Here is a 56,581-nt window from a genome sequence, read left to right as displayed (position 1 = left end):
ACATCGAGGTGTACGAGGATGTACACCGTGGGCTGCGCGACGCCCTCACGAGACTCGACGACAACAGGAGCTGAACCTCACGTGGCACGACGCCGACTCGACGCCGAGCTGGTGCGCCGGAACCTCGCCCGCTCACGGGAGCACGCCGGGCAGCTGATCGCCGCCGGCCGGGTGACCGTGGGCGGGACGACCGCGACGAAGGCCGCCACCCAGGTGGAGACCAGTGCGCCGGTGGTCGTGGCGAAGGACGGCTCGGACCCCGACTACGTCTCCCGCGGCGGGCACAAGCTCGCCGGGGCGCTGGCGGCCTTCGTGCCGCTGGGGCTGGGCGTGGCGGGCCGCCGGGCGCTGGACGCGGGGGCGTCGACGGGCGGGTTCACGGACGTGCTGCTCCGCAACGGTGCCGCGCACGTCGTGGCGGTGGACGTCGGCTACGGCCAGCTCGCGTGGTCGTTGCAGAGCGATGAACGCGTCACCGTCAAGGACCGTACCAACGTGCGCGAGTTGACGCTCGAGCAGATCGACGGCCGGCCGGCCGACATCATCGTCGGCGACCTGTCCTTCATTCCGCTCGGGCTCGTCCTGCCCGCCCTCGTCCGCTGCTCCGCGCCCGGCGCGGACCTTGTCCTCATGGTCAAGCCGCAGTTCGAGGTCGGGAAGGAACGGCTGGGCAGCGGCGGTGTCGTGCGCAGCTCTCAGCTGCGCGCCGAAGCCGTACGCCAGGTCGCCGGACAGGCGGCCGAACTGGGACTGGGGGTGCTGGGCGTGACCGCGAGCCCGTTGCCGGGACCGTCGGGGAATGTGGAGTACTTTCTGTGGCTGCGCGCCGGGGCACCGGAACTGGACCCGGCCGACGTCGACCGCGCCGTGGCGGAGGGGCCCCGTTGAGCGAGACACTTCAGACGCAGGAGCGCACCGTCTTCCTGCTGGCGCACACCGGCCGGCCGGCCGCCGTCCGCAGTGCGGAGCGGGTCGTGCAGGGCCTGCGGCGCTGCGGGATCGGCGTGCGGGTGCTGGCCGAGGAGGCCGAGGAGCTCACGCTGCCGGACAGCTGTGCGGTGGAGCGGGTGCAGGAGATCGGCCCGGAGACGGTCGAGGACTGCGAGTTGATCATCGTCCTCGGCGGTGACGGCACCCTGCTGCGCGGCGCGGAGTTCGCCCGCGCCTCGGGCGTGCCGATGCTGGGCGTCAACCTGGGCCGCGTCGGCTTCCTCGCGGAGGCGGAGCGGGACGACCTGGACAAGGTCGTCGACCGGGTCGTCACGCGCGACTACGAGGTCGAGGAGCGCATGACGATCGACGTCCTGGTGCGCAACGACGGCCGGGTCGTGCACACCGACTGGGCGCTCAACGAGGCGTCGGTGGAGAAGCAGGCGCGCGAGCGGCTGCTGGAGGTCGTCACGGAGGTGGACGGCCGTCCGGTGTCCCGGTTCGGCGGCGACGGGGTGGTCATGGCGACCCCGACCGGATCGACGGCCTACGCCTTCTCGGCGGGCGGCCCGGTGGTCTGGCCGGAGGTCGAGGCGCTGCTCATGGTGCCGATCAGCGCGCACGCGCTGTTCGCCAAGCCGCTGGTCACCTCGCCGCGGTCGGTGCTCGCCGTCGAGGTGCAGCCCAAGACGCCGCACGGTGTCCTGTGGTGCGACGGGCGGCGGTCGGTGGACCTGCCGGCGGGCGCGCGCGTCGAGGTGCGGCGGGGTGCCGTGCCGGTGCGGCTGGCGCGGCTGCACCACGCCTCGTTCACCGACCGGCTGGTCGCGAAGTTCGCTCTTCCGGTGGCGGGCTGGCGGGGCGCGGCGCACTGAGGGGTGAGGCCCGTCGCGCGGCGGGCCGCAAACCTCGTATGGTCGTATCCGTGTTGGAGGAAATGCGGATCAGGTCGCTGGGAGTCATCGAGGACGCCGTGGTGGAGCTGTCGCCCGGCTTCACCGCGGTGACCGGCGAGACCGGCGCGGGCAAGACCATGGTCGTCACGAGCCTCGGGCTGCTCCTGGGCGGCCGCGCCGACCCGGGTCTTGTCCGGATCGGCACCAAATCGGCGTCCGTCGAGGGACGGATCACGCTGAGCGCCGACGCGCCGGCCGCCGTGCGGGCCGAGGAGGCGGGCGCCGAGCTGGACGACGGCGCGCTGCTCATCAGCCGTACCGTCTCGGCGGAGGGCCGCTCCCGGGCGTACGTGGGCGGCCGCACGGTGCCCGTGGGGCTGCTGGGCGAACTGGCGGACGAACTGGTGGCCGTGCACGGCCAGACCGACCAGCAGGGGCTGCTGCGGCCCGCGCGCCAGCGCGAGGCCCTGGACCGGTACGCGGGCGAAGCCGTCGCCGTGCCGCTGGTCAAGTACGGCGCCGCCTACCGGCGGCTGCGCGAGGTCGCGGGCGAGCTGGACGAGCTGACCACCAGGGCCCGGGAGCGGGCCCAGGAGGCGGACCTGCTGCGCTTCGGCCTCGAGGAGGTCGCGAACGCCGAGCCGCTGCCCGGCGAGGACACCGAGCTGGCCGCGGAGGCGGAACGGCTGGGCCACGCCGAGGCGCTCGCCTCGGCCGCCACGCAGGCGCACGCCGCCCTGGCGGGCAACCCCGAGGACCCCGAGGGCGTCGACGCCGGGATGCTCGTCGCGGGCGCCCAGCGCGCCCTGGACGCCGTACGGTCGCACGACCCGGCGCTCGCCGCGCTGTCCGACCGGATCGGCGAGATCGGCATCCTCCTCGGGGACGTCGCGGGGGAGCTCGCCGGCTACGCCGACAACCTGGACGCCGACCCGCGGCGGCTCGCCGCGGTCGAGGAGCGGCGTGCCGTCCTCGCGCACCTGACGCGCAAGTACGGGGTGGACATCGACGCGGTCCTGGCGTGGGCCGCCACGGGCGGCGCCCGGCTGGTCGAGCTGGAGGGCGACGACGAGCGGATCACGGAGCTGACCGTCGAGCGGGACGCCCTGCGGGCCGAGCTCGGCGACCTCGCGCAGGCGCTCAGCGACGCCCGCGCGGAGGCGGCGGACCGTTTCGCCGGGGCCGTGACCGCCGAACTCGCCCAGCTCGCCATGCCGCACGCCCGGGTCACGGTCGCCCTCCGGCAGACGGACGACCCCGAGGGCGTCGTGGTCGGCGGCCGGACGGTCGCCTTCGGCGCGACCGGCGCCGACGAGGTGGAGCTCCAGCTCGCGCCGCACCCCGGCGCGCCGCCCCGGCCGATCTCCAAGGGCGCCTCCGGCGGTGAGCTCTCCCGCGTGATGCTCGCGGTCGAGGTGGTCTTCGCCGGGTCCGACCCCGTGCCCACGTACCTCTTCGACGAGGTCGACGCGGGCGTCGGCGGCAAGGCGGCCGTCGAGGTCGGCCGGCGCCTCGCCAAGCTCGCGCGGACCGCGCAGGTCGTGGTCGTCACCCACCTTCCGCAGGTGGCGGCGTTCGCCGACCGCCAGCTGCTGGTCGAGAAGACCAACGACGGCTCCGTGACCCGCAGTGGCGTGCGTGTGCTGGAAGGCGAGGAGCGCGTGCGCGAGCTGTCGCGCATGCTCGCCGGCCTGGAGGACTCCGAGCTGGGGCGCGCCCACGCCGAGGAACTGCTCGCGGCGGCCCGCGAGGCCCGCTGAGCCGCTTCGCGGCACGACCCAGGGCCGGGGGTTGCGTGCCCCCGGCCCGGCCCGGTCGCGCGGGCGGGGCCCTGGTCGCGCCGACCGGTCCGTGACGGCGGCGGAAGCGCGTGCCCGGCAGGCCGGCGCCGGTGGCCTGGGCTGTCGCGTGGGGACCGCGTCCGCGGATCCGGCCTTGGCGGCGACCAATCCGTGCGCACGGTCCGGGGGTCGTGCCTCGGGGCCGGGGAGTACCGGACGGGAGCCTTGTGAGCCGGCCCCATGCCTTGGGCCGTTGCGAGCGGATCGGCTTCCGTGGCTCCGGGTGCGACGGCGACCGATCCGTGGGCGCGGGTTGGTGTGCCTGGGTGCGTGGGTGGTTCGTCGGCGTGGCCCGGCAGGTTGCGGTGGTGTCCGGTGCTCCGGCTGCGGGGGCAGGGAACGTGTCCGCGTAAGCGGGTGACGCCCTGCCGCGCCGGCGATCGGCGGGGCGGTCGGGTCGGCGCGCGGGCCGCGTCCGTGGCTACGGCTGTGCCGGCGACGCATCCGTGCGCGCGGGCGGGTGGGCCCGGTGGGTGGGCGGTTCGTCGGCGTGGCCCGCAGGCTGCCCTCGTCGGCTTGGCCTGTCGCGTGCTGACCGGCTCCGGCGATCGCGCTGTGCGGGCAGGTAAAAGCGTTGGCGCGGGCCGGTGATGCCCCATGGGGGGCGATTCGCGCGAGCCGGGACGGCGGCGAATCCGTGTGCGTGGGCCGGGCGGGGGCATCCGCCTGGGCCGTCGTGTGTGGAGAGGGCGACGCGCGGGCCGGTCCGGCGGGGCGGCGTGGAGGATGCTGACGCACTCGTAAGGGTGGTCCCGCGTACGTGCGACCGGGCGCGCGCCGCGCAGCGCTCCCTGGATGGCGTATTGGCCTGGCATCCTGGAGGGCAGCACACTGCAATCCCCTTCATCCGATGCCGAGTCAGGAGTCCGACCGCGCGTGAGCAGTACTCCGAGCCCCCTGCACGGGCAGCTGCACGCCGTCCATGTGCTGGGTGAGACGGGGAGGGCCCATGTGGCCTCGGTCGCGGGCGGGTTGGTGGCGCGCGGTGTGCAGGTGACGGTCTGCGGGCCGGGCGAGGCGGAGGAGCGGTACGGGTTCGCGGCGGCCGGGGCGCGGTTCGCGCCGGTGGAGATCACCCGCCGTTCCGTGCCGCGCGTGGACGCGGCGGTGGTGACGGCTCTGCGCGCGGCCTGCGCCGGGGCGGACGTCGTGCATGCGCACGGCCTGCGGGCCGGTCTGCTGGCCGCGGTGGCGCTGAGCGGGCGGCGCACCCCGCTGGTGGTGACCTGGCACGGCGCGGTCTTCGCCGAGGGGGCCCGCAAGCCGCTGCTGCGGTTGCTGGAGCGGCGCGTGGCGCGGGCCGCGTCCGTGGTGCTGGGCGCGTCCTCGGACCTGGTGGACCGGGCCCGCGCGGTCGGCGCCCGGGACGCCCGGCTGGCGCCGATCGGCGTTCCGCTGCCGCCCAGGACCGCCGCGAGCCCCGAGTCGGCCGCGGAGACGGAGCGGCGCCGGCAGAAGGCGCGGGACGAATTCGGCGCGGAGGAGAGCCCCTTGCTGCTGGCGGTCGGTCGGCTGGAGCCGCACAAGGGGTACGGCCAGCTGCTCGACGCCGTGCACGGCTGGACGCGGCTGGACCCGCAGCCGCTGCTGCTGATCGCGGGTGAGGGCTCGCTGCGTCCGGAACTCCAGGGGCGGATCGACGCCGGGAAGCTGCCGGTGCTGCTGCTCGGCCTCCGTGACGACGTGCCCGAACTGCTGGCCGCCGCCGACGCCGTCGTACTGCCCTCCCGCTGGGAGGCCCGCTCGGTCGTCGCCCAGGAGGCCCTGCACGCGGGGGTCCCGCTGGTCGCTACCGCGGTCGGCGGCACCCCCGAACTCGTGGGCGACGCCGCCGAGTTGGTGCCCTACGGCGATCCGAAGCGGCTCGCTGACGCCGTCGTGCGCCTGCTCGGCGACCCGGCGCGGCGGGCCTTACTGGCCGCCGCCGGTCCCGCTCAGGCCGGCACGTGGCCGACCGAGGACGACACGGTGGCCCAAGTGCTCAGCATCTACGACGAGTTGTCCTCGCTCTGATCACCGCCGGATGCGTCGGCCGTTCCTCGCACCGGAATGGCCAGGTTTCATAGAGGATCTCCTCCATGCCGCAGTACACGGCCAGACCGAATGCGCCGACGGTGAGCCACAGGTACAACTGCCCATGGGCGAGGTCTTCGGTGGGGTGCGTCTCGAAGTGGCCGCCGGGATCGTAGGCCACTGCCAGGGGTTGTCCGGGCTGTGCCCGGGCGATCCATGAGGTCGCGACATCGGCTTCGTCGTGGGGGCAGTCCAGACGGTGATTGTGGAATGTCCGCTCGTTTTCGTTGATGGTCACCACGTTGATGGTCACGGCCGTCACCGTGCACGTGACCTCCCGCCCCCAGCCGACCAGCGCCCACTCGTCGGTCCCCACGGCCGTGGCGTGGTAGACGGTCCCCAGCGCGGCGACGGTCAGCCCGCACGCGAGCGCATGCCTGTATCGCTCCCAGCGCCAGAACAGGGCCACCCCGGAGACGGCCAGGATCGCGGGTACGAACAGGAGGGACCACAGCCCGGTGTCGGCCAGTGCCCCGCCGTGGACATAACCGGCGAGCAGGCACAGGCCGAGAACGACCACGGGCATACCCACGGCGGCCGACAACTGCACGGCCAGGGTCCGTCTCCCCACGCGGCTCATGGTAAGTGCACAGCCCTCGCCGCATCTTCGAATGCGGTCGACCCACGGGCCGCAACCGTCACCCTGTCCGAAACGGCCCGCCGTGGACATCACGGCGGGCCGTTTCGGACAGGGGATCCGGGATCCGACAGGCTCTCAGCCGCCGTACGCGCCGCTCGCGGTCAGCCGCAGCGCGGTGTCGATCAGCGGGACATGGCTGAACGCCTGCGGGAAGTTGCCGACCTGACGCTGCAACCGCGGGTCCCACTCCTCCGCCAGCAGGCCGAGGTCGTTGCGCAGGGCCAGCAGCCGCTCGAACAGCCGGCGCGCCTCGTCGACCCGGCCGATCATGGCGAGGTCGTCGGCGAGCCAGAACGAGCAGGCCAGGAAGGCGCCCTCGTCGCCGGGGAGGCCGTCGAGGTTCTCGCCGCCGGGCGGGGCGTCGGTCGGGTAGCGCAGCACGAAGCCGTCCTCGGTGGACAGCTCGCGCTGGATCGCCTCGATGGTGCCGATAACGCGCTTGTCGTCCGGCGGCAGGAAGCCGACCTGCGGGATCAGCAGCAGCGACGCGTCGAGCTCGCGCGAGCCGTAGGACTGCGTGAAGGTGTTGCGCTCCTTGTCGTAACCCTTCTCGCACACGTCCCGGTGGATCTCGTCGCGCAGGTCGCGCCAGCGCTCCAGCGGGCCGTCGACCTCGCCGGACTCGATGAGCTTGACGGTGCGGTCCACGGCGACCCAGGCCATGACCTTGGAGTGCACGAAGTGCCGGCGCGGGCCGCGGACCTCCCAGATGCCCTCGTCCGGCTCGTCCCAGTGGTCCTCGAGGTAGTGGATGAGCCGGAGCTGGAGCAGGGAGGCGTAGTCGTTGCGGGCCAGGCCGGTCATGTGGGCCAGGTGCAGCGCCTCGGTGACCTCGCCGTAGACGTCGAGCTGCAGCTGGTGCGCGGCGCCGTTGCCGACCCGGACCGGGGTGGAGCCCTCGTAGCCGGGCAGCCAGTCCAGCTCGGTCTCGCCGAGCTCGCGCTCGCCGGCGATGCCGTACATGATCTGAAGGTTCTCCGGGTCGCCGGCCACCGCGCGCAGCAGCCACTCGCGCCAGGCGCGGGCCTCGTCCCGGTAGCCGGTGCGCAGCAGCGACGACAGGGTGATCGCCGCGTCGCGCAGCCAGGTGAAGCGGTAGTCCCAGTTGCGGACGCCGCCGATGTCCTCGGGCAGGGAGGTGGTCGGCGCGGCCACGATGCCGCCGGTGGGCCCGTACGTCAGCGCCTTGAGGGTGATCAGGGAGCGGACCACGGCGTCCCGGTAGGGGCCGTGGTACGTGCACTGGGCGACCCACTCGCGCCAGAAGTCCTCGGTGGCCTCCAGCGAGGACTCGGGGTCGGCGAGCGGCGGCGGCTCCTTGTGCGAGGGCTGCCAGCTGATCGTGAAGGCGACGCGGTCTCCGGGGGCCACGGTGAAGTCGGCGTACGTGGTGAGGTGCTCGCCGTAGGTCTCGACATCGGTGTCGATCCAGACGGAGTCCGGGCCGGCGACGCCGACGATGCGGTCCCCGACCTTGTGCACCCACGGCGTGACCCAGCCGTAGCTGAAGCGCATGCGCAGTGCCGAGCGCATCGGGACGCGGCCGCTCACGCCCTCGACGATCCGGATCAACTGGGGGGCGCCGTCACGCGGCGGCATGAAATCGATCACACGGACCGTGCCGCGGGGGGTGTCCCACTCGGACTCCAGCACCAGGGAGTCGCCGCGGTAGTGGCGCCGGGTGGCGGCCGGCGGCTGGGTGCCGTGCGGGAAGGCGGGACCGAGCCTCCAGTAGCCGTGCTCCTCGGTGCCGAGCAGGCCCGCGAAGATCGCAGGGGAGTCGAAGCGGGGCAGGCACAGCCAGTCGACCGTGCCGTCCCGGCACACCAGGGCGGCGGTCTGCATATCGCCGATGAGTGCGTAATCCTCGATACGCCCGGCCACGTAGGTCTCCAGTCGAACGACGGCGGCGCCCCTTGGGACTGGGGCGGTGATTGCGGTCTGTGGATCTTTCGACGAGCTCTTTCCCGGGAGCAGGCGGGGTGGTGCCGTGCCGGTTCACTCGCATCGAATCGATGTGTCCGAGCAGGATACGACGACAACGCGGGCGGTGCGGAAGCCCCGGCGGATCTTGCTGAGCCGGTCGGGTGCATTTTGTCGTACCAATGTCCCGGCGACCTCGCTTTTCATCAGAGAGCCGCCCTCCGCGGCTGGTGCGCGTCACTGATACCCTGGTAGCCCGTGGGCCGGTGGCCTGAACCACTGAACCGCCGCGACGACACCACCCCTCTTCACCGCCATGGTGCCGTCCCGACCACCACCTCGCGACCACGGGAGCCCCCTCTTGGCACTGCCGCCCAAATCCACGACGACCAAGCACCTCTTCGTCACCGGGGGTGTCGCCTCCTCGCTCGGCAAGGGCCTGACGGCCTCCAGCCTGGGAGCGCTGCTCAAGGCCCGGGGCCTGCGGGTCACCATGCAGAAGCTCGACCCGTACCTCAACGTGGACCCGGGCACGATGAACCCCTTCCAGCACGGTGAGGTGTTCGTCACGGACGACGGCGCCGAGACGGACCTGGACATCGGTCACTACGAGCGCTTCCTGGACGTGAACCTCGCCGGCTCGGCCAACGTCACCACCGGCCAGGTCTACTCCTCGGTGATCGCCAAGGAGCGCCGCGGCGAGTACCTCGGCGACACCGTGCAGGTCATCCCGCACATCACCAACGAGATCAAGTCCCGCATCCGGCGCATGGCGACCGAGGACGTGGACGTGGTCATCACCGAGGTCGGCGGGACCGTGGGCGACATCGAGTCGCTGCCCTTCCTGGAGTCCGTCCGCCAGGTCCGCCACGAGGTCGGCCGCGACAACGTCTTCGTGATGCACATCTCGCTGCTGCCGTACATCGGCCCCTCCGGCGAGCTGAAGACCAAGCCGACGCAGCACTCGGTGGCGGCGCTGCGCAGCATCGGTATCCAGCCCGACGCGATCGTGCTGCGCGCCGACCGCGACGTGCCGACGTCCATCAAGCGCAAGATCTCGCTGATGTGCGACGTGGACGAGGAGGCGGTGGTCGCCGCCATCGACGCCCCGTCGATCTACGACATCCCCAAGGTGCTGCACACCGAGGGCCTGGACGCCTACGTCGTCCGCAGGCTGAACCTGCCGTTCCGCGATGTGGACTGGACGCAGTGGGACGACCTGCTCAAGCGGGTCCACGAGCCCGAGCACGACCTGACGGTCGCGCTGGTCGGCAAGTACATCGACCTGCCCGACGCGTACCTGTCGGTGACCGAGGCGCTGCGCGCCGGCGGCTTCGCCAACAACGCCAAGGTCAACATCAAGTGGGTCACCTCCGACGACTGCAAGACCCCGGCGGGCGCCGCGCGCCGGCTCGGTGACGTCGACGCGATCTGCGTGCCCGGCGGCTTCGGCGACCGCGGCGTGGAGGGCAAGGTCTCGGCGATCACCTACGCCCGGGAGAACGGCATCCCGCTGCTGGGCCTGTGCCTGGGCCTGCAGTGCGTGGTCATCGAGGCGGCCCGCAGCCTCGCCGGCATCAAGGACGCCAACTCCACCGAGTTCGACCCGGCCACCGCCCACCCGGTGATCTCCACCATGGCCGAGCAGCTCGACATCGTGGCCGGCCAGGGCGACCTGGGCGGCACCATGCGGCTCGGTCTGTACCCGGCCAAGCTCGCCGAGGGTTCCATCGTCCGCGAGGTGTACGGCGGCGAGCCCTACGTCGAGGAGCGCCACCGCCACCGCTACGAGGTCAACAACGCCTACCGGGGCGAGCTGGAGAAGAAGGCCGGTCTGCAGTTCTCCGGCACCTCGCCGGACAACAAGCTGGTCGAGTACGTCGAGTACCCGCGCGAGGTGCACCCGTACCTCGTCGCCACCCAGGCGCACCCCGAACTGAAGTCCCGGCCGACCCGCCCGCACCCCCTGTTCGCGGGCCTGATCGCGGCCGCCGTCAAGCGCCGCCAGGGCTGATCGGTACGGTGGACGTGGCGGGCCGGCAGCCCGGCCCGCCACGGCACCGCGTACGGAGGGCACAGCATGCTGCAGGACACCCCTGAGGAGTGGCGGACCACGGCCACCGCCACCCCCTTCACCGGGAAGAAGACCGGTGTCCGGACCGACGAGGTCGTCATGCCCGACGGCGGCGTCGCGCAGCGCGACTACCAGGTCCACCCGGGCTCGGTCGCCGTGCTGGCCCTGGACGACGAGGGCCGGGTGCTGGTCCTCAAGCAGTACCGGCACCCCGTACGGATGAAACTGTGGGAGCTCCCCGCCGGACTGCTCGACATCCCCGGCGAGAACCCGCTGCACGCGGCCCAGCGCGAGCTGTACGAGGAGGCGCACGCCAAGGCCGAGGACTGGCGGGTCCTGGTCGACCTCTACCCCTCGGCCGGCGGCTCCGACGAGGCGGTGCGGGTCTTCCTGGCCCGCGGCCTGTCCGAGGTGGAGGGCGAGCGCTACGCGGTGTCGGAGGAAGAGGCCGACATGGAGCAGGCCCGGGTCCCGCTGGCCGACCTCGTGCAGGGCGCCCTCGCGGGCCGTCTGCACAACAACTGCCTGGTGACGGGCGTGCTGGCGGTGCAGGCCGTGCTCGCAGGGGACGGTCTGGACGCGCTGCGGCCGGCGGAGGCGCCGTGGCCGGCGCGCCCGTACGCCGCCTGAAGCACCTCGGTCGGGCGCCGGACGGACCCGTAGCCGCCGGATCCCGGTAGGACCATCGGATCGTCCGGGTGGGTGATCATTGGTGCTCCCGGCCGCGTCGCGTCAGGGGGGCGGACCCGCCCCGTGAACTAGGCTCGTCCCGTTCTCATTCAGAACGGGAGTGGGCCCGTGGCGGATCACGTGCTGGACGCCGACGCATCGGTGGCGGCCTCGGACGACGGCCTCCGGGAGCCGTCGGTGCAGACCCCCGCCCCCGGCACGCTCCCGCCCGACGTGCCCCATTTCGTCGGCCGCCGCCGTGAGCTCGAGGAGCTGCGGGCCGACATCGACCGGCCGGGCCTGGCGACACTGCGCGGCCGCAGCCCCGACGGGAGCCGCGTGCTGCTGGTCGCGGGCCGGCCCGGCTCCGGCCGCACCTCGCTGGCGCTCCGTCTCGCCCACGACGTCGCCGCGCGCTACCCCGACGGGCAGTTCTTCGTGCGCCTCAGCGACAACGAGGGCGAACCCGTGCCGTCCGACCAGTCCGCGCGGGCCCTGCTGCGGGCGCTGCGGGCCGACGCGGAGCCGGGGGCGGAGGGCGCGGAGCTGTCTGCGGCGCTGCGCACCGCGCTTGCCGGACGCCGGGCGGTGCTCGTGCTGGACGACGTGGCCGACCCCCGGCAACTGCTCGACCTGCTCCCCAAGGGCTCCGGCAGTCTGTTCGTGGCCACCGCGGAGGGGCCGCTGCCCGGCGTGCCCGACGTACGGCCGTGCACCCTGGGCGGCCTCGACCCGGTCGCCTGCGTGGACCTGCTCGCCCAGGCCGTCGGGCGGGTCCGGATCACCAACGACCCCAAGGCCGCCGAGGCGCTGGCCCACGAGTGCGGCGGTCATCCCGCGGCCCTCCGCCTGATCGGGGCGTGGCTGGCGACCCAGCCGCGCACTTCCGTCGCCGACGCGACCCGCCGCCTGCACGACATCCGGATCGACGCCCCGGCACCCGCCCCGGGCTCGGCCCGCGACTCCGTGCCGGGCGCCCCGACCTCCGGGGACGGGGTACTGCGCGAGGACGTCGGCCGCCGCGGTGCCGCGGACGCCCTGCCGGTCGACGAGCGGGCCCGGGTGGTGGCCCGCAGCGCACCCGCCCCCGCGAAGGCCGCCGCGCCCGCTGCGGCGCCGGCGGCCGCCGCCGGGCCGCGTGCCACCGCCCCGCCGGAGCTGCTGCGCGCCTTCCGCTTCGTGTACGGGGCCCTCGCCCCCGTCGTGGCCCGGATGCTGCGGCTGCTGGCGCTGGCCCCGGCGGGCCTGGCGGACGCCCAGACCGCCTCGGCGCTCGCGGGCTGCTCGGTGGGTGAGGCCGAGGCGACGCTGGAGAACCTGGCCGGCTGCGGGCTGCTGCACACGGAGCAGCCCACGGGCGCCGACGCGCCGCTGCCCCGGCAGTACCGCGTGCCGGGCTGGATTACCCCGTCGCTGCGCGAGCTGCTGCGCGACACCGACCGGCCCGCCGAGACGCAGCTCGCCCGCGCCCGGATGCTGGAGCGCACCGTACGGCTGCTGCACGCCTGCCGGCTGGGCCTGGAGGAGGCGGGTGCGGAGCCGGACGGGCTGCCCAAGTCGCTGCGCTTCGCGGACCGCGCGGCCGCGGCGGCGTGGCTGCGCGACCGGCTGCCGGTGCTGCTGGCCGCCGCCCGGCTGGCCGTCGCCGACGGCGAACTGGACACCCTGGCCCGGCGGCTGATGGCCGCGCTCGTGCGGGCGCTGGCCGCCGACCCGGGCGGCGGAGAGAACGCGGCGGAGCGCTACCAGTTGCACCACCTCGTCCTGGACGTGGCCCAGCGGCGCGGACTGCACCGCGAGAAGGCCGCGGCCCTGCTCAACATCGGCGACCTCGACGTGGAGGGCGCGCGCCCGCTCGACGCCCTCGACCGCTACCGGGCCGCGCTCGTCGCCGCCCGTGAGGGGTTCGACGGGGACGCCGAGGGCCGCGCCCTGGAGGCGATCGCCGGTACCTACCTGGAGCTGGACGACCCGCAGCGCGCGTCCGACTGGTACGGCAGGGCGCTCGCGCTGCGCCAGGCGCGCGGCGAGCTGGTCCACGCGGCCAGGCTGCACGGCCGGCTCGGCGCGCTGCAGACGTACGCCGGACGGTACGGGCCCGCGCTGCGCGAGTGGCGGGCGGCGGTGACCGCGTACCGGCGGCTGAAGGACCTGCCGTCCCAGGCCCGCGCGCTGACCGAGGTGGCCCGGGTGCAGGAGTACGCGGGCCATCCCGAGGACGCGCTGCGGACCTGCCGCGACGCCCTGTACTGGGCCCGGCAGGCGGGGGAGCGGCGGCTGGAGGGCGCGGTGCTGCTGCGGATGGCCGACACCCTGGACCGGCTGGGCGATCCGGCGGGCGCGCGGTTGCAGCGGGCGGCCGCCCGGCGGCTGCTCCCGGCCTCCGAGATCCCCCAGACGGCGGGCGCCGAGGAGGGCTGACGCCCCAAGGGGCACAGACTGACCGGCCGCTACCTACGAAACTGCCAATGCCTTCCAGGAAAGTAGTCACTTTGTAAGGCTGGACAGCGAGTCTTCCTTCACTACACTTGGTCACACCGCGAACATCGCGGTCAGGTCCGACGTACCCTGACATCGACTGACATCAGCGGGTACCGGCTGGTATCCACCGGTGTGCCGGGTGTCGGAGACCTGAGCACTGGCAAACCCGACGCTCCCCACACAAGGACCGTGATCGACGTGAAGGTCGGCATCCCCCGCGAGGTCAAGAACAACGAGTTCCGCGTGGCCATCACCCCCGCCGGCGTGCACGAGCTCGTCCGAGGCGGCCACCAGGTCTTCGTCGAGCAGGACGCCGGCCTCGGCTCCTCCATCCCGAACGAGGAGTACGTGGCCGCCGGGGCCGCGATCCTCCCCACCGCCGACGAGGTGTGGGCGACCGCCGACCTGCTGCTGAAGGTCAAGGAGCCGATCGCCGAGGAGTACCACCGGCTCCGCAAGGACCAGACGCTCTTCACCTACCTGCACCTGGCCGCCTCCCGCGAGTGCACCGACGCGCTCCTGGAGTCCGGCACCACCGCGATCGCGTACGAGACGGTCGAACTGGCCAGCCGCCAGCTGCCGCTGCTCGCCCCGATGTCCGAGGTGGCCGGCCGGCTCGCCCCGCAGGTCGGCGCCTACCACCTGATGCGCTCGGCCGGCGGCCGCGGTGTGCTCCCCGGCGGCGTGCCGGGCGTGGCCCCGGCGAAGGCCGTCGTCATCGGCGGCGGCGTCTCCGGCTGGAACGCCGCGCAGATCGCCATCGGCATGGGCTTCCACGTCACGCTGCTCGACCGCGACATCAACAAGCTGCGCGAGGCGGACAAGGTGTTCGGCACCAAGGTGCAGACCATCGTCTCCAACGCCTTCGAGCTGGAGAAGGCGGTCCTGGACGCGGACCTGGTCATCGGCGCCGTCCTCATCCCGGGCGCCAAGGCCCCCAAGCTGGTCACCAACGAGCTGGTCTCCCGCATGAAGCCGGGCTCCGTGCTCGTCGACATCGCCATCGACCAGGGCGGCTGCTTCGAGGACTCGCGTCCCACCACGCACGCCGAGCCGACCTTCACGGTGCACAACTCGGTCTTCTACTGCGTCGCCAACATGCCGGGCGCCGTCCCCAACACCTCGACGTACGCGCTCACCAACGCCACGCTGCCGTACATCCTGGAACTGGCCAACCGCGGCTGGCGCGAGGCGCTGCGCCGGGACGCCGCGCTCGCCAAGGGCCTCAACACCCATGAGGGCCAGGTCGTTTACGGTCCTGTCGCCGAGGCGCACGGCATGGACTCGGTGGACCTGGCGTCGCTGCTCGCGTGATCGTCGGCTGAGTCGACTGATCGACTTTTTGGTCCGGCGTCAACGCGCCGCCCCTCCGGTACCCACGGCCGGGCCTTGCCAGTTCAAGGCCCGGCCGTTCGCGTGGAACCATACCGTTTTGCCGATTCGTCCCTCGGCGAAACATCGGCGGCGACCCCGTTACGCCCTTGACAGCGGCGCGTTCGGTTGCCGACACATCGTGCCGTGTCCGGTGGATTGTGTTGCTGTGAACCACCGACACGCCATAGAGTCGCCAACCGTCGGCATGCTGCAACGCTGACCTATTGAGAAGTTTCCTGGTCACCAAGGAGGTAAGACGACTTGTGAATGAGTCGACATTTGCTCCCGGGGGTGGTCAGCCAGGAATGACCGTTCAGGCCGAGGGTTCCGCGAGGCTGGAGGCGGTGGGCTCCGTGGCCGTCCGCACCTTCGAGGCGCGCCGGCCCGGGCAAGGCAACCAAGGCAACGAGGCACGCACCCCGATTCCCATGGCGCACTACGAAGAAGAGCTGCAGGACGGTCAGTTCTACGACCCCGACGCCGAGTACGAGCCCGATCCGGAGTACGCGGCCACCCTCGCGCCCGACGCGGCCCGTCAGCGGCGTGAACGCGTCGGCCCCACCGGCCGCCCGCTGCCGTACTTCCCGATCCCCGGCCCGCTGACCGACCACGGCCCGGCGAAGATCATCGCCATGTGCAACCAGAAGGGCGGCGTCGGCAAGACGACGTCGACCATCAACCTCGGTGCCGCACTGGCCGAATACGGCCGCCGTGTGCTGCTGGTCGACTTCGACCCGCAGGGCGCGCTCTCCGTCGGTCTCGGCGTCAACCCGATGGAACTGGACGTCACGGTCTACAACCTGCTGATGGAACGCGGGCTCTCGGCCGACGAGGTGCTGCTGAAGACCGCCGTGCCCGGCATGGACCTGCTGCCCAGCAACATCGACCTGTCCGCCGCCGAAGTGCAGTTGGTCAGCGAAGTGGCCCGCGAGTCCTCGCTGCAGCGCGCGCTCAAGCCGCTGCTGCCCGACTACGACTACGTCATCATCGACTGCCAGCCCTCGCTGGGCCTGCTGACCGTCAACGCGCTCACCGCGGCGCACCAGGTGATCGTGCCCCTGGAGTGCGAGTTCTTCGCACTGCGCGGCGTCGCGCTGCTGACCGAGACCATCGAGAAGGTCAGGGAGCGGCTCAACCCCGAGCTGGAACTGGACGGCATCCTCGCCACGATGTACGACTCGCGGACCGTGCACAGCCGCGAGGTCCTGGCGCGCGTCGTCGAGGCATTCGACGACCACGTCTACCACACCGTCATCGGGCGGACCGTGCGCTTCCCGGAGACCACGGTGGCCGGAGAGCCGATCACCACCTACGCGTCCAACTCGGTGGGCGCGGCCGCCTATCGCCAGCTCGCCAGGGAGGTGCTCGCCCGGTGTCACGCCGAGTGAGTCTCCCGGGGGCCGACGAACTGTTCCGGACCACCGGGGGGCGGGGGCTCCAGCCCTCGACTCCGCGGCAGCACGCCAACGGTGAGACTCCCGGTGACAGCGCGGACCGCCCCCTGAGGCCCGTCCCGGCCCCCGCGGGCCCGTCCGCCGCCGAGGAACCTGAGGCGGCGGAGGAGGCACCGGTACAGGAGTCCGCGGCCCCCGCCGAGGCCGCCGAGCACACCGGCCGGGACGGCGAACCCGCCCCGGCCGCGCGTCCCGTGCCGGAACAGGCCTCCCCGGCCGTCCAGCCGGGCCGCCGCACCCTCCAGCCGCCCGCCGGGCCACCCGGGCCGGCGTCCCCCTCCGCGGCCGCCCCGCAGCCCGTGCAGCCGGCCCAGCAGCAGCGCCGCAAGTCCGGGCGCGCACCGCGCCGGCCCAGCGGCCGCGAGCGCCACGACGAGAAGATCACGGTCTATGTCTCCGCCGAGGAGCTGATGGACCTCGAGCACGCCCGCCTCGTCCTGCGCGGCGAGCACGGCCTCGCCGTGGACCGGGGCCGCATCGTCCGCGAGGCCGTCGCCGTCGTCCTGGCCGACCTGGAGTCCCGCGGCGACGCGAGCATCCTCGTCCGCCGCCTCCGAGGCCGCTGACGCCTCCGGCGCGATACGGTGCCGTCCTCCGCACGGCTCCGCAGCACGACCTGGACCTGAATGCCCTCCGACGACTCCGCCAGCTCCTCCCGCTCCCGCCGCCTCCTGGGCCGCGGTCCCGGCACGGCTCCGCCGCCCCCGGACGCGGAGCCGCCGGCGCCCGTGGCCCCGGCGGCCCCCGGCGCCGCCGACGCGGACGGCCCGGCCCCCCTCGCGCCGGCCGCCGAGCCTCCCGCGGAGCCGTCCCTCGTCCTCCCGGCCCCCGCCGAGGCCCCTGAGGCCGTCCCTGAGGCCCCCGCCGCCGTCCCCGCGCCCGTCGCGCCCGCCGCCGTCCCGGAAGCCCTCCACGAGGCTCCGGACGCCCCCGAGGGCGCGCCCGCGGCCGCGGGGGAGGGGGACGGGAAGTTCACCGTGCGGCTGGCGAACTTCGAGGGCCCCTTCGACCTGCTGCTCCAGCTGATCTCGAAGCACAAGCTGGACGTGACCGAGGTCGCGCTGTCGAAGGTCACGGACGAGTTCATGGCGCACATCCGCGCCATGGGGCCGGACTGGGACCTGGACCAGACCACGGAGTTCCTGGTGGTCGCCGCGACGCTGCTGGACCTCAAGGCGGCGCGATTGCTGCCCGCCGCGGAGGTCGAGGACGAGGAGGACCTGGCGCTGCTGGAGGCGCGGGACCTGCTGTTCGCGCGGCTGCTCCAGTACCGCGCGTACAAGCAGATCGCCGCGATCTTCGCGGACCGCCTGGAGGCGGAGGCGCTGTACTACCCCCGGACCGTGGGACTGGAGCCGCACCACGCGGAACTGCTCCCCGAGGTGGTGCTGAGCATCGGCCCGGAGCGCTTCGCGCAGCTCGCCGTCAAGGCGATGCAGCCCAAGCCGAAGCCGCAGGTGTACGTGGACCACATCCACGCGCCGCTGGTGAGCGTCCGGGAGCAGGCCGAGCACGTGATCGCCGTGCTGCGCGAACGCGGGGAGGCCAGTTTCCGCGAGCTGACCTTCGACGCGCCGGACACGCTGACGGTCGTCGCCCGCTTCCTGGCGCTGCTGGAGCTGTACCGCGAGAAGGCGGTCGCACTGGACCAGGAAGAGGCCCTGGGGGAACTCCAGGTCCGCTGGACGGGCGGCGAGAGCGCGCCGGAGCAGCCGCTCGTCACCGACGAATTCGACCAGGACCCCGCGGCGAGGAAGGACGGGAAGGATGACTGACGGATCCGCGGAGGGGACCGCCCCCGGGGAGCGCGCCGGGGAGCCGCCCGCCGCGCTGCTCACGACGGCCGACCTGGAGCTGCGCCCCGCGCTGGAGGCGGTCCTGATGGTCGTGGACGAGCCGGCGACCGAGGAGGCCCTGGCCAAGGTGCTGGACCGCCCGCGCCGCGAGGTCGCCGCCGCGCTGCGCGAGCTGGCCGGGGAGTACACCGCCCAGAACCGCGGCTTCGACCTGCGGCTCGTCGCCGGCGGCTGGCGTTTCTACACCCGGCCCGCCTTCGCGCCGGCCGTGGAGAAGTTCGTCCTGGACGGCCAGCAGGCCCGGCTGACGCAGGCCGCGCTGGAGACCCTGGCGGTCGTCGCCTACCGCCAGCCGGTGTCCCGTTCGCGGGTCTCGGCGGTGCGCGGCGTCAACTGCGACGGTGTGATGCGCACCCTGCTGCAGCGGGGTCTGGTCGAAGAGTGTGGGACGGAACCCGAGACAGGTGCGATCCTGTACAGGACGACGAACTACTTCCTGGAGCGAATGGGCCTGCGCGGCCTGGACGAGTTGCCCGAGCTCGCGCCCTTCCTCCCGGAGGCGGACGCCGTCGAGGCGGACTCCCTGGAGGGCGTCCCCTCATTCGACCCGGACTCGACGACGGAAACTTGATGCGAAGCAGTAGCGGCAGCGGCAGGAACAGCGGTGGCAACCGGAACGACCGGGGCGCCGGTGGTGGTACGCCCGGGTCGAGGTCCGGCGGTGAGCGCGACGACCAGCAGAAGCGCCCGCGCCGGCCCCGTCCCGAGGAGCGCCGCTACGACGTCGGCGGCGGTGCCCCCGGCGAGCCCGGGAAGGGCAGGGGCGGCGCCGGCCGGCCCGGCGGCGCCTCCGGCAAGCCGCGCAAGTCCGTCCCGGCGCGTCCGCGGGAGCTGGACGCGCAGATCGAGGAGCGCAACCGGGCGCGGCACGACAAGCCCAAGCTGAACCTGCCCAAGACCTTCCCCGGCGCCGAGCAGGAGGGCGAGCGGCTGCAGAAGGTGCTGGCCCGGGCGGGCATGGGTTCGCGCCGTGCGTGCGAGGAGCTGATCGAGCAGCGCCGGGTCGAGGTCAACGGCACGATCGTCACCGAGCAGGGCCTGCGCGTCGACCCGGACCGGGACGAGGTGCGCGTCGACGGGCTGACCGTGGCCACGCAGTCGTACCTGTTCTTCGCCCTGAACAAGCCGGCCGGCGTCGTCTCCACGATGGAGGACCCCGACGGCCGCCAGTGCCTCGGCGACTACGTCACCAACCGGGAGACCCGGCTCTTCCACGTCGGACGGCTGGACACCGAGACCGAGGGCATCATCCTGCTCACCAACCACGGCGAGTTGGCCCACCGCCTCACCCACCCCCGCTACGGCGTGCAGAAGACCTACCTCGCCGCGATCAACGGGGTGCTGCCGCGCGACATCGGCAAGCAGCTGAAGAGCGGCATCGAGCTGGAGGACGGCTGGGCGCGCGCCGACAACTTCCGGGTCGTCCAGCAGACCGGCAAGAACTACCTCGTCGAGGTGACCCTGCACGAGGGCCGCAAGCACATTGTGCGCCGCATGCTGGCCGAGGCCGGCTTCCCGGTGGACAAGCTGGTGCGCACCAGCTTCGGCCCGATCGCGCTCGGCGACCAGAAGTCCGGCTGGCTGCGGCGGCTGACCAACACCGAGGTCGGCATGCTCATGCGCGAGGTCGACCTCTGATCCCGGAGCCCGGCCGCGGGTGCGCGGGAGACCGGCAGATCTTCTGATCGACTTCTCATCCCATAAAGACTTTCCCGCAGGCCCCACCTGCGGGAAGGATGGGGCGATGACCATCCACGCCGAGCGGCTGCGCGAAGCCGGGCTCCCCGAACTCACCCCGGTACTCGCCCGGCAGGGGCACCGGCTGCTGTTCGCCACCGTCTCGGGGGCGCACCTGTACGGCTTCCCCTCCGACGACTCGGACGTGGACGTGCGCGGCGTCCACCTCCTGCCGCTGCCCGAACTCATAGGGCTGCGGGAGGGGGAGGAGACCCAGACCCGGATGTGGGAGCAGGACGGTCTCGAACTCGACCTGGTCACCCACGACCTGCTGAAGTTCGCGCGCCTGATGCTGCGCCGCAACGGCTATGTGCTGGAGCAGCTGCTGTCCCCGCTGGTGGTGCACACCAGCGGGGTCCACGCCCAGCTGGTCGACCTCGCGCCCGGCGTCGTCACGCACCGGCACGCGCACCACTACCGCGGCTTCGGCCGCACCCAGTGGGAGCTGTACGAGAAGACCGGCGAACTCAAGCCGCTGCTCTACACGTTCCGCGTCCTGCTGACCGGCATCCACCTCATGCGCACCGGCACCGTCGAGGCCCATCTGCCGACCCTGCTGGAGCTCCAGGCCGCACCGGGATACGTCCGCGACCTCATCCGGGACAAGGCGCACGCCGAGCACGGCCTGGCCATGGACCTCGACCCGCGCCGCGCGCGCGCCGACGTCGAGGCGCTCCAGGCGGCCCTGGACGAGGCCGAGCAGGCCTCCCGGCTGCCCGCGGAGCCGACCGCGTACGACGCGCTGCACGACCTGGTGGTCCGCACCCGGCTGGCGGCGGCGTGAGGCGGCCGGCCGCCGGCGCGATGGCCGGTCTCGCCATCGGCGACGCGCTCGGCTTCCCGACCGAGTTCAATGACGTCCCCTCGATCCTCGCCAAGTGCGGCCCGTGGCGTGCCATGGAGCTGCCCCGCCCGGCCTTCGTCACCGACGACACGCAGATGACGCTCGCCTTCGGGCGCGGCCTGCGCACCGCCGTGGACCGCGGCCCGCTCACACCGTCCCGGCTCGCGCGGCCGGTGCGGGAGGAGTACGTCGACTGGTACCACTCGCCCGACAACAACCGCGCCCCCGGCCGCACCTGCCTGATCGCCTGCGAGAAGCTGAACCACCCGGACCTGCGCTGGCAGGAGGCCAGCCAGACCGGCTCCAAGGGCTGCGGGGCCAACATGCGCGTCGCCCCCGCGGGCCTCGTCCCCGGGCTGAGGCCCGGCGACCGGGCCGGCGTCGCGCAGTTGCAGGCCGCGCTGACCCACGGACACCCCACGGCCCTGGCGGCGAGCGACCTGACCGCGTACGCCGTGCACGTCCTCGCGCAGGGCGCGGCGCCCGCCGAACTGCCCGCTCGCTTGCGGGCGTACGCGCACGAGAACCGCGGGACCTACCACGAGTGGTGGCTCGGCGACCTGTGGCGGTTCGCGCACGACCACAGCCCCGACGACTTCGTCCGCCGCGGCTGGGACGAGTGTCTGGGAGTCCTGGACCGCCTGGACGCGGCGCTCGCCGCGCCCGACCCGGAGGCGGACCCGTGCCTGGCCACCGGGGCGGGCTGGATCGCCGAGGAGGCGCTGGCGACCGGGCTGCTGTGCTTCCTGCTCTTCCCGGACGAGCCGCTGACGGCGGTGCGCCGGGCCGCGTGCACCTCCGGGGACTCCGACTCGATCGCCTGCCTCACGGGGGCGTTCGCGGGCGCCCACCTCGGCCTGGCGGCGTGGCCCGGGGAGTGGGTGGCGCGGATCGAGTACCGCGAGGAGCTACTGGCCCTCGGCGACCTCTGGGACGGCGGCTGACGCCCGGCGGACGCGCACGAGGAAGTCCTCGACGCGCGCGCGGTCGGGTTCGGCCGGGAGCGGGGAGCGCGCCGCGGCGGCCGCCGCCTCCTCGTGGAGCCGGTTCATCCAGGCCTCGGCCTCCGGCCAGGGGACCTCGCCGCGCTTGACGTCCAGCAGGCGGTCCCGCAAGTCACCGACGTCGACGCGCAGTTCACCGGTGCGCAGCAGGTCGCGCGCGGAGACCAGCAGGCGCAGCAGATGCATCACGTGCTTCCAGCGCGGAGCGCCGTGGTTGCGCAGATCCCCTTCGAGCTTCGCGCGCTGGCCCATGGCATAGCGGGTGAAGGTCTCGTGGACCTGCCGGGAGAGGAAGGCGCCGCGCAGCTCCAGCAGTTCCCGGCCGGTCGCGTCGGCGTGCTCGACGAGCGGGGAGTGCAGGCACTCCAGGATGTTGGGGTTGGCGCGCAGGGCCAGTTCGCAGAAGCGCTCCAGCTCCCAGGAGAACTGCTCCGGCGCGGGGCCGTCCACGTGCGTCGGGGGCTTGGCGAAGCGCCAGAACAGCGCGGTGGGCGCGACGAAGACCCCTCGGCGGTCGGTGTCGCTGCCGTCGGTGGCGAGGCCGAAGGCCCGCGAGCCCATGACGCAGGCGTAGACGGTGTGGTGGCGTACGAGGTCGTGGTCGCGCATGGGGCGCGATCGTACGCGTCAGGCGAGCCGGACCTCACCGGATTTCACGGTGACCGGCCGCGGGTCGAGCGGCCGGGGTGCGGGCCCGGCGGCCACCGACGCGTCGGCGACCTTGAACTTGCTGCCGTGGCAGGGGCAGTTGATCGTGCCGCCCGAGACGTCCTTCACCACGCAGCCCTGGTGCGTGCAGACGGCGGAGAACGCCCTGAACTCGCCGGCGGCCGGCTGCGTCACCACGATCCTCCGGTCGGCGAGGACCGTGCCGCCGCCGACCGGAACCGCGTCGGCCCGCACCAGGACCTCGCCCGCGCCCGCGCCCGCGGCCGGCGGCGACCCGGCGGCACCGGCCGGCGGGTTCTCGTCGCCGTACTTGGCGCACCCCGCGAGCGCCGCCAGGGACAGCAGCAGCGCACGCCGCCTCATGTCGTGATCCCGTTGGTGCGGAAGAACCACAGGGCAGAGGTCAGCCAGAGCACGGTCAGCACGGTGAAGACCAGCCCGCCGACGACCGGGAGCAGCCACCCCGGCAGCCGTTCGGCGCGCAGCAGCAGCATCTTGGCGCTGAAGGCGCCGAAGAAGAAGCAGCCCAGCAGCGAGTGCCACAGCACCCGGGGGCTGTAGGTCTGGTAGCCCAGCGCGTACAGGCAGTGCACCGCGACCGGCACCGACAGCAGGAAGGCGATCCGCCCCGACCAGCGGTGCAGCGCCCCGGTCCAGGACGGCGCGCGCAGCCCCGGCACCTTGCCGTACATCGCCAGTGCGGAGACCAGCTGGACGAGGGCGAAGGCGAAGGCCGAGGTGGCGAGCCACGACTTGACCGCGCCCGTGCCGGAGAAGCCCGCGAGGTTGAAGGCGGTGCCCGCGGGGTCGTGCAGCCTGCCGTACGCGCCCAGCCCGACCCCCACCGCGGCGGCGGTGAGGGCGGGCACGAGGTACACGGCGGCGGCGCGCAGACCGCCGCCGCGCGGCGGCGGCACCGGGAAGGACGTGGTGGCGGCGTTCGGGTCCACGCTCATGGGGCGCTCCTGCTCCTGCCTGCGGGACGAACACGTGGGGACGGACGGCACGTGGGGACGGTCGGACGGTCAGGGGATGGGCAGTGCGGTGAGCCGTTCGCCGTCGACGGTCACCGCGCCGGACCCGGTGTCGATCGGAGGCGCGGCGGACGGCTCGCCGTCGCGCGAGACGATCCCGACCTGCGCGCCCCCCTGGAGCACGATCCAGCCGCCGACGACCCTGGCGCCGCGCACCGAGGCCGTCGTCCGGTACAGGCCGGACGGCTTGACCGCCTTGCGCGCCTGGAAGGGCTGCCGCAGGCCGGTCAGCTCGACGTCGCCGCTGATGGTGGTGGAGCGCAGGGTGGCCTCCAGACGGGCGCCGTGGTCGCCGGTGAGCCGCAGGGTGCCGTCGTCCCGGACGTCGCCGCGCAGCCACGCCTCCTTGGTGCGGCCGTCGCAGACGTAGGCGATCGCCTTGCCCTTGCGCAGGGCGACGGCGACGCTCGCCGCGCCGTCGGCGGTGCGGCCGGCGTAGTCGGCGTCGGGCGGGGCGCCGCGGGTCGAGGGGGCCTGCGAGGGCGGCGCCGTCGGGGGCGACGACGGCGAGGGCGCGGAAGACGCCGAAGACGCCGAGGAGGGGGCGGGTGCCGAGGAGGGGGCGGGTGCCGAGGAGGCCACGTCCCCCGTGGTGGCGTTGAGCGACAGCATGATCAGCGCCAGGGCCAGCCCGGCGAGGAGCGTGTAGAGCGGTCCGGAACGCTGCATGTCCGCCTCCCCCGAGGCCGTGCGGCCCGGGCACCATGGAAGCGGAATCCCCGCCCCGCGTCCAGGGCGTATTCGGACATAACGGCGCCTACGACCACACCGCGAGCGCCACCGCCCGGCCGTCACCGTCCCGGCGCACCTCCAGCATCCCGGCCACCGCGCTGCGGTTGATGCGCCCGTACACGTGCGGGAAGCGGGTCTCCGGCGGGACGCCGGGCGGCGGCGCCGGTTCGGCCTCCTCCCACAGCACGCGGGCCTCCAGCGCCCGCTCGTCGATCAGCAGCACCATCAGCGGGCCCGGCGTGCGCCGGTAGAAGGCGTCGGCGACCGCGAGGGTCACGTCCTCGTCGGGCGAGCAGTGGACGAAGCCGTCCTCGGCGAGCGACGAGGGGGCGTACGGCCGGTCCGGGTCGCGCAGCCAGTCGTCCAGGGGAACGAGGTGGTAGATCATGCCCAAGTTGTACCGCGCCCGTCTCGCGGGACGGGCGTGTCCGCCGCGTCCGGGCCGCCGCGACTACGCTGACCAGGTACGTGCGGGGCGAGGACACAGGGAGCAGGGACGTGGCGGTACGAGCGGTCCGCGGAGCCGTGCAGTTGGAGCGGGACGACGCGGAGCACATGCACGGACAGGTGGCGGAACTGCTCACCGCGATCCTGGAACGCAACGCCATCGCGGTGGACGACCTGATCAGTGTCTGGTTCACGGCCACGCCCGATCTGCACAGCGACTTCCCGGCGGTCGCCGCGCGCAAGCTCGGCATCACCGACGTACCGCTGATCTGCTCGCAGGAGCTCGACATCACCGGCGCGATGCCCCGGGTGGTCCGGATCCTCGCGCACGTCGAGAGCGATCTCACCAAGGGCGAGATCTCCCATGTCTACCTCGGCGCCGCCGCCGCCCTGCGCAAGGACATCGCCCAGTGAGGACCGCCCTCGTCATCGGCACCGGCCTCATCGGCACCTCCGCCGCGCTCGCGCTGGCCGCGCGCGGCGTGGAGGTGCACCTGGAGGACCACGACCCGCGTGCCGCCCGTACCGCCGCCGCCCTCGGGGCGGGCACCGACGAGCCGCCCGCCGGCCCGGTCGACCTGGCGATCGTGGCCGTGCCGCCGGCCCATGTGGCCACGACCGTGGCCGAGGCGCAGCGCCGCCGCCTGGCCCGCGGCTACCTGGACGTCGCCAGCGTCAAGGCCGGGCCGCGCCGCGACCTGGAGGCCCTCGGCTGCGACCTGGCCTCGTACATCGGCACCCACCCGATGTCCGGGCGGGAGCGCTCCGGCCCGCTGGCCGCCACCGCGGACCTCTTCGAGGGCCGCCCCTGGGTGCTCACCCCGACCCCGCGGACCGACACCGAGGTCCTGAACCTGGCCCTGGAGCTGGTCGCGCTCTGCCGCGCCGTGCCGGTGGTCATGGACGCCGAGGCGCACGACCGCGCCGTCGCGCTCGTCTCGCACACCCCGCACCTGGTGTCCAACATGGTCGCCGCGCGTCTGCAGAACGCCGAGGACAGCGCGGTGCGGCTGTGCGGCCAGGGCATCCGCGACGTCACCCGCATCGCCGGCTCCGAGCCCGGCATGTGGATCGACATCCTCTCGGCCAACCCGGGGCCGGTCGCCGACGTCCTCGCCGAGATCGCCGCCGACCTGACCGACACCGTGGAGTCGCTGCGGGCGCTGCAGTCCGCCGACGACGCCAAGCGCCGGGCCGGCGCGGGCGGCATCGAGGACCTGCTGCGCCGCGGCAACGCGGGCCAGGCCAAGGTGCCCGGCAAGCACGGCTCCGCGCCCAAGGCCTACGAGGTCGTCGCCGTGCTCATCGGCGACCAGCCGGGCGAGCTGGCCCGTCTCTTCGCCGACGCCGGGCACGCGGGCGTCAACATCGAGGACGTCCGCATCGAGCACTCCACCGGCCAGCAGGCCGGCCTCGTCCAGCTCATGGTCGAGCCCGCTGCCGCGGCCCGGCTGTCCGCCGCCCTGCGCGAGAAGGGGTGGAATCTGCGGGCCTGAGCCCGGGCCCCGCGCGGGTTCCCCATGGCGGGGCGGCAAACGTGGTACGGAGCCGAATGGGTGGCCCGGTAACCTTGTGGGGATGGCGTTCGCCAGCAGCACAAGGCTCCGCGTACAAGGAAGGTCCCCCGACTGTGTCGAATCCGGTGATCGTCGCGATCGACGGCCCCTCGGGCACTGGCAAGTCCAGCACTTCGAAGGCGGTCGCGGCCCGGCTCGGGCTGAGCTACCTCGACACCGGTGCCCAGTACCGGGCGATGACCTGGTGGATGCTGAGCAACGGCGTGGACGTCGGCGACTCCGCCGCGGTGGCCACGGCCGCCGAGAAGCCGGTGATCATCTCCGGTACGGATCCGTCCGGGCCGACGATCACGGTGGACGGCGCGGACGCCTCAGGCCCGATCCGCACCCAGGAGGTCACCGGCGCGGTGAGCGCCGTGAGCGCGGTGCCGGAGGTGCGCACGCGGCTGGTGGAGCTCCAGCGCTCGGCGGCCTCGGGCGCATCGGCCGGCATCGTCGTCGAGGGCCGGGACATCGGCACCACGGTGCTGCCGGACGCCACCCTCAAGGTCTTCCTCACCGCGTCGCCTGAGGCCCGCGCCGCCCGCCGCGGCGGCGAGCTGACGGCCGCCGGCAACGGCGTGGTGGACCTCGCGGCCACCCAGGCCGCCCTCGTCCGCCGGGACGCGGCCGACTCCGGCCGCAAGACCTCCCCGCTGGCGAAGGCGGAGGACGCCGTCGAGGTCGACACCAGCGACCTCACCCTCGACCAGGTGATCGACCGCATCGTCGCCCTGATCGGGGAGAAGCGGGACGCTTCGTGACCGGCGCGTCCAGGGTTCCGGGACCGAAGGGGGTGGCCGTAGGCCGCCGCCTCGGCATCGGGATCATCAACGGCCTGTGGCACCCCCGGGTGCTCGGCGCCTGGCAGGTGCCCGCCTCGGGCCCGGTGATCCTCGCGGTGAACCACGCGCACTACGTGGACGGCCCGGTGCTCATGGGGACCTCCCCGCGCCCGGTGCACTTCCTGATCAAGAAGGAGGCGTTCATCGGTCCGCTGGACCCGTTCCTGCGCGGAATCGGCCAGCTCCCGGTGGACCGGCACAGCACCGACCGCACCGCTGTGACAACCGCTCTGGGCGTGCTGGAGCGCGGCGGGGTGCTCGGCATCTTCCCGGAGGGCACCCGGGGCGAGGGCGACTTCGCGGAGCTGCGCGCGGGCCTGGCCTACTTCGCGGTGCGCTCCGGCGCGCCCATAGTGCCGGTCGCGGTGCTCGGCACGACCCGGCCGGGTCGGCTGATCCGCGGCCTGCCGCCGTTCCGCGGCAAGGTGGACATCGTCTTCGGCGAGCCCTTCGAGGCCGGGGACGGCAGCGGACGCCGCACCCGGACCGCGCTCGACGCGGCCACGGAGCGCATCCAGAAGCACCTGACCGCCCATCTGGACCACGCCCGGCGCAGCACGGGCCGCGTGTCGTAGCGCCGGCCTGATCCACACTGGGGCAGACGGCCCCTGCCGGGCCCCGCACATTTGACGATCGACGGAGAAGCTTTCATGGACATCGAGAACGAGTACGGCGAAGTCGGCGCGCTCGGCGACGCCGAGTACGCCGAGTTCATGGAACTCGCCGCCGAGGAGGGCTTCGACCTCGAGGACGTCGCCGGTGACCTGGCGGCGGCGGGCCACGGCCCGCTGCCGGTGCTCGCCGTCGTCGGCCGGCCGAATGTCGGCAAGTCGACCCTGGTGAACCGGATCATCGGCCGCCGCGAGGCGGTCGTCGAGGACCGGCCCGGCGTCACCCGCGACCGCGTCACCTACGAGGCCACCTGGAACGGGCGCCGTTTCAAGGTCGTCGACACCGGCGGCTGGGAGCAGGACGTGCTCGGCATCGACGCGTCCGTCGCGGCGCAGGCCGAGTTCGCGATCGAGGCCGCCGACGCGGTGGTCTTCGTCGTGGACTCCACGGTCGGCGCCACGGACACCGACGAGGCCGTCGTCAAGCTGCTGCGCCGGGCCGGCAAGCCGGTCGTGCTGTGCGCCAACAAGGTCGACGGCCCCTCCGGCGAGGCGGACGCGGCGCTGCTGTGGAACCTGGGCCTCGGCGAGCCGTTCGCGGTCTCCTCGCTGCACGGCCGCGGCACCGGCGACCTGCTGGACGCCATCCTGGAGGCGCTGCCCGAGGCCCCCATGCAGACCTTCGGCAACACGATCGGCGGCCCGCGCAGGGTCGCGCTGATCGGGCGCCCGAATGTCGGCAAGTCGTCCCTGCTCAACAAGGTGGCGGGCGAGGAGCGTGTCGTCGTCAACGAGATGGCCGGCACCACCCGCGACCCGGTCGACGAGATGATCGAGCTCGGCGGGAAGACCTGGAAGTTCGTGGACACCGCCGGTATCCGCCGCCGGGTCCACCTCCAGGAGGGCGCGGACTACTACGCCTCGCTGCGCACGGCCGCGGCCCTGGAGAAGGCCGAGGTCGCCGTCGTCCTCGTCGACGCGAGCGAGACGCTGGCCGAGCAGGACACCCGGATCATCTCGCTGGCCGTCGAGGCGGGCCGCGCCATCGTCATCGCCTACAACAAGTGGGACATGATGGACGAGGAGCGCCGCTACTACCTGGAGCGCGAGATCGAGAAGGATCTCGTCCAGGTGCAGTGGGCGCCGCGGGTGAACGTCTCCGCCCTGACCGGACGGCACATGGAGAAGCTCGTCCCCGCCATCGAGACCGCCCTCGCCGGCTGGGAGACCCGGGTCCCCACCGGCCGCCTCAACGCCTTCCTGGGCGAGCTGGTCGCCGCCCACCCCCACCCGATCCGGGGCGGCAAGCAGCCGCGCATCCTCTTCGGCACCCAGGCCGGCACCAAGCCGCCGCGGTTCGTGCTCTTCGCCTCCGGCTTCCTGGAGGCGGGCTACCGCCGCTTCGTCGAGCGGCGGCTGCGCGAGGAGTACGGCTTCGAGGGGACGCCGATCCAGGTGTCGGTGCGGGTCCGCGAGAAGCGCGGCCGCAAGAAGTGACGCCCCGCCTCGGGGGCCTGTCTCACAGGCCCCCGAGGCGGTTGTTCGGCAGGCCGGGGGGCAGCGCCGCGGGCTCCGTCAGATGGGTGCGGTGCCGCCCCGCCCGATAGGCGGCGGACGACGGCAGATGCCGCGGGCCGAAGCCGTTGAACTGCAGTTCCTCCTCACCCGTGCGGTCGCCGGGGAGGGTGCGGAACAACCTTCGGTACTCGGAGTAGAGCGCGTCGTAGATCGGCGTGCCCTCGCTCGTGGACGCCTCCTGCGCGGTGCGCATGGGGGGGATCGGGCTGCGGTACGGGGCTCGTGAGGAAGCGTCAAAGGTGTGCACGTCGTGCCAACGACCGGCAAATGTCGCGGGATGCGGTTCGTACGGATGAATTACGCATATGCACCCGCACAGGCCAAAGGCGCGTACGGACTTCCGTACGCGCCTTGACGGGGACCGGTCGGATCAGGTGCCGGAGAGGGGCATCGTTGCCGCGACGAGCACTCCGCGCCCGCACGCCCGTTCCAGTGCCTCGCGCAGCAGGTCCTCGCGGGGCTGCTGGCCGATGGTGCCGTGCGGGGCGGCGTAGACGTACACCTCGTTGGACTTGTTGACGGCCGCGCGCCAGCCCTCGCTCACCGCGAGCGGCTGATGCGCCTGCCACCACGCGCCGGCCGTGCCGGGCTGGAGGATGGCGTGCAGCTGGCCCATGGCGAGCAGCACGGACCATCCGGGCAGCGGGGCGGGAGGCGTGGTGAGGTCGCCGACCGGCACAAAGCCCTGCTCCATCAGAATCGGCAGGAAATCATCGCCGAAGCCGCCGGGGCTGTTCTCGCCCGGCCGGGCGATCGGGCCGGTGGGCTCGATGACCAGGGCCGGGCAGACCTGGTCCTTGATCAGGATCAGGCCGCAGGTGATGCCGAGCACCGCCTGGCGCGGCGCGGCGCCGGCCGGACCGGGCGCCTGGCTGCCGGAGATGCTCTCCACGGCGCCCTGCAGTTGCTCCTCCGAGACCGGCACGACCTGCGAGGGGATGCACGTGGCGTGCGCGAAGGCGAGCACCGCGGTCTCCTCGCCGACGAAGAGCACGGTGCTGGTGCGCTCCGTCGAGGTGTCTCCCGGCGTGCGGCAGGAGGTGCAGTCATACGTGCCCGGCGCGCTGTCGCCGGCCAGCAGGCGAGCCGCCTCCTCATCGCCGATCTCGGCTCGTACCTCGTCGCTGACGTCGAGCATGGGCGGCACGAAAGCCTCCTTGGAATGTACGGCTACAGGCTCCTTTGCCGGGCCCTGCCCGGCACACAGTGACAACGGCCGATCTGTGGCGGGAGTCACGGGTTGGTTCGCTCGCACTGCTCTTGCTGCGTGCACAGGGTGAACGGCCGTGCGGAGCCGGTCACTTCTTGTCCAACGATGGCCCCTCCCGGGCCCGGTGTGCATGTGAAAGACGTCACAGGGCGCATATTCCCTGTGTTGACATGCGCTGATAAAGCCCGATCAATCGGGTGTCCTGAATGCGGCCTTACTCCAGGTAACCGTCAACTGGCCTGCAGGAAAGGGGATTTGTTTGGCGACAGGGGGTTGCGCTGCCTAGATTTGCCCGCCGTGTGCAGAGAGCACCACCCGGGAGAGCTCGTACGGAGGGTGACGGCGGATCAGTGAACCGCCGTTCAGCGAGCGAGGGGGACGGGGCACCGCGTCCAATGCGCGGGGCCGTCGTCCGCCGGGGGCCGCACGGCATGTGCGGCGCCATGGGGGAACCCCGGGTCCGTGGAGAGGGATTCCATGGCCGTAAACGCCAAGTACCGACAGACCGCACTGCTCGCCGGCGCAGCCGCGCTGACCCCGCTGGCCCTGCTGGCCGCCGCGGGGCCCGCCAAGGCGGCCGACAGCGGGGTCTGGGACCGCATCGCACGGTGCGAGAGCGGCGGGAACTGGCACATCAACACCGGCAACGGGTACTACGGAGGACTTCAGTTCTCGGCCGGTACCTGGCGCGCCTACGGCGGCACCGCCTATGCGGCGACCGCGGCAGGAGCGAGCCGGGAGCAGCAGATAGCCGTCGCCACCAAGGTGCAGCGGTCGCAGGGCTGGGGAGCCTGGCCGACCTGCTCCGCACGTGCGGGGGCGTACGGCAGCGCGCCGGGCGGCGGTTCGGCCCCGGCGGCCCGCAAGGCGCCGAAGGCATCCAAGCCGGCCAAGCCGTCCAACGCGGCCAAGGCCCCCGCGGCGTCGGGGCACTCCACCCCGCGGCACAGCGACCGCGGGCACCAGCGGGTCGAGGGGCACGGCAACTACCGTGTCCGGCCCGGTGACACGCTCAGCCGCATCGCGGCCGACCACGGCACCAGCTGGAAGAAGCTGTACGCGGTCAACGCGTCCGTGATCGGCGCCGATCCGAACCTGATCCACCCCGGTCAGCGGCTCTCCGTCTGAGGCCGCGGAACCCGTCCGCACCGCGCCCGCCCGGTCGTGCTCCGACCGGGTGGGCGTCGTGCCCCCCGGGCGCGGCGGACGGCGGCCTCCACCGCGCGGTGCCTAGCGTGCCCCCATGTCCCCCACGTCCCCTCGCCGTCGCGCTGCCGTATTCGTCCTGCTCGCCCTGTGGCCCGCCCTGGTGGCCGGGCGGGCGGTCGCGGACCCGGTCGCGCACGCCCCGGTCTGGCAGGACGTGGCGCAGTGCGAGTCGGGCGGCCGCTGGGACGCCAACAGCGGCAACGGCTTCTACGGCGGCCTGCAGATCTACCAGCCCACCTGGGTCTCGTTCGGCGGACTGGACTTCGCCGACCGGGCCGACCTGGCCACCGCCGACGGGCAGATCACCGTGGCGGAGGCGATCCTGCGCGGCCAGGGCTGGCAGGCCTGGCCGACCTGCTCGCGCAAGCTGGGCCTGTACGGGCGGGCGCACGCCGTCCAGCCCGGCGACACCCTGCAGAGTGTCGCCGAGCGCTTCTCCGTCGCCGGCGGCGCCGCCGAGCTGATCCGGCTCAACGAGGCGACCGTCGCCCCCGAGCCACTGGCCCCGCTCGCCCCGGGGACGCTGATCCGCCTGCCGTAGCCGGGTGCCGGCCGACAAGTGCCTTTCCGGCACGCAAACATGGGGCGAACGATAGATCGCGCTGCGACGGCTGTCGGATTCGTCACGGCTCCGGGGGAAGGATGCGACGACCGGCAACCCGGCCCTCCCGTTCGCGGTCTTCCTGCCCGAGCGGACGGACGGTCCGCGGCAGCCGCGACGACGACGGGGACGCATGCGCATCTCATTCCTGATCCACAACGGGTACGGCATCGGCGGCACGATCCGCACGACCTTCAACCTGTCGGCCGCGCTCGCCGCCGGCGGGCACGACGTGGAGATCGTCTCGGTCTTCCGGCACCGGGAGGAGCCGGCGCTGCGGCTGGACCCCGGCGTGCGGCTGCGCCACCTGGTCGACCTGCGCAGGACGAGCGGGACGTACGACGGCGACCACCCGCTCGCCCAGCGGCCCGCCGTGGTCTTCCCGGCCGCGGACGCCCGCCACGGGCTCTACAGCGCGCTCACCGACGAGCGCATCGCCGCCCACCTCGCGGCGCTCGAGGCGGACGTCGTCATCGGCACCCGGCCCGGACTGAACGTCCATGTCGCACGGCAGGCACCGCGCCGCGCGGTGCGGGTCGCCCAGGAGCACCTGACCCTGGAGACCCACTCGGTACGGCTCCGGCTCGTGCTGCGCCGCCTCTACCCGCGCCTGGACGCCGTGATCACCACCACCGAGTCCGACGCGGACGCCTACCGGCGCAGACTCCGGCTCCCCGGGGTCGTGGTGCGGTCCGTCCCCAACAGCGTGCCCGACCCCGGGATCACCCCCGGCGCCCTGAAGGCGAAATTCGTCGTCGCGGCCGGCCGGCTCGCCGCGGTGAAGCGGTACGAGGACCTCATCCGGGCCTTCGACAAGGTCAGGGCGGAGCGCCCGGACTGGGGCCTGCGCCTGTACGGCACCGGTGACCGCCGCGCGTCGCTCGCCCGGCTCGTCGAGGAGCTGGAACTGGGCGGCACCGTCCGGTTGACGGGACCGGTGTCACCCATGGAGCCCGAGATGGCCAAGGCCTCGATCCTCGCCGTCTCCTCCACGCTGGAGTCCTTCGGCATGACGATCGTCGAGGCCATGCGGGTCGGCCTCCCCGTGGTCAGCACCGACTGCCCGCTCGGCCCCGGGGAGATCGTCGAGCACGGAGTGGACGGACTGCTGGTGCCGCCCCGCGACATCGACGCCATGGCCTCCGCGCTGCTGCGGCTGATCAACGACGAGGAGATGCGCAAGCGCATGGGCCGCGCCGCCCTGCTCAAGGGCGCCCGGTACGACCCGGGTCGGGTCGCCGAGGTGTACATCGGCCTCTTCCAGGAGCTGCTGGACCGCAGGACCGGCGCCGCGGGCCGGGTGCGCGGCGCCGGCCGGCACGCCGGAGCGCTGGCGCTCGGCGCGGCCTACGCGGCCAAGGACGCCGCCAAGCGCGCCGTCCGGCGGGTCAGGCCGCCGGCGAAGCGGGCGACGTAGCCGCCGGTCACCGCGCGTCCGACGGCGCCGTCCGCCGTGCCACGGCCGGGTGGTGGAGATCGAAGGCGGGGGACTCGGAGCGGATCCGCGGGAGCGCCGTGAAGTTGTGCCGAGGCGGCGGGCAGGAGGTCGCCCACTCCAGGGACCGCCCGAAGCCCCACGGGTCGTCCTCCTCGACCTTCGCGCCGTGCCGCGCGGTCCGCCAGACGTTGCAGAGGAACGGCAGCGTCGAGATGCCCAGCAGGAACGCGCCGATCGTCGAGACCGTGTTGAGCACGGTGAAGCCGTCCGCCGCCAGGTAGTCGGCGTACCGCCTCGGCATCCCCGCCACCCCCAGCCAGTGCTGGACCAGGAAGGTGGTGTGGAAGCCCACGAACAGCGTCCAGAAGTGGATCCGCCCCAGCCGCTCGTCGAGCATCTTCCCGGTGAACTTGGGCCACCAGAAGGAGAAGCCGGCGAACATCGCGAACACCACGGTCCCGAAGACCACGTAGTGGAAGTGGGCGACGACGAAGTACGAGTCGCTGACCTGGAAGTCCAGCGGAGGCGAGGCCAGGATCACCCCCGTCAGCCCGCCGAACAGGAAGCTCACGAGGAAGCCCACCGCCCACAGCATCGGCGTCTCGAAGGAGAGCGAGCCGCCGAGCATGGTGCCGATCCAGTTGAAGAACTTCACCCCGGTCGGCACCGCGATCAGGAAGGAGGTGAAGGAGAAGAACGGCAGCAGCACCGCGCCCGTGACGAACATGTGGTGCGCCCACACCACCATCGACAGCCCGGTGATGGCCATCGTGGCGCCGATCAGGGTGGTGTAGCCGAAGACCGGCTTGCGGGAGAAGACCGGCAGGATCTCGGTGATGATGCCGAAGAACGGCAGCGCGATGATGTAGACCTCCGGGTGGCCGAAGAACCAGAACAGGTGCTGCCACAGCAGCGCCCCGCCGTTCGCCGCGTCGAAGACCACCGACCCGAAGTGCCGGTCCGCCTCCAGGACGAGCAGCGAGGCCGCCAGCACGGGGAACGCCATCAGCACCAGGACCGAGGTGAAGAGCACGTTCCAGGTGAAGACCGGCATCCGGAACATCGTCATGCCCGGCGCCCGCATCCCGACGATGGTCGCCACGAAGTTGACGGCGCCCAGGATCGTCCCGAAGCCCGCCACTGCCAGCCCCATGATCCACATGTCGGCGCCGATCCCGGGGGATCGGGTCAGGCTGTTCAGCGGCGCGTAGGCGAACCATCCGAACGACGCGCCGCCGTCCGGCGTGAGCAGGCCGGCCAGCACGATCAGACCGCCGAACAGGAACAGCCAGTACGACAGCATGTTCAGCCGGGGGAAGGCGACATCGGGGGAGCCGATCTGCAGCGGCATGATCTCGTTGGCGAAGCCCGCGAAGGTCGGGGTCGCGAAGAGCAGCAGCATGATCGTGCCGTGCATCGTGAACAACTGGTTGAACTGCTCGTTCGTCATCAGTTGCAGCCCCGGGCGGGCCAGTTCGGCACGCATCAGCAGCGCCATGGCGCCCGCCGCGAGGAAGAAGCAGAACGAGGTGATCAGGTAGAGGTGCCCGATCTTCTTGTGGTCGGTGGTGGTCAGCCAGTCCACCGCCACACGCCCCGGCCGCCGCGGTGTCCGCACCCGCTCGTCGGTGGCCGGCGCCGCGTACGTCCCCATCCGCGCGCTCCCTCGTGATCGGAGTTCCTGCCGGTGTGTGCACCGTAGCCCGGGGCGGGCGCGCGGACGGCGCGCCTCGCCCACCGCGCGCGGCACGGCCGCGGGGGCGCGCGGAGGCGTGCGGAGACGGGCGGGTGCGCGCTTCGGACCGATTCCGGACTGCTCCGGGCCCCATTGAGCACGGCGTCGAACGAAAGTACGATAAAGGTGTCATGCCGTAGCGCAGCGAGGGGGGCACCCCGTGACGCACCCGGACTTCCACCGCGCGCTCGCCTGCGCGCTCGCGGCCGCCCGGCGCGGCTTCCCGGTCATTCCGCTGTCCCGCACCAAACTGCCGGCCGTGCGCTCGCCGCACCGCGGTGAGACCGGCGGCGGGATGTGCCGCGGCCAGTGCGGGCGGTTCGGCCACGGGGTGCACGACGCCTCCACCGACCCCGTGCGGATCGCCGAACTGTTCGCGGCTGCGCCCTGGGCCTCGGGGTACGGGATCGCCTGCGGCCGCCCGCCGCACTATCTGATCGGTCTCGACCTGGACCGCAAGGGCGGCGCCGACGGTCTCGCCGATCTGGTCGACCTTGCGGCGCGTCAGGGCTTCGCGGTGCCGTGGACGCGTACGGTGCTCACCCCGAGCGGGGGACGGCATCTGTGGCTCACCGGCCCGGCCGAGGTCGTCGTCCCGAACTCCGTCAGCCGGCTGGGCCGCGGGATCGATGTACGCGGCAGCGGCGGCTATCTGGTGGGCCCGGGCTCGGTCACCACCGCGGGCCGCTACCGCTGGGACCCGCCGACGGCGTCGATGCCGCCCGCCGCCGTGCCGCGGCGGCTGCTGCGGCTGCTCATGACGCCGTCACCGAAACCGTGGGCGGCGCGCGCGGGGGCCGCCAGGGCCGCCGAGGCCGGCAAGACACAGCGCGCGGGCGGCGGCACGGCGGGCCCGCTGATCCGCTTCGTCCTCGACTCGTTGGAGGGGGAGCGCAACGAGCGGCTGTTCTGGGCCGCCTGCCGGGCCTTCGAGAACGGCCACGGCGAGGACGTGGCCGCCGAGATGGTCGGCGCCGCCGTGCGTACCGGTCTGCCGGAGCGCGAGGCGGCCGCCACAGTGGGCTCGGCGCGCAGACATGTGCTGCGGGGGTCTGGCGGCCGGGGCGTCGCGGGAGCACGCTGACAGCATGACCTCAACCGTATCGAGTGCCGGACGGGTCGCCATCACCGAGGACGCCGCAGGGCTGCTGCGGCGCCTGGCGGAGGAGCACGGCCCGTTGATGTTCCATCAGTCCGGCGGCTGCTGCGACGGCAGTTCGCCGATGTGCTATCCGCAGGGGGAGTTGCTCACCGGGGACTCCGACGTGCACCTGGGCGATCTCGGCGTCCCGGGCATCGACCCGGTGCCGGTGTGGATGTCGCGGGATCAGTTCGCGTACTGGAGCCACACGCATCTGACGATCGATGTGGTTCCGGGACGCGGCAGCGGCTTCTCGCTGGAGGCGCCCACCGGCAACCGGTTTCTCATTCGGTCGCGGTTGCTGACCGACGAAGAGCTGGCGGCTCTGGGGATGTGATGTGAGGGAAGTGTGAGGGCTGTTTCCGGTAATTCCGGGACTCCTGGAGCCGGTTTTATCGGCCCCGGACGGCGTGAATTCGAGGGGTGACGGGAAAGCGGGATGCCGACAGTGTGAACGGTGCACGCCAAACGAGTCTCGGCATTCTGTGACAGAAGTGTGACGACGGCGCGTCGGCGTGTCTTCCGTCACGGCTCGTATGCGCCTACCGTGGCTCATATGGCTGACGACCCGGGCGGCACGCCCCACGCACCGCAACCCCAGGACCCGCCGGACGCCTATGTCGGCCTCGCGGCGGACGAGGCCGAGCGCCGGGCCACGGAGCGTGGCTGGACCACGGTCCGCTCCCTCCCGCCGGGCGCGATCATCACCATGGAGTACCGCGCCGGGCGGCTGAACCTCACCGTCGACGGCGGCCGGGTGACCCGATCCTGGGCCGGCTGACGCGCTCCGCGCCCCCGTACGGCGACGGCCTCGGCACCCCCTCTTCGGGGTGCCGAGGCCGTCGCCGTGAGGCCGGGGAGTGCCGGGTGCGCAGCGGCCCCCGGGTGGTCAGCCGGTGGTGCCGCGGCCGCGGCCCGCGCCGCTCTGCCCGAGCGGGCCCTGCCGGGTGGTGGAGCGTTCGGCGGGCGGCCTGCGGCTGCCCGCCGGGGTGACCGGGCTGCGCTCGTGGCGGGTGGCGTGCGGACGGACCGCGTGGTGCGCCACCCCCGGCGCCGCGTTCGGCGTGCGGCCGCTGACCACCAGGCTGTCCCGGTCCGCCTCGGAGTCCTCCGCGACCTGCGGGGCCGCCATGGCGGGGCTGACCGGCCGGATGGTGGCGGGCAGCACGGAGGTGCCCCGGCGGCGGGCCCAGGCGCTGGTGATCCACTGCTCGGAGGAGGCCATCAGGGGCTCGAACCAGGGCAGCGCCAGCAGGATCAGCAGGCCGGCGGCCCAGCCGAGCAGCACGTCGCTGACCCAGTGGGTGCCCAGGTAGATGGTGGTCATGCCGACGCCCAGGGCGAGCAGCGCCGCGATGACCGAGGTCACCCGGCGAACCCATGGGGTGGTGGCCAGATAGGCGAGAACGCCCCAGGTCACGACGGCATTGGCGGTGTGGCCCGAAGGAAATATATCGCCGCCGGCGAAGAGCTCGGCGGATCCCGCTGTGGTCGCGTAGTGGGGGCCGAGCCTGCCCAGCCCGTACTTCACCGATCCCACGGTCACGTTCAGCAGCAGGAGCGAGGTGCCCAGCACGAGCAGCGGGTGCAGGGTGCGCTGCCGCCAGGCGCGCCAGCCCAGCCAGACCGCCACGATCACGGCGGTGGGGCCGCGCTGGCCCAGGACGACGAAGTAGTCGAGGAAGGCGTGGACCTGCGGCCACTGCTTGTACGGCCGGAACATCATGACCTGCCAGTCCAAGGTCACGAGCTTGGACGTGGTCAGCACGGCTACGACGATGGCCACATACGCCACCAGCGTCGAACCGAACAGCAGTCCGCGTGTTCGGCTCATGCGCGGGAGCGCCTGGGCTGTCTCGGGCTCCGCCGGGCGGCGAAGCTTGTCATCGGTACGCACTCAATCGACGTTACAGCGTGTGATGGGTGAGTTCGGCCTGAAGGGGCCCTTCGTAATGACGATGTGATGTGGACTGCGTCTCAGTGCACCCATTGGAGGTACACCCGCGGGGTGCATTGAGCCAAATGCGCGAACTCCTGGATTTCGCGTTTGGAAGATGCTCCGACCGATCACAGGAAATCCCGTGTTCGATTTTTCTCGACCGGTTTATCGGTGATGGCCGGAAGCTCTCCCCATGAGTTGCCGCGGCGTTTGCCTGCCGTTCATGATCACGGTTGGTCACCGGGCGGCTCCGGTCCGGCGGCCGGACATGTCCGGCAGGTCCGCCGTGCGCGCATCGGGCGTGACGGGGACCACGTCGGAACGGTGACCCGCGCCCCCCACCCGTCCACGGGACTCGCGTAGTGTGTCGATTTCACTCGCCCTCGTCGCTGGGTTCCCCCGGGACCGTTCCCCATCGTCCTGCCCGGCCGCACCGCGAGCGCACCGCTGGGAGGTACGTACATGACCGGGACGACCTCGCCCGGCATCCCCGGGTCGGCCGCCGTCCCCCTGCGGCACAGCCGACCGGTCAGCCGCTGGACCGTCCTCATCGTCCTCTGCGTCAGCCTGCTGCTCGTCGCACTCGACGCGACCGTGCTGCACGTCGCCGTCCCCGCCGTGAGCGAGGACCTGCGTCCCAGCGCGATAGCGCTGCTGTGGATCGTCGACGCCTATCCGCTCGTCGCCGCGTCCCTGCTGATCCTCTTCGGCACCCTCGGCGACCGTGTCGGCAGACGCCGCATCCTGCTGCTCGGGTACGCGATCTTCGCCGCCGCCTCCGCGGTGGCGGCGTTCGCCCCGACCCCCGAGATCCTGATCGGGGCCCGGGCGCTGCTCGGCGTCGGCGGCGCGATGATCATGCCGGCCACGCTGTCGATCCTGCGGCAGGTCTTCCCCGACCGCCGGGAGCGGGCGGTGGCCATCGGCGTGTGGAGCGCCGTCGCCGCCGTCGGCGCGGCGGTCGGGCCGGTCCTCGGCGGCTTCCTCGTCGAGAACTTCTGGTGGGGCTCGGTCTTCCTGATCAACATCCCCCTGATGGTGGTCATCCTCCCGGTCGCCCGCTGGCTGCTGCCGGAGTCCCGCGGTGATCAGGACGGCCCGTGGGACGTGGTCGGCGCGCTGATGGCGGCCCTCGGCGTGCTCGGCGCGATCCTCGGGGTGAAGCGGCTCGGCGGCGGGGCCGCGGTGTACGAGCCCTCCGTGCTGGTGCCGCTGCTCGGCGGCTGCCTGCTGCTGGTGCTCTTCGTACGGCGGCAGAACCGGCGCGAACACCCGCTGATCGACATAGGGATGTTCCGCCGCCCGGCCTTCGGCACCTCCGTGGGGTGCATCGTGCTGGCGCTGCTGGCCCTGGTCGGCCTGGAGCTCATCGCCGTCCAGTACCTCCAGCTCATCCTCGGCCTCAGCCCCCTGGCGACCGGGCTGCGGCTGCTGCCCCTGACGTTCGCCGCCATGGGCGCCGGACTGCTCGGCTCCCGGATGCTCACCCGCCTCGGCCCGCGGGCCATGGTCGCCGGAGGCTTCGTCCTCACCGCGATCGCCGTGCTCGGACTCACCCACATGGGCCAGTTCGACCGGCCCTGGGTGCTGACCGGCTGCTTCGTGCTGCTCGGCTTCGGCCTGGAGACCACCTTGTTCGCGGCGTACGAGTCGATGCTGAGCGAGGCCCCGGCCGAGCACGCCGGCGGCGCCGCCGCGATCGGCGAGACCTCGTACCAACTCGGCGCGGGCCTCGGGATCGCCCTGCTCGGCAGCGTCATGAACGCCGCCTACGCGCCGGGCGTCGCCCGGACCCACGGCGTGCCCGCCGACGCGCGGGTTGCGGCCGGCAAGTCGCTCGGCGAGGCCTACAAGGTCTCCGACCGCCTCGGCGGGACGGCGGGCGCCTCCCTGCGCCACGCCGCCCGGCACGCCTTCGTGCACGGCCTGCACATCACCCTCGTCGTCAGCGCCGCGCTGCTCCTGCTGGGAGCGGTGGCCGCGCTGCGGCTGCCGCGCCGCATGGAGTGCGCCGCACGCCAGACGGCGTCCTCCGCACCCGGGCTCCCCGCGCAGCGCGACCACGTGATGACCGCGGTGGAGGCGTCCCGCTGAGCCGGGAGCGGGGTCTTTACCCGGACCCGCCGCACAAGTAGCTTCGGGCGTGGAGCACCGTGATCACCGGAGGGACGACGATGTCCGCTGGAAAGCCGCAGTTCGACCCGGGCGACCCGCTGGGTCTCGACGACCTGCTCGGCGACGAGGAGCGCGCCGTGCGGGACACCGTGCGCGCCTGGGCCGCCGACCGCGTACTGCCGCACGTGGCGCAGTGGTACGAGCGCGGCGAACTGCCGGTCATCCGCGAACTGGCGCGTGAACTCGGCTCGATCGGGGCGCTCGGGATGTCGCTGACCGGCTACGGCTGCGCCGGGGCGACCGCGGTCCAGTACGGGCTGGCCTGCCTGGAACTGGAGGCGGCCGATTCCGGCATCCGCTCGCTGGTCTCGGTCCAGGGATCGCTGGCGATGTACGCCATCCACCGCTACGGCTCCGAGGAGCAGAAGCAGCAGTGGCTGCCCCGCATGGCGGCGGGCGAGGTGATCGGCTGCTTCGGGCTCACCGAACCCGACCACGGCTCCGACCCGGCCGGCATGCGCACGTACGCCAAGCGCGACGGCTCCGACTGGATCCTCACCGGCCGCAAGATGTGGATCACCAACGGCTCCGTCGCCGGGGTCGCCGTCGTCTGGGCCCGCACCGACGAGGGCATCCGCGGCTTCGCCGTCCCCACCGACACCCCCGGCTTCTCGGCACCCGAGATCACCCACAAGTGGTCGCTGCGCGCCTCGGTCACCAGCGAACTGGTCATGGACGACGTCCGCCTGCCCGCCGACGCGGTGCTGCCGGAGGTCACCGGTCTGCGCGGGCCGCTCAGCTGCCTCAACCACGCCCGCTACGGCATCGTCTGGGGCGCGATGGGCGCCGCCCGCAGCAGCTTCGAGGCGGCGCTGGAGTACGCGCGGACGCGCGAGCAGTTCGGGCGGCCGATCGGCGGCTTCCAGCTCACCCAGGCCAAGCTCGCCGACATGGCGGTCGAACTCCACAAGGGCATCCTGCTCGCCCACCACCTCGGCCGCCGGATGGACGCGGGCACGCTGCGGCCCGAACAGGTCAGCTTCGGCAAGCTCAACAATGTCCGCGAGGCGATCGAGATCTGCCGCACGGCCCGCACGATCCTGGGCGCGAACGGGATCTCGCTGGAGTACCCCGTCATGCGGCACGCCACCAACCTGGAGTCCGTGCTCACCTACGAGGGCACGGTGGAGATGCACCAACTCGTCCTGGGCAAGGCCCTCACGGGCCTCGACGCCTTCCGCTGACGGGCCCGGGGGCGGGGACCCCGAGCGGCGGCCTCAGCTCTGGTTGAAGAAGCCGTCGCCGCCGCGCTTGCTGTCGGCGTTGACGACGAGGTAGTCGGGCGGGGTCAGCAGGAAGACCCGGTTGGCCACGCGCTCGATGGAACCGCGCAGACCGAAGGTGAGGCCGGCCGCGAAGTCCACGACGCGCTTGGCGTCGCCGGAGTCCATGGCCGTGAGGTTGACGATGACCGGGACGCCGTCCCGGAAGAGCTCGCCGATGCCGCGGGCGTCCCGGAAGCCGTCCGGGGTGACCGTGGCGATGCGGCGCCCCTGCTCGTGCGCCGACTCGGAGGCCACGCGCACACGGGGGTCGGTGACCCAGGAGTCGCTCGGGGCCGGCTCGGCGCCCTCGCCGTAGTCGGCGTACTCCTCGTCGTAGTACTCCTCGCCGCCGTTGTCGTCGACGAGGCCCAGCCAGGCGCTCGCGCGTCGTACCGAACCCATGGACGCCTCCTCTCTCACACACGGTCAGTTTGCCGTCCGCGTCCCTATCGTCGTCCATGATGCGGAGGATGCGCCAAGTGGATACCCGGCAGGGAGGGGATTCGTGACATACCTGGTGCATTAATCTGCCCGGAAGTACCCGGTTGACGCAGGCGATACGGGCATCTGACGGATCATCGGAAAGTTTCCCGCCCGGGAGGGTGACGCCGCGCGGCCGGATAGCCGAATCGGCTGACGTATAACATGACCAGCGGATGAGGTGGTCCATCGCGGCACGAGACGTGTGGGGGAAGCGATGTTCGGAATCGTCAGGCCGTGCCGGCACCGGCTTTCGGAGACTCTGCGCACCTCCTGGACGGCCCATCTGTGCGGGCTCTGCCTCGCGCTGCGGGACGACCACGGGCAACTGGCCCGCGCCGCCACCAATTACGACGGCCTGATCATCTCGGTGCTGGTCGAGGCGCAGACCGGACTCGGCACGGGTGCGGATGGCGTTGCGGGCGGCGCACGGCGGGCGGCTGTGTCGGCTGTGTCCCGCAGGACCGCCGGGCCGTGCCCGCTGCGGGCCATGCGGACCGCTCCGGTCGCCAAGGGCGAGGGCGCACGGCTGGCCGCGGCGGTCTCCCTGGTACTGGCCTCGGCCAAGATGCGCGACCACGTGGCCGACGGCGACGGACTGCTGGCGCGCCGCCCGATGGCAGCGGCCGCGCGCACGATGGCCCGGCGCTGGGACCGCGCGGGCGCCGCGACCGGAGCGGCGCTCGGCTTCGACACCGCGGTGCTGGTGGACGCCGTCGACCGGCAGACCGCCATCGAGGCGGCCGTGGGCCCCGGCACCCCGCTGCTCACCGTCACCGAGCCCACCGAGACCGCGACGGCCGCGGCCTTCGGCCACACCGCGGTGCTGGCCGGACGGCCGCACAACCGCGCACCGCTGGAGGAGGCGGGCCGCCTCTTCGGCCGGCTGGCGCACCTGCTGGACGCGGTCGAGGACCTGGACGCGGACGCCGCCGCCGGTGCGTGGAACCCGCTGGCGGCCACCGGGACCGGCCCGGACGAGGCCCGGCGGCTGTGCGACGACGCCGTGCGCGGCGTCCGACTGGCGCTGCGGGACGTGGAGTTCAACGACGGCCGGCTCGCCCATGAGCTGCTGGCGCACGAACTGCGCCGCTCGGTGGAGCGTGCGTTCGGCGCGGTGTGCGTGCATCAGGCCGCGGGGCGGCCTCCGTCGTCGCCGTCGTCGTCGCCGTGGCTCGCCCCGGAACCTCCGCAGCGGCCGGGCCCCGGACGGGGGTTGCTCGCGGGGTGTGCGATGTGGTCGGTGCTGTGCTGCACCTGCCAGATCTGCTGCCGCGACCATTACGAGGACCCCTGGTCGGGGAAGCGGCGCGAGGGGTGGTGCTCCAACTGCGACTGCGATTGTTCCGGGTGCGGGGACTGTTGCGATTGCGGCGACTGCTGTGATGGGTGCGATTGTTGTGGGTGCGACTGCTGAGGCCTGACGGCGTGGACCGGGTTTTTTCCCCGCCCTCCCTCCCGTGTGCCTCAGGAAGTCCGGGCGTCCCGACGCACGTTGTGTGGGGGCCGGGTGCGGGGCCTCCGGGGCTGCCATTCTGGACAGCACATTTAGGTGCCTCAGGCGCTTGCCGTTGGGTGCCCCGGGTTGTGCACCCAAATATGCTCCAGTGTCCAGAACGCCACCCCTACGACCCCGCCCCCTCCGTTTCGTCATGCGCCTGATCCCCGGTGGGTGGGTATGGACGGCACCGTGCTCGGGTTGGTGGGGCGGCTGAAAGGTGCCCTTGTGCGATTGTGCACGGCTCTTGAATACTCCTTTGTGCGCAGCGGCTTGACAGGGGCACGCCACCCCCCACGGTGGTGGAGTCCTCGCTGCGCCTCACCGGCTCGCGCTACGCGGGTCAACTTCCGTTCCCCCACAGGAGGACAAGCGTGAGGATCAAGCGCACGACGCACACCCCCGCCCCCAGACGCGTACGGCTGATCGCCATCGCGTCCGGTCTGCTCGCGGCCACCGCGCTCACCCTGCCCGCCGCGCAGGCCGCACCGTCCCCCAAGGCCTCTCCGGAGGCTGCCACGGCGCTCGCCGCGTCGCTGGGCACCGGCTCCACGGCCGGTTCGTACTACGACGCCCAGGCCAAGGCCATGGTCGTCAACGTCACCACCACCAAGGCCGCGCAGGCCGTCAGTGCCGCCGGTGCCGTGCCCAAGCTCGTCGCGCACAGCACCGCGCAGCTGAACCAGGCCGGTGCCGCCGCCCTGGCCGCGGATGTCGCGGGCACCTCGTGGGTCATCGACCCCAAGAGCAACCGCCTGGAGATCACCGCCGACAGCACGGTCACCGGGGCCGAACTGTCCAAGGTGCAGCAGGCCACCGCCCCCTACGGCGCGGCCGTCACCTTCCGGCGCACGGCGGGCACCTTCAAGCGGCTGATCGCCGGCGGTGACGCCATCTACGGCGGGGGCTACCGCTGCTCGCTCGGCTTCAACGTCCGCAGCGGCAGCACGAACTACTTCCTGACCGCCGGTCACTGCGGCGAGGTCGCCTCGACCTGGTACTCCAACTCCAGCCAGTCGACGGTGCTCGGCAGCAACGTCAGCTACAGCTTCCCGACCAACGACTACGCGCTGGTCCGGTACACCAACACCTCGGTGGCCAAGGGCGGCACGGCCGGCAACACCGACATCACCAGCGCCGGCAACGCCTTCGTGGGCCAGGCCGTCCTGCGTGACGGTTCCACCACCGGCATCCACAGCGGTACGGTCACCGGCCTCAACGCCACCGTCAACTACGGCAACGGCGACGTGGTCTACCAGATGATCCGCACCAACGTCTGCGCCGAGGGCGGCGACTCCGGCGGTGCCATGTACACCTCCGGCGGGGTCGCGCTCGGTCTGACCTCGGGCGGCAGCGGCAACTGCTCCACCGGCGGCACCACGTTCTTCCAGCCGGTCACCGAGGCCCTGAGCGCCTACGGCGTCAGCGTCTTCTGACCCTTCCACCTCGATGTGCCCGGCGGCTCCGGCCGCCGGGCACATCGGCATACGGCCCTCTTGTCCGCAAGCCGTACGGTCGCAATACTCCGCGAGGCACCGCATAACCTCGTAGGGGGGCACAAATGAGGAACAAGGGGCGCAGGGACACCACTTCGCACAGCGGCACCGCCAGAGGGGCGGGGTACCTCGCCGTGCTGCTCGGACTGCTCGCGGCCACCGTGTCCGCCCTGCCCGCCGCGCAGGCGGCTCCCTCGCCCGCGCAGCTGACCGCGGTGGTCCGCGCGGCGGAGTCCGCCGACGTCCCCGGCAGCGCATGGTCCGTCGACGCCGACGGCACGCTGGTCGTGGTCACCGACGCGACGGTCTCCCGCGCCGGGCTCGACGCGCTGCGCCGCGCGGCGGGACCGTACGACGGCGCCGTCCGCTTCGAACGCGCCCCCGGCGTCCTCCGCCGCTTCGCCTCCGGTGGCACCGCGGCCTACGGCGGCGGCTTCCGCTGCTCGGTCGGCTTCAACGTCCGCTCCGGGGGCGTCCGCTACTTCCTGACGGCCGGTCACTGCGGGGCGGCCGCGGACCGCTGGTACGCCGACGCCGCCCAGACGCGCCCGCTCGGGACCACCGTCGCCCATCGCTACCCGGTCGACGACTACGCGCTCGTGCGCTACGACACGGCGAAGGGCCACCCCGGCTCGGTCGGCCGGCAGGACATCAGGAAGGCCGCCGCCGCGTACGTCGGCGAGGCCGTCAAGCGCGCCGGCTCCACCACCGGCGTGCACAGCGGCACCGTCACCGGGCTCGGTTTCACCGTCAACTACGGGGGCGGCGACATCGTCCGCGGCCTCATCCGCACCGACATATGCGCCGAGCCCGGCGACTCCGGCGGCCCGTTGTACGACGGCACGAAGGCGCTGGGCCTGACCTCGGGCGGCAGCGGCGACTGCGCGAGCGGTGGCACGACCTTCTACCAGCCGCTGCCCGAGGTGCTGAAGGCGTACCGGGTCGCTCTCTACTGACCGGCGAAGCGCACCCGACCTCCCGTCGTCCCCGGCGCTGCGAACGCCAGGAGGCGCTCGCCCTCCGCGGCGAGCGCGTCGCGCGCCGCGGACGGCAGGGGCGCGTACGGCAGGAGATGGAGCACGGCCGTGCCGCGCGACGACTCGATCCGCCACAGCCCGCCGACGAAGCCGTCGTGGAGGAAGAAGCCCCGGTTGCTGCCGCTGCCGGGGAGGGCGGGGACGGGGGAGGAGGGGCCGGGCGGCACGATCCGCGAGCGGTCGGCGTGCGACAGCACGATGTTGTCGTACTGCGGCAGGAAGCGGGGCGGGGCCGGCGTCCCGGGATCGGGGAAGGGCGTGCCGGGGACGTCGTACAACTCGGCGCCGTGCTCGTCGCGGTAGACCCGCAGCCGGGGGCGGAGCCGGTCGACGACCGCGCGCACCCCGGTGAGCCCGGACCACACGGCGACGTCCCTGACCGCCGCGGGGCCGAACGCGGCGAGGTAGCGCAGCACCGTCCGCTCCGGTCCGCGGTCCCCGGCGGCCTCGAAGGTCCGGTCGAGCCACTGCTCGGCCGGGGTCTGCAGCGCGGCGCCCGGCGTCCGCCACAGTCCGCGCGGCGGCGGCTGGACCGTGGGCACGCGGGCGGTCACCGCCAGGCTCAGCGGCAGCCGTTCGCGCTCCGGCCACCGCTCGCGCAGGCCGTCGCCGAGCCGGCTCGCGGACAGCGGGCCGGCGGCCAGGAGCACGCGGCCCGCCTCGGCGACCTCCGCGAGATCCAGCCCGTCGAGCTGCCGCCGGAACTGCCCGAGCAGCCGCCGTTCCAGGACGTCCTGGACGACCGGGCGCAGCACCATGCAGTCCTGCGCGGCCACCAGGTGAACGGTCCAGCGCAGCAGGGACATCCGGACCGCGCGGCGGTCCGTCAGCATCCCCGACAGCTCGCCCGGCTCGAAGTCCGCGATCCGCGACCACAGCGCCACGTACGGGTCCTGCGGCTCCTGCGCCTGAAGCCCCACCAGGTGCCCGAGCACGTGTTCCGCGCTCACGTCCGCCCGCCGCAGCAGGAACTGGCGGGCCAGCAACGAGCGGTTGAGGGTGCGGCGGTCCAGGGCGGTGCCCTCGGGCACGGTCTCCGTCTCCATGGCGGCACCGTATCCACGATTGCGGTCAGGAGCTGTCCGCGATGGCTGCCAGACTGGGCACGTGCTGGAAACCTCCGCCCGCCTGCTGCGGCTGCTCTCCCTGCTCCAGTCGCGGCGCGACTGGACCGGCCCCGAGCTGGCCGGACGTCTCGAGGTCACCGCCCGGACCGTGCGCCGTGACGTGGAACGGCTGCGCGCGCTCGGCTACCCCGTGCACGCCTCGCCCGGCACCACCGGCGGCTACCGCCTGGGGGCGGGCGCCGCCCTGCCGCCGCTGCTGCTCGACGACGAGGAGGCGATCGCCGTCGCCCTGTGCCTGCGCACGGGCGCGGGCGGCAGCGTCGAGGGCATCGAGGAGACGTCCCTGCGGGCCCTGGCCAAACTGGAGCAGGTGCTTCCGTCCCGGCTCCGGCACCGGGTCCAGGCCATGGGGGCGGTCGCCGTCTCCCGTCCCCCCGCGGCGGCCGATGCCGTGGCCCCGGACGTCCTGGCGCTGATCGGCGCGGCCTGCCGCGACCGCGAACGCCTGCGGTTCGACTACCTCACGCACGACGGGACGGCCGGCCGCCGCACCGCCGAGCCGCACAGCCTCGTCCACCACGGCCGCCGCTGGTACCTGCTGGCGTGGGACACCGACCGCCAGGACTGGCGGACCTTCCGCGTCGACCGCATGGAGCCCAAGTCCCCCACCGGGCCGCGTTTCGCCCCCCGCCGGCCGCCCACGGACGCCGCCGCCTACGTCGCCCGCGGCGTCACCTCTCGCGCCTACCGGCACCAGGCGATCGTGACGCTGCACGCCTCCGCCGAGTCCCTCGCCGACCGGGCCTCCTGGGGCTTCGCCACCATCGAGGCCGCCGGCCCCGACCGCTGCATCGTGCGCACCGGCGCGGAGTCCCTGGACGTCCTCGCCCTCTACATCGGCACGCTCGGCGTCGACTTCGAGGTCCACGAACCCCCCGAACTGGTCGCGCACCTGCGCGACGTCGCCGCCCGCCTGGCCCGCGGCGCGGGCGGCGACGCATAGCTCAGGACGTGACAAGGCCCAGGTGCCGCAGCACGGAGCCGGCGGCGCGGGCGGCGGCGGCGCGGGACTCGTCGGTGGGGTCGAGGGTCTCGAAGCCGTGGCGGCCGTGCGGCACGTCGACCACCTCGACGCGGGCGCCGAACCCCTCGGCGGCGGAGAGGAAGTCCGCGACCGTGGCGGCGATGTCCGGCGCCTCCCGCCCCACGCGGGTCAGCACCACCGGAAGGGAACCGGCCGTGCGCAGCGCGGCCGCGGGGCGGAAACGGGCCTCCACCATGCCCCAGTTCGGCAGGGGCGCGAGCACGGGGTAGGTCGCCGCGACGCACCGCAGCCAGGCGGGCGGCGCGGCCAGCCAGTCCGCCGCGAGCAGCCCGCCGCCCGAGAAGAACCACAGGGCCACGCGGTCGCCGTCGACGCGGGGATCGCCGCGGACGAGCTCCACCGCCTCGGCGATGTCGTCCGCTGCGCGCGCGAAGTCGGCCATGCCGTGCAGCCGGTGGTCCACGACCGCGCCGACCGCGCCCAGCCCGGCGAGGTACCGGCCGTAGCCGGTGAAGCAGGACCAGTCGCGCGGTGTCGGCCGCACGCCCGCGGGGACCGGGCCGCCGTGCACGAGGACCACCGCGGGCCGGGGACCGTCGGCGTCGGGCAGGTGCAGATCGACCCGCCCGTGCCGCTCCCGCGGCCGTTCCGGCAGGTCCATCAGGAAGGGCCGCAGGTGGGGCGGGAGTTCGGCCTCCGCCCCCCGGAGCCGGTACCCCTCGCCCGCGGCGGCCCGCAGGAGCACGCCGGCCAGCTCGGCGGGGGCGGACAGCATCGGCCAGTGCCCGGTGGCGAGTTCGAAGAAGGTCACCCGCGGGTCGACGAGCGCCCGCAGCCGCGGGTCGCCGAAGCCGGCCAGGGCCTCGACCCGGGCGAGGGTCGACCCGTTGGCGGTGCACAGCACGCCGGTGGACGGCACCCCGGCCCCCGCCCCGGAGAGCCGGAGCGGCTGGGTCAACGTCCCCGCGGGCTGCGGCGCGGCGAGCCGGGCCAGCCGGGCCAGCGCCTCCTCCGCCACACCGTCGAGGCTGCCCCAGCGCTGCCACCCGTCCCGGCCGGGCGGGGCGACGAGCCCGCCGTCCCCGGGCCGTCCGGCGGTGTGCCGCAGCTGTTCGCCGACCGCGGGATCGGGCACGAGCGCCAGCGCCGGGTCGCCGTCCCGGGGGATCCCCGCGTCGAGGTGGACCACGCGGGCGACCCGCTCCGGGCGGCGGTCGGCGGCCCCGGCCACCGGATGGATGCCGTAGCCGTGGCCGACGAGCACCACCTCCGCCGCGTCGCCGGCGGCGTCGACGGCCCGCAGCACGTCCTCGACATGCGTCTCCAGGTCCGTGCCCGGTCCCGCGACGGCGCCGCCCCCGCCCATGCCGGTGAGCGTCACGGGACAGGCCCGCGCGCCCGACTCCCGCAACTGCGCCGCCACGTCGTGCCAGATCCAGCCGCCCGTGTGGGCCTCGGACACCAGGATGAACACCGTCATCAACGCCTCCCGTACACGTGGTTCGCCGGCCCCGGCGCCGTACCGGGTCCGCGCGCTCGCCGGTACCGTAGGAACTCCCCCTGAGGGAGGTTCAAGCCGTGCCGCCTGACGGCCTGTGGAGCATCGGGGAACTGGCCGCGCACGCCGGCGTCACCGTGAAGACCGTCCGCTTCTACTCCGACCGCGGCCTGCTGCCCGAGGCGGGCCGCAGTGCCGGGGGACACCGCCGCTACGGCCCCGGCGCGCTCGACCGGCTCCGGCTGATCCGCTCCCTGCGCAGCCTCGACCTGCCGGTCCCGGACGTGGGCCGGCTGCTGGACCGGGAGGACGCCCTGGCGGACGCGCTGGAGGACGCCGTCGCCGGGCGGCTGCGCGAGCTCGGCACCCAACTGTCGGCGCTGCGCTGGCGGGAGGCCGCCCTGCACGCGCTCCGCGACTGCACCGCCGCGGAGCGCGCCGACCGGCTGCGGCTGGTCGGCGCGCTGTCCACCCCGCCCAGCACCGCCCCGATGAGGCGCTTCTGGCGGCGCTGGCTGCCGCCGCGGCTGCCGGCCGGACTGGTCGGCCGGATCCTGGAGTTGTCGGTGCCCGAGCCTCCCGGCGACCCGACGCCGGACCAGGTGCTCGCCTTCGCCCGGCTGCACGCCTTCACCACGGGCGCCTGCCCCGACGACGGGCGCCTGCGGCCCGCGGACCACTGGTCCGGCGCCGGCGGCCGCCCCGCCGCGCTCTACGAAGGACTCGGGGAGGCGTACGACCTGGCCGCCGGAGAACTGCTGGCCGGACGGGAACCGCGCGAGGGCGACGCGCTGGACTGCTTCGTGTCCGCCTATGCCCTGGCGTACCGCACCCGGGACACGCCCGCCTTCCGGAGCCTGCTCGCCGGACTGCTCGCCGCGGAGCCCCGCGCCGACCTGTACTGGCAGCTCGCCGCGCAGCTGTGGGGCCCGGCGCGGCCCACCCCGGGCGCCGCCGACGACTGGCTGCGCACGGCCCTGTCGGGCCCGGACGCGGCCTGAAGCCTGCCCTTCCCCGGCGACCGCTGGGGAACGGCCGCGGCCAGGGTCTCGGCGGCGGCCGATCCCGATGCCCGCTTGGCCGTGCCCGCGCCCGTCAGGACAGCGAGGCGTCCGGTCGGGCCGACCGGGTTTGTGACGCGCTCGGTCAGGGGGGGTGACGAAGGGACGGCGCCCTCGGCGACGAGCTCACGGCGCCCTTGGCGTCGTGGCGCCGGCAGTCCCGCGCACCGGGCATCCTCAGCTCCCGCCGGAACACGCGGGTGCAGGTCGGCGGGCCGTGGTGGCGGGGGGACGGCCACACCGCGAGCATGCCCACGGACCTGGGAGGTGCCCCGGGGCGCGGCACTCCCCCCCCGCATTCGGCCAGGGGCCCCACGCCGCGTTGCGCATCGTCCGGGAAGACGGCTCCCCGCCGTGCGGGGCACCCCCCGGCGGCAGCCGCCGGTACCCGCCCGTCGGATCGGGGCATCCTCGCCCGTATCCGGTGGATTGACCGCGAGGTACCGTGGAAGTACGCGATCCCGGACGGCAGGGGGCCGTGATGGTCGTCGAGTTGATAGCCGCGGTGCTCTCGGCCGGAGCTCTGTACTTCGTGGCCGGGGCCCGCGTCGTGCAGCAATTCGAGCGGGGTGTGGTGTTCCGCCTCGGCCGGGTCAGGGGCGGGATCCGGGGGCCGGGGTTCACGATGGTCGTCCCGGTCGTCGACCGGATGCGGAAGGTGAACCTGCAGATCGTGACGATGCCGGTGCCCGCCCAGGAGGGCATCACCCGCGACAACGTCACCGTCCGGGTCGACGCGGTGGTCTACTTCAAGGTCGTCAACGCCGCCGACGCGATCATCAACGTCGAGGACTACCGCTTCGCGGTCTCGCAGATGGCCCAGACCTCGCTGCGCTCGATCATCGGCAAGAGCGATCTGGACGACCTGCTGTCCAACCGGGAGAAGCTCAACCAGGGCCTGGAGCTGATGATCGACAGCCCCGCCATCGGCTGGGGCGTGCAGATCGACCGCGTCGAGATCAAGGACGTGTCGCTGCCGGAGACGATGAAGCGCTCGATGGCCCGCCAGGCCGAGTCCGAGCGGGAGCGCCGGGCCCGGATCATCAACGCGGACGCGGAGTTCCAGGCGTCCAAGAAGCTGGCGCAGGCCGCGCACGTGATGGGCGAGGAACCGGCCGCGCTGCAGTTGCGGCTGCTGCAGACGGTCGTCGCGGTGGCCGCCGAGAAGAACTCCACGCTCGTCCTGCCGTTCCCGGTGGAACTGCTGCGCTTCCTGGAACGCGCCCAGCCGGGCCCGGGCACTGCTGCCCCCGCCGGCCCGGCCGCGGCGCCGGAGGAATCCGCGGTGCCGCCCGCCGCCGAACCGGTCCAGGGCGGTGCCCCCGGCGAGCTGCCGGAGCCGCTGCTGGACAGCATCCGGGCGCCGCGGCCGTCCGACGCCGTCTGACGCCGGGGCCTCAGGCCGGGCCGTCCGCCGTTCCCGCGTCGGGCTGCCACAGGTACGGCACGGTCGTCGTGACCGCCACCAGCCCCAGCCGCCGCAGGACCGGAGCGCTGTCCGCCGAGGCGTCGACCTGCACGAAGCGATGGCCCGCGGCCACCGCCAGCCGGGCCCGGTGCGCCACCGTCGCCCGGTAGACACCGCGCCCGCGCCACTGCGGCAGCGTCGAGCCGCCCCACAGCGACACGAAGTCCGTGCCCTGGTGGAAGCGGGCCCAGCCCGCGCAGACCACGGTGTCCCCGCTCTCGGCGACGACCACCACGCACGGGTCCCCCGGCCCGGCCACCTCGCTCTCCAGCATGTCCGGCAGCCAGTCGTGGCCGACTCCCCAGATCTCCTCCTCCATGGCGCGGATGCGTTCGAAGTCCGCGCGTGAGGTGACCTCGCGCAGCGTCACGCCCTCCGGCAGCCGCGGCTCGCCGGCCAGTGGCGCGGCCTCGCCGACCAGCACCGTCTCCGGCTCGTCGGGCGTGAAGCCGGCCGCCGTCAGGCGCTCCGGCAGCCCCGGCGGCAGGTCGTGCGCGAAGTACTTCCACTCCACCGCCGTGCCGAGTCCGGCGAAGTGGTCCCGCTCCCCGGCGATCAGGGCGTCCAGCTCCGGCCCGTCCAGCCCGCCGAGGTCGCGGTAGTCGAGGAAGCCCGCCTCGCCGTGGCGGTAGATCTTGCGCAGCAGGGGGCCGACCCGCTCCACCGACGCGTGCCGGGAGAAGCCGTCGGGGACGCGGGCACGCAGCTGTGCGTCGTACGCGGCGCGGTACTCCAGCGCCGTCGCGGAAAGTCCGGGAGTGCTCATCGGGCGGAGTCCACCACATGCCCCGGGCGGGGTCGACCGAATTTCCCGTGCTGAACGCGACGCGCCCCCGCTCCGTATGACAGGCCGCACGGCGCCGCCGTCCCCGCTGTCGACAACCGGACCCCGCATCCCCCCCACAGGAGGTCGTGAGTTGAAGCACAAGCACCTGCCGAAACGGAACATCGCACTGGTCGCGGCCGGCCTCGCGGCCGTCGCCGCGGCCGCCGTCCTGCTGCCGGACGCCAACGCGTCGCAGTCCCCGGAGCCCTCGCGGCAGGACGCACCGCCCCAGGCCCTCGGCGCCGGTTCGGCGGCGGGGACGGCCTCCCGGCTCACCGCGGAGTTCGGCTCGTCGATCGCGGGCGCGTACTGGGACGCGGCCGGCCGGCGGCTCGTGGTCAATGTCGCCGGGAACGACCCCGAGGCCGTCCGCGGGGTCCGGCAGGCCGGCGCCGTACCCCGCCAGGTCCGCAACACCGCCGCCGAACTGACCGGCGCGGCCGGGGTGCTGAGGCAGAACGCCACCATCCCGGGCACCGCCTGGGCCGTCGACCCCAGGACCAACCAGATCCTGGTCACCGCGGACGGCACGGTCACGGGCGGGAAGTGGGACACGCTCCGGGCCCACCGTGCGGTCGCTCGGCAGCGGCATGGCCCGGATCGAGAGGTCCGCGGGCCGGATCACGCCCTTCGTGGCCGGCGGTGACGCGATCTTCGCCGACGGAGCGCGCTGTTCGCTCGGCTTCAACGTCGTCAAGGACGGCGCCCCGGCCTTCCTGACCGCCGGCCATTGCGGTGTCGCCTTCCCCGCCTGGTCCGACACGCAGGGCGGCGCCCCCGTCGCGACGGTTACGGCCGCGACCTTCCCCGGCGACGGCGACTTCGCCCTCGTGACCTACGACGACCCGGGCACCGACGCCCCCGGCCAGGTCGACCTCGGCAACGGCCGGGCCCTGCCGATCACCGGGGCGGCGGACGCCGCGGTGGGCCTGGAGGTGTTCCGCATGGGCAGCACCACCGGTCTGCACAACGGCACCGTCCTCGGCCTCGACGCCACCGTCAACTACCCGGAGGGCACCGTCACCGGGCTCATCCAGACCGACGTCTGCGCGGAGCCGGGGGACAGCGGCGGCTCGCTGTTCACCCGCGACGGGAGCGCGATCGGGCTGACCTCCGGGGGCAGCGGTGACTGCCGGTCGGGAGGGGAGACGTTCTTCCAGCCGGTGACGACGGCCCTGGCCGCCGTGGGCGCGGAACTCGGCTGACGTGCGGCGCTGACACGCACGGGGGGCGCGCGGGTTCCGGCGGCAGGCTCAGCGGTCGAGCGGGAAGGCCATCACGACGGCGCCCGCGGTCCGCGGTGCCGGTACGCGGGGGGCCCGCGCGTCCTCGTGCAGTCCGACCAGCAGCGCGGCGAGCCGGTGCCGGAAGTCGTCCCAGATCTCGGCGGCCTCCGCGTCGCCGGCGGCCTCGACGGGCCCGGTGTCGCCGGCCCGGTGCGGCTGCCGTACGCACGGCGGCTCCACGAGGCCCGCGGCCGCGAGGCGGCGCAGATGGTTCAGCATGCGCAGCCGGCCGGGGTGCGCCGCGGGTCTGAGGGTGGTGCCGGTCGCCGTCATGGCGGTCAGTAAACCGTGCCGTCCCCTTGCCTTCGCAACCCCTTCCGGGTCTTCGGTCACCCGGGGCGTGACGGGTGTTGACGCGCGGGACGAACGGATACGCGCGGGACGTCCGGACGTGACCCATCTCGCACCGTCACCGGGTTTGGTCCCCCGCCGGAGGCCGGCGGCCCCTCACCCTCCGCAGCTGAAACCGCCCCCTCCGGACGTCCCGGTGCGCGAGACGTAGAGGCTGTCCGTACGGTCGCGGCCGAGCAGACCGCTGTCCCGGGTGAAGTGCGGGGCGGCGGCCAGCAGGGCCGGGGCACCGTGGAGGGCGGCGGCGAGCAGGGCGGACTCGGGCGACAGGGACCGCGACCGGGTCAGGGGGAAGCGCTCGCCGGTCCGCCGCAGCGCGCGGCGGCCGGCGCGGGTGCGCCGCGGCACCGCCCACACGGCGCAGGCGCCGGCCACCAGCGCGGCGGGGACGGCCACCCGCAGCACCGGTCCCCAGCCGTCCGCCCCCACCAGGGCGACCGCCGCCGCCACCGCGGCGGCGCACGCCAGCATCCGCGCGGTGCGCAGCCCGCGGCCGCGGCGGACCAGCCCGGCGCCGGCCAGCCGCTCGCGCAGGGCGTCGGTCTCGCGCCGCACGGAGCGGGACGTGGTGACGCCGTTCACGCCCGAGGGCCGGTACAGCGCCTTGTAGACCGCCAGTTGCAGCGGGTGCGACAGCCCGGCCATCGCCCCGGAGATCCGCGCGGTGCCGTGCGGGCCCGCGTCCACGGTGCCGCGCAGATGGAGCGCGAGCAGGGCCACGGTCGCGGCGCCGCGCGGGCCGTCGCGCAGATACGCCGCCTCGTACGGATCCGTCACCTCATCGAGTGAAGCGCGCGGCGCGCGCAGCAGTACGGCCGCCGCGGCGAGCAGTCCCACCGCGATCCCGGAACACGTCCATGCGAGCCAGGACATTCCCACCACCCCCTGGAGGTGGTGTGCCCGCCGGCGCACGCCGGAACGCCCGGTTTGAGCAAGGCCAGAGGTTGGGGCGTAGCCTGAACCGCCGTGACGGACCAGGTGGATCTCGCGGCGGTGGTGCGTGACTGCACCGACGGTATCGACCGGCTGGACGCCCGGGTGCGGGCGTTCGTGCCCGAGCCCGACCGGCGGGGCCGGCTCGCGGCGGAGGCGGCCGCGGCGCCGCCGGGCGTGCTGACCGGGGTCGTGGTGGGCGTCAAGGACATCGTGCGCTGCGAGGGGACGCAGACCCGTGCCGGGTCGCGGGTGCCGGCGGAGGTGCTGGCGGGGCCGCAGGCACCGCTGGTGGACCGGTTGCGCGCGGCGGGGGCGCTGATCGCAGGGAAGACGGTGACGGCCGAGTTCGCGGTGACCGCGCCGGGACCCACCCGTAATCCGCACAACACCGCGCACACGCCGGGCGGTTCGAGCAGCGGATCGGCGGCGGCCGTCGCCGCGGGCATGGTGCCGCTGGCCGTCGGCACGCAGACCGTGGGCTCGGTGATCCGGCCCGCGGCCTTCTGCGGGGTGGTGGGCTTCAAGCCGACCTTCGGGCGGATCCCGGTGGA

General features: G+C 73.5%; 53 protein-coding genes and 1 pseudogene (2 of these 54 running past the window's edge). 37 read left to right on the top strand and 17 right to left on the bottom strand.

Features of this window, described 5'->3' with window-relative positions; translation table 11 throughout:
* The 5 genes from ACIP9H_RS20740 to ACIP9H_RS20720 all read left to right on the top strand — a co-directional run.
* A protein-coding gene (locus ACIP9H_RS20740; protein ID WP_401589456.1) for a hypothetical protein crosses the window boundary here: on the top strand, positions 1–74 show its end. 181 nt of this gene lie to the left of the window's left edge; the window shows 74 of its 255 coding nt (coding positions 182–255); its start codon lies beyond the left edge, outside the window; the stop codon is at positions 72–74.
* Between the two features lie 7 nt (positions 75–81).
* On the top strand, positions 82–888 hold the full coding sequence (locus ACIP9H_RS20735; protein ID WP_401589453.1) for a TlyA family RNA methyltransferase: 807 nt from the start codon (positions 82–84) through the stop codon (positions 886–888).
* Positions 885–1,805, top strand: a complete 921-nt coding sequence (locus ACIP9H_RS20730; protein WP_401589450.1) for an NAD kinase — start codon at positions 885–887, stop codon at positions 1,803–1,805. Before ACIP9H_RS20735 ends, ACIP9H_RS20730 begins: the two co-directional genes overlap by 4 nt.
* A 38-nt stretch (positions 1,806–1,843) precedes the next feature.
* On the top strand, positions 1,844–3,586 hold the full coding sequence (gene recN / locus ACIP9H_RS20725) for a DNA repair protein RecN (RefSeq protein ID WP_401960090.1): 1,743 nt from the start codon (positions 1,844–1,846) through the stop codon (positions 3,584–3,586).
* A gap of 957 nt (positions 3,587–4,543) precedes the next feature.
* Positions 4,544–5,680 (top strand): glycosyltransferase family 4 protein, encoded by a 1,137-nt coding sequence (locus ACIP9H_RS20720; RefSeq protein WP_401960089.1) that lies wholly within the window; start codon positions 4,544–4,546, stop codon positions 5,678–5,680.
* On the opposite strand, the gene ACIP9H_RS20715 is transcribed toward ACIP9H_RS20720, so the two are convergent.
* Together ACIP9H_RS20715 and ACIP9H_RS20710 are read right to left on the bottom strand one after the other, a co-directional pair.
* On the bottom strand, positions 5,649–6,311 hold the full coding sequence (locus tag ACIP9H_RS20715; protein WP_401589443.1) for a hypothetical protein: 663 nt from the start codon (positions 6,309–6,311) through the stop codon (positions 5,649–5,651). The genes ACIP9H_RS20720 and ACIP9H_RS20715 overlap by 32 nt on opposite strands.
* A gap of 144 nt (positions 6,312–6,455) precedes the next feature.
* Entirely contained in the window at positions 6,456–8,264 is a 1,809-nt protein-coding gene (locus tag ACIP9H_RS20710) for a glycoside hydrolase family 15 protein (RefSeq protein ID WP_401589441.1), read from the bottom strand.
* A gap of 406 nt (positions 8,265–8,670) precedes the next feature.
* Between ACIP9H_RS20710 and ACIP9H_RS20705 the strand changes: the two genes are divergently transcribed.
* The 11 genes from ACIP9H_RS20705 to ACIP9H_RS20655 all read left to right on the top strand — a co-directional run bounded on the left by ACIP9H_RS20705 (position 8,671) and on the right by ACIP9H_RS20655 (position 21,736).
* Positions 8,671–10,317, top strand: coding sequence for a CTP synthase (locus ACIP9H_RS20705; RefSeq protein WP_401589504.1), 1,647 nt, complete (start codon positions 8,671–8,673; stop codon positions 10,315–10,317).
* Positions 10,318–10,383: 66 nt separating this feature from the next.
* The gene (locus ACIP9H_RS20700) at positions 10,384–11,007 is read left to right on the top strand and encodes an NUDIX domain-containing protein (protein ID WP_401589438.1); all 624 of its coding nucleotides are present in this window, start codon (positions 10,384–10,386) and stop codon (positions 11,005–11,007) included.
* A gap of 168 nt (positions 11,008–11,175) precedes the next feature.
* Positions 11,176–13,467, top strand: coding sequence for an NB-ARC domain-containing protein (locus ACIP9H_RS20695; RefSeq protein ID WP_401589436.1), 2,292 nt, complete (start codon positions 11,176–11,178; stop codon positions 13,465–13,467).
* 258 nt (positions 13,468–13,725) lie between these two features.
* Positions 13,726–14,841, top strand: coding sequence for an alanine dehydrogenase (gene ald, locus ACIP9H_RS20690; protein WP_401589502.1), 1,116 nt, complete (start codon positions 13,726–13,728; stop codon positions 14,839–14,841).
* 365 nt (positions 14,842–15,206) lie between these two features.
* Positions 15,207–16,289, top strand: coding sequence for a ParA family protein (locus tag ACIP9H_RS20685; protein WP_360906182.1), 1,083 nt, complete (start codon positions 15,207–15,209; stop codon positions 16,287–16,289).
* A complete protein-coding gene (locus ACIP9H_RS20680) occupies positions 16,274–16,921 on the top strand; it encodes a hypothetical protein (RefSeq protein WP_401589433.1) in 648 nt (215 codons plus the stop codon). Before ACIP9H_RS20685 ends, ACIP9H_RS20680 begins: the two co-directional genes overlap by 16 nt.
* 60 nt (positions 16,922–16,981) lie before the next feature.
* Positions 16,982–18,130, top strand: coding sequence for a segregation and condensation protein A (locus ACIP9H_RS20675; RefSeq protein WP_401960083.1), 1,149 nt, complete (start codon positions 16,982–16,984; stop codon positions 18,128–18,130).
* Entirely contained in the window at positions 18,123–18,782 is a 660-nt protein-coding gene (gene scpB / locus ACIP9H_RS20670; RefSeq protein WP_401589428.1) for an SMC-Scp complex subunit ScpB, read from the top strand. Before ACIP9H_RS20675 ends, scpB begins: the two co-directional genes overlap by 8 nt.
* Positions 18,782–19,849, top strand: a complete 1,068-nt coding sequence (locus tag ACIP9H_RS20665) for a pseudouridine synthase (RefSeq protein ID WP_401589425.1) — start codon at positions 18,782–18,784, stop codon at positions 19,847–19,849. The genes scpB and ACIP9H_RS20665 overlap by 1 nt, the downstream gene beginning before the upstream one ends.
* A gap of 106 nt (positions 19,850–19,955) precedes the next feature.
* Positions 19,956–20,732: a DNA polymerase beta superfamily protein gene (locus ACIP9H_RS20660; protein WP_401589423.1), complete on the top strand. Its 777-nt coding sequence runs from the start codon at positions 19,956–19,958 to the stop codon at positions 20,730–20,732.
* A gap of 20 nt (positions 20,733–20,752) precedes the next feature.
* Positions 20,753–21,736 carry an ADP-ribosylglycohydrolase family protein gene (locus tag ACIP9H_RS20655; protein ID WP_401589499.1) on the top strand — a complete coding sequence of 328 codons (984 nt, stop codon included), beginning with the start codon at positions 20,753–20,755 and terminating at the stop codon, positions 21,734–21,736.
* On the opposite strand, the gene ACIP9H_RS20650 is transcribed toward ACIP9H_RS20655, so the two are convergent.
* From ACIP9H_RS20650 to ACIP9H_RS20630, 5 genes are all read right to left on the bottom strand, one after another.
* Positions 21,701–22,405 (bottom strand): DNA polymerase beta superfamily protein, encoded by a 705-nt coding sequence (locus ACIP9H_RS20650; protein ID WP_401589420.1) that lies wholly within the window; start codon positions 22,403–22,405, stop codon positions 21,701–21,703. The genes ACIP9H_RS20655 and ACIP9H_RS20650 overlap by 36 nt on opposite strands.
* A gap of 18 nt (positions 22,406–22,423) precedes the next feature.
* Positions 22,424–22,828, bottom strand: coding sequence for a Rieske (2Fe-2S) protein (locus ACIP9H_RS20645; protein WP_401589419.1), 405 nt, complete (start codon positions 22,826–22,828; stop codon positions 22,424–22,426).
* On the bottom strand, positions 22,825–23,421 hold the full coding sequence (locus ACIP9H_RS20640; RefSeq protein ID WP_401589417.1) for a DUF6529 family protein: 597 nt from the start codon (positions 23,419–23,421) through the stop codon (positions 22,825–22,827). The genes ACIP9H_RS20645 and ACIP9H_RS20640 overlap by 4 nt, the downstream gene beginning before the upstream one ends.
* Positions 23,422–23,490: 69 nt before the next feature.
* A complete protein-coding gene (locus tag ACIP9H_RS20635; RefSeq protein ID WP_401960079.1) occupies positions 23,491–24,168 on the bottom strand; it encodes a hypothetical protein in 678 nt (225 codons plus the stop codon).
* An 88-nt stretch (positions 24,169–24,256) separates the two neighbouring features.
* Positions 24,257–24,619, bottom strand: a complete 363-nt coding sequence (locus ACIP9H_RS20630; protein WP_401589412.1) for a DUF952 domain-containing protein — start codon at positions 24,617–24,619, stop codon at positions 24,257–24,259.
* Positions 24,620–24,729: 110 nt separating this feature from the next.
* Here ACIP9H_RS20630 and aroH point away from each other — a divergent pair, with 110 nt between their 5' ends.
* The 5 genes from aroH (at position 24,730) to der (ending at position 29,187) form a co-directional block, all read left to right on the top strand.
* A complete protein-coding gene (gene aroH, locus ACIP9H_RS20625) occupies positions 24,730–25,092 on the top strand; it encodes a chorismate mutase (RefSeq protein WP_360906193.1) in 363 nt (120 codons plus the stop codon).
* Positions 25,089–26,174, top strand: coding sequence for a prephenate dehydrogenase (locus ACIP9H_RS20620; protein ID WP_401589407.1), 1,086 nt, complete (start codon positions 25,089–25,091; stop codon positions 26,172–26,174). The genes aroH and ACIP9H_RS20620 overlap by 4 nt, the downstream gene beginning before the upstream one ends.
* Before the next feature lie 134 nt (positions 26,175–26,308).
* The gene (cmk, locus tag ACIP9H_RS20615) at positions 26,309–26,998 is read left to right on the top strand and encodes a (d)CMP kinase (RefSeq protein ID WP_401960077.1); all 690 of its coding nucleotides are present in this window, start codon (positions 26,309–26,311) and stop codon (positions 26,996–26,998) included.
* The gene (locus tag ACIP9H_RS20610; protein WP_401589401.1) at positions 26,995–27,654 is read left to right on the top strand and encodes a lysophospholipid acyltransferase family protein; all 660 of its coding nucleotides are present in this window, start codon (positions 26,995–26,997) and stop codon (positions 27,652–27,654) included. Before cmk ends, ACIP9H_RS20610 begins: the two co-directional genes overlap by 4 nt.
* Before the next feature lie 75 nt (positions 27,655–27,729).
* Entirely contained in the window at positions 27,730–29,187 is a 1,458-nt protein-coding gene (gene der, locus ACIP9H_RS20605; RefSeq protein ID WP_401589398.1) for a ribosome biogenesis GTPase Der, read from the top strand.
* Positions 29,188–29,209: 22 nt separating this feature from the next.
* Here der and ACIP9H_RS20600 read toward each other — a convergent pair whose 3' ends face one another.
* Both ACIP9H_RS20600 and ACIP9H_RS20595 read right to left on the bottom strand, forming a co-directional pair.
* Complete coding sequence (locus ACIP9H_RS20600; protein WP_360906197.1) at positions 29,210–29,461, bottom strand: hypothetical protein; 252 nt, start codon at positions 29,459–29,461, stop codon at positions 29,210–29,212.
* Between the two features lie 177 nt (positions 29,462–29,638).
* Positions 29,639–30,415 carry a hypothetical protein gene (locus tag ACIP9H_RS20595; protein ID WP_401960072.1) on the bottom strand — a complete coding sequence of 259 codons (777 nt, stop codon included), beginning with the start codon at positions 30,413–30,415 and terminating at the stop codon, positions 29,639–29,641.
* A gap of 540 nt (positions 30,416–30,955) precedes the next feature.
* Here ACIP9H_RS20595 and ACIP9H_RS20590 point away from each other — a divergent pair.
* From ACIP9H_RS20590 to ACIP9H_RS20580, 3 genes are all read left to right on the top strand, one after another.
* A complete protein-coding gene (locus tag ACIP9H_RS20590; protein ID WP_401960070.1) occupies positions 30,956–31,606 on the top strand; it encodes a transglycosylase family protein in 651 nt (216 codons plus the stop codon).
* Between the two features lie 115 nt (positions 31,607–31,721).
* A complete protein-coding gene (locus ACIP9H_RS20585) occupies positions 31,722–32,228 on the top strand; it encodes a transglycosylase family protein (RefSeq protein WP_401960068.1) in 507 nt (168 codons plus the stop codon).
* Between the two features lie 193 nt (positions 32,229–32,421).
* The gene (locus ACIP9H_RS20580; RefSeq protein ID WP_401960066.1) at positions 32,422–33,705 is read left to right on the top strand and encodes a glycosyltransferase family 4 protein; all 1,284 of its coding nucleotides are present in this window, start codon (positions 32,422–32,424) and stop codon (positions 33,703–33,705) included.
* Positions 33,706–33,712: 7 nt separating this feature from the next.
* On the opposite strand, the gene ctaD is transcribed toward ACIP9H_RS20580, so the two are convergent.
* Complete coding sequence (gene ctaD / locus ACIP9H_RS20575) at positions 33,713–35,380, bottom strand: cytochrome c oxidase subunit I (RefSeq protein WP_401960063.1); 1,668 nt, start codon at positions 35,378–35,380, stop codon at positions 33,713–33,715.
* A 241-nt stretch (positions 35,381–35,621) separates the two neighbouring features.
* Between ctaD and ACIP9H_RS20570 the strand changes: the two genes are divergently transcribed.
* The 3 genes from ACIP9H_RS20570 (at position 35,622) to ACIP9H_RS20560 (ending at position 37,383) form a co-directional block, all read left to right on the top strand.
* The gene (locus tag ACIP9H_RS20570; RefSeq protein ID WP_401589384.1) at positions 35,622–36,545 is read left to right on the top strand and encodes a bifunctional DNA primase/polymerase; all 924 of its coding nucleotides are present in this window, start codon (positions 35,622–35,624) and stop codon (positions 36,543–36,545) included.
* A gap of 4 nt (positions 36,546–36,549) precedes the next feature.
* Positions 36,550–36,939 (top strand): DUF779 domain-containing protein, encoded by a 390-nt coding sequence (locus ACIP9H_RS20565; RefSeq protein ID WP_401589382.1) that lies wholly within the window; start codon positions 36,550–36,552, stop codon positions 36,937–36,939.
* 219 nt (positions 36,940–37,158) lie between these two features.
* A complete protein-coding gene (locus tag ACIP9H_RS20560) occupies positions 37,159–37,383 on the top strand; it encodes an I78 family peptidase inhibitor (protein WP_401589379.1) in 225 nt (74 codons plus the stop codon).
* A 108-nt stretch (positions 37,384–37,491) separates the two neighbouring features.
* Here the strand turns inward: ACIP9H_RS20560 and ACIP9H_RS20555 are convergent, their stop codons facing one another.
* A complete protein-coding gene (locus ACIP9H_RS20555; RefSeq protein WP_401589377.1) occupies positions 37,492–38,499 on the bottom strand; it encodes a phosphatase PAP2 family protein in 1,008 nt (335 codons plus the stop codon).
* 504 nt (positions 38,500–39,003) lie between these two features.
* On the opposite strand from ACIP9H_RS20555, the gene ACIP9H_RS20550 reads away from it, so the two are divergent.
* Together ACIP9H_RS20550 and ACIP9H_RS20545 are read left to right on the top strand one after the other, a co-directional pair.
* Positions 39,004–40,635 carry an MFS transporter gene (locus ACIP9H_RS20550; protein ID WP_401960058.1) on the top strand — a complete coding sequence of 544 codons (1,632 nt, stop codon included), beginning with the start codon at positions 39,004–39,006 and terminating at the stop codon, positions 40,633–40,635.
* Positions 40,636–40,715: 80 nt separating this feature from the next.
* The gene (locus ACIP9H_RS20545) at positions 40,716–41,900 is read left to right on the top strand and encodes an acyl-CoA dehydrogenase family protein (protein ID WP_401589373.1); all 1,185 of its coding nucleotides are present in this window, start codon (positions 40,716–40,718) and stop codon (positions 41,898–41,900) included.
* A gap of 33 nt (positions 41,901–41,933) precedes the next feature.
* Here the strand turns inward: ACIP9H_RS20545 and ACIP9H_RS20540 are convergent, their stop codons facing one another.
* On the bottom strand, positions 41,934–42,383 hold the full coding sequence (locus ACIP9H_RS20540; RefSeq protein WP_401589371.1) for a cell division protein SepF: 450 nt from the start codon (positions 42,381–42,383) through the stop codon (positions 41,934–41,936).
* Positions 42,384–42,678: 295 nt separating this feature from the next.
* Here ACIP9H_RS20540 and ACIP9H_RS20535 point away from each other — a divergent pair, with 295 nt between their 5' ends.
* The 3 genes from ACIP9H_RS20535 to ACIP9H_RS20525 all read left to right on the top strand — a co-directional run bounded on the left by ACIP9H_RS20535 (position 42,679) and on the right by ACIP9H_RS20525 (position 46,411).
* Positions 42,679–43,878 (top strand): DUF5685 family protein, encoded by a 1,200-nt coding sequence (locus ACIP9H_RS20535; protein ID WP_401589369.1) that lies wholly within the window; start codon positions 42,679–42,681, stop codon positions 43,876–43,878.
* Between the two features lie 455 nt (positions 43,879–44,333).
* Positions 44,334–45,395 carry a S1 family peptidase gene (locus ACIP9H_RS20530; RefSeq protein WP_401589366.1) on the top strand — a complete coding sequence of 354 codons (1,062 nt, stop codon included), beginning with the start codon at positions 44,334–44,336 and terminating at the stop codon, positions 45,393–45,395.
* Between the two features lie 125 nt (positions 45,396–45,520).
* Positions 45,521–46,411, top strand: coding sequence for a S1 family peptidase (locus tag ACIP9H_RS20525; protein WP_401589364.1), 891 nt, complete (start codon positions 45,521–45,523; stop codon positions 46,409–46,411).
* Here ACIP9H_RS20525 and ACIP9H_RS20520 read toward each other — a convergent pair.
* On the bottom strand, positions 46,405–47,538 hold the full coding sequence (locus ACIP9H_RS20520) for a winged helix DNA-binding domain-containing protein (RefSeq protein WP_401960053.1): 1,134 nt from the start codon (positions 47,536–47,538) through the stop codon (positions 46,405–46,407). The genes ACIP9H_RS20525 and ACIP9H_RS20520 overlap by 7 nt on opposite strands.
* Before the next feature lie 61 nt (positions 47,539–47,599).
* On the opposite strand from ACIP9H_RS20520, the gene ACIP9H_RS20515 reads away from it, so the two are divergent.
* Positions 47,600–48,562, top strand: a complete 963-nt coding sequence (locus ACIP9H_RS20515) for a helix-turn-helix transcriptional regulator (protein ID WP_401960050.1) — start codon at positions 47,600–47,602, stop codon at positions 48,560–48,562.
* Between the two features lies 1 nt (position 48,563).
* On the opposite strand, the gene ACIP9H_RS20510 is transcribed toward ACIP9H_RS20515, so the two are convergent.
* Positions 48,564–50,084, bottom strand: a complete 1,521-nt coding sequence (locus ACIP9H_RS20510; RefSeq protein ID WP_401960048.1) for an alpha/beta hydrolase — start codon at positions 50,082–50,084, stop codon at positions 48,564–48,566.
* A 98-nt stretch (positions 50,085–50,182) separates the two neighbouring features.
* On the opposite strand from ACIP9H_RS20510, the gene ACIP9H_RS20505 reads away from it, so the two are divergent.
* Together ACIP9H_RS20505 and ACIP9H_RS20500 are read left to right on the top strand one after the other, a co-directional pair.
* The gene (locus ACIP9H_RS20505) at positions 50,183–51,103 is read left to right on the top strand and encodes a MerR family transcriptional regulator (protein ID WP_401589354.1); all 921 of its coding nucleotides are present in this window, start codon (positions 50,183–50,185) and stop codon (positions 51,101–51,103) included.
* A gap of 541 nt (positions 51,104–51,644) precedes the next feature.
* Positions 51,645–52,550 carry a slipin family protein gene (locus tag ACIP9H_RS20500; protein ID WP_401589497.1) on the top strand — a complete coding sequence of 302 codons (906 nt, stop codon included), beginning with the start codon at positions 51,645–51,647 and terminating at the stop codon, positions 52,548–52,550.
* A 10-nt stretch (positions 52,551–52,560) separates the two neighbouring features.
* On the opposite strand, the gene ACIP9H_RS20495 is transcribed toward ACIP9H_RS20500, so the two are convergent.
* Entirely contained in the window at positions 52,561–53,397 is an 837-nt protein-coding gene (locus tag ACIP9H_RS20495) for a GNAT family N-acetyltransferase (protein WP_401589352.1), read from the bottom strand.
* A gap of 151 nt (positions 53,398–53,548) precedes the next feature.
* Here ACIP9H_RS20495 and ACIP9H_RS20490 point away from each other — a divergent pair.
* Positions 53,549–54,659, top strand: a pseudogene (locus ACIP9H_RS20490) (S1 family peptidase); the annotation flags it as partial.
* Between the two features lie 51 nt (positions 54,660–54,710).
* On the opposite strand, the gene ACIP9H_RS20485 reads toward ACIP9H_RS20490, so the two are convergent.
* On the bottom strand, positions 54,711–55,016 hold the full coding sequence (locus tag ACIP9H_RS20485; protein ID WP_401960045.1) for a hypothetical protein: 306 nt from the start codon (positions 55,014–55,016) through the stop codon (positions 54,711–54,713).
* Positions 55,017–55,190: 174 nt separating this feature from the next.
* Positions 55,191–55,967 carry a TIGR04222 domain-containing membrane protein gene (locus ACIP9H_RS20480; protein WP_401589347.1) on the bottom strand — a complete coding sequence of 259 codons (777 nt, stop codon included), beginning with the start codon at positions 55,965–55,967 and terminating at the stop codon, positions 55,191–55,193.
* A gap of 93 nt (positions 55,968–56,060) precedes the next feature.
* Between ACIP9H_RS20480 and ACIP9H_RS20475 the strand changes: the two genes are divergently transcribed.
* A protein-coding gene (locus ACIP9H_RS20475) for an amidase (RefSeq protein ID WP_401960042.1) crosses the window boundary here: on the top strand, positions 56,061–56,581 show its 5' portion. It continues 724 nt past the right edge of the window; only the first 521 of its 1,245 coding nucleotides appear in the window; its start codon is at positions 56,061–56,063; the stop codon falls past the right edge of the window.

The organism is Streptomyces sp. NPDC088732 (assembly GCF_044751205.1).
In the GTDB taxonomy this organism is placed as follows: Bacteria; Actinomycetota; Actinomycetes; order Streptomycetales; family Streptomycetaceae; genus Actinacidiphila.
The sequence above is the reverse complement of the archived record's forward strand: the minus strand, read 5'-3'. Positions and strand labels throughout refer to the sequence as shown.

Coding starts and splice junctions, on each gene's coding strand:
- recN (WP_401960090.1), top strand. CDS start 1,844: ATGGTCGTATCCGTGTTGGAGGAAATGCGGATCAGGTCGCTGGGAGTC.
- ACIP9H_RS20700 (WP_401589438.1), top strand. CDS start 10,384: ATGCTGCAGGACACCCCTGAGGAGTGGCGGACCACGGCCACCGCCACC.
- ACIP9H_RS20685 (WP_360906182.1), top strand. CDS start 15,207: ATGACCGTTCAGGCCGAGGGTTCCGCGAGGCTGGAGGCGGTGGGCTCC.
- ACIP9H_RS20675 (WP_401960083.1), top strand. CDS start 16,982: ATGCCCTCCGACGACTCCGCCAGCTCCTCCCGCTCCCGCCGCCTCCTG.
- scpB (WP_401589428.1), top strand. CDS start 18,123: ATGACTGACGGATCCGCGGAGGGGACCGCCCCCGGGGAGCGCGCCGGG.
- ACIP9H_RS20665 (WP_401589425.1), top strand. CDS start 18,782: ATGCGAAGCAGTAGCGGCAGCGGCAGGAACAGCGGTGGCAACCGGAAC.
- ACIP9H_RS20660 (WP_401589423.1), top strand. CDS start 19,956: ATGACCATCCACGCCGAGCGGCTGCGCGAAGCCGGGCTCCCCGAACTC.
- ACIP9H_RS20655 (WP_401589499.1), top strand. CDS start 20,753: ATGGCCGGTCTCGCCATCGGCGACGCGCTCGGCTTCCCGACCGAGTTC.
- ACIP9H_RS20650 (WP_401589420.1), bottom strand. CDS start 22,405: ATGCGCGACCACGACCTCGTACGCCACCACACCGTCTACGCCTGCGTC.
- ACIP9H_RS20645 (WP_401589419.1), bottom strand. CDS start 22,828: ATGAGGCGGCGTGCGCTGCTGCTGTCCCTGGCGGCGCTCGCGGGGTGC.
- ACIP9H_RS20640 (WP_401589417.1), bottom strand. CDS start 23,421: ATGAGCGTGGACCCGAACGCCGCCACCACGTCCTTCCCGGTGCCGCCG.
- ACIP9H_RS20635 (WP_401960079.1), bottom strand. CDS start 24,168: ATGCAGCGTTCCGGACCGCTCTACACGCTCCTCGCCGGGCTGGCCCTG.
- ACIP9H_RS20630 (WP_401589412.1), bottom strand. CDS start 24,619: ATGATCTACCACCTCGTTCCCCTGGACGACTGGCTGCGCGACCCGGAC.
- der (WP_401589398.1), top strand. CDS start 27,730: ATGGACATCGAGAACGAGTACGGCGAAGTCGGCGCGCTCGGCGACGCC.
- ACIP9H_RS20600 (WP_360906197.1), bottom strand. CDS start 29,461: ATGCGCACCGCGCAGGAGGCGTCCACGAGCGAGGGCACGCCGATCTAC.
- ACIP9H_RS20590 (WP_401960070.1), top strand. CDS start 30,956: ATGGCCGTAAACGCCAAGTACCGACAGACCGCACTGCTCGCCGGCGCA.
- ACIP9H_RS20585 (WP_401960068.1), top strand. CDS start 31,722: ATGTCCCCCACGTCCCCTCGCCGTCGCGCTGCCGTATTCGTCCTGCTC.
- ACIP9H_RS20580 (WP_401960066.1), top strand. CDS start 32,422: ATGCGCATCTCATTCCTGATCCACAACGGGTACGGCATCGGCGGCACG.
- ctaD (WP_401960063.1), bottom strand. CDS start 35,380: ATGGGGACGTACGCGGCGCCGGCCACCGACGAGCGGGTGCGGACACCG.
- ACIP9H_RS20565 (WP_401589382.1), top strand. CDS start 36,550: ATGACCTCAACCGTATCGAGTGCCGGACGGGTCGCCATCACCGAGGAC.
- ACIP9H_RS20560 (WP_401589379.1), top strand. CDS start 37,159: ATGGCTGACGACCCGGGCGGCACGCCCCACGCACCGCAACCCCAGGAC.
- ACIP9H_RS20550 (WP_401960058.1), top strand. CDS start 39,004: ATGACCGGGACGACCTCGCCCGGCATCCCCGGGTCGGCCGCCGTCCCC.
- ACIP9H_RS20545 (WP_401589373.1), top strand. CDS start 40,716: ATGTCCGCTGGAAAGCCGCAGTTCGACCCGGGCGACCCGCTGGGTCTC.
- ACIP9H_RS20540 (WP_401589371.1), bottom strand. CDS start 42,383: ATGGGTTCGGTACGACGCGCGAGCGCCTGGCTGGGCCTCGTCGACGAC.
- ACIP9H_RS20535 (WP_401589369.1), top strand. CDS start 42,679: ATGTTCGGAATCGTCAGGCCGTGCCGGCACCGGCTTTCGGAGACTCTG.
- ACIP9H_RS20525 (WP_401589364.1), top strand. CDS start 45,521: ATGAGGAACAAGGGGCGCAGGGACACCACTTCGCACAGCGGCACCGCC.
- ACIP9H_RS20520 (WP_401960053.1), bottom strand. CDS start 47,538: ATGGAGACGGAGACCGTGCCCGAGGGCACCGCCCTGGACCGCCGCACC.
- ACIP9H_RS20510 (WP_401960048.1), bottom strand. CDS start 50,084: ATGACGGTGTTCATCCTGGTGTCCGAGGCCCACACGGGCGGCTGGATC.
- ACIP9H_RS20500 (WP_401589497.1), top strand. CDS start 51,645: ATGGTCGTCGAGTTGATAGCCGCGGTGCTCTCGGCCGGAGCTCTGTAC.
- ACIP9H_RS20495 (WP_401589352.1), bottom strand. CDS start 53,397: ATGAGCACTCCCGGACTTTCCGCGACGGCGCTGGAGTACCGCGCCGCG.
- ACIP9H_RS20485 (WP_401960045.1), bottom strand. CDS start 55,016: ATGACGGCGACCGGCACCACCCTCAGACCCGCGGCGCACCCCGGCCGG.
- ACIP9H_RS20480 (WP_401589347.1), bottom strand. CDS start 55,967: ATGTCCTGGCTCGCATGGACGTGTTCCGGGATCGCGGTGGGACTGCTC.